Raw genomic sequence first — 54,838 nt, forward strand, 5'->3', positions numbered from 1 at the left:
TAAACGTCAAAACCGCCACTCGTGAATCAGCCGAACAATTTAAGATCGATGAACGCCAGCGCTACTCTGTTACAGATGGTGATGAACGTCTGGATTTTATTCCTGCGCTCTTTTTTACGCCTTCTGCTGATAACATGATTGCCAGCTGGTTACGTCAGCATTCAGATTATGATGGCGGTTTCTGGAATTACTGGATTATTCCGCAGGGCACCGGAGGAAACATTGCTCCGAACTGTGTCAGATTCACCACGACGCAAACCGGATATATCGCACCGGAAGGTGAACAGCGCTATAACATGGTTATTCCCGGTAATTACTTTGAAGCAGAGGTCAGTGCCGATGCTGCCGGAATTATTGCGACCCTGATGATCATGAACTGGTTGTCCTGGCAGGTTGCAGATATGGGGCCTGAATATTCGAAAGTCTGTAAACACCTCGTCGCTCGTCAGGATGCACTGAAAGACTACATCAGTATCATAAAACACCCTGAAGCAGATTTAATTTATCGGGCTATTGATTGACGACATAAATACTGGATGAATAAAAAGACCTCCTGTTGAGGTCTTTTTACTGTTTTGCAAGAGTCTGCGCTGCATTTTTATTATTCTTTATAGCCCGATATGTTGCCTCAATTTTTCTGGCATAGACATATCTTCTCTGCGCCTGTTCTTCTGTTTTCCTGAAACCTGCATTATAAGCGCCCACGGCCTGCCAGCTGACTCCCCACTTTTTGAATGCAATTGCAAGATAGTAAGCCCCGGTGTAGATATTCATACACGGATCGGAAAGAAGATGCTCCGGTTTTATTCCATAACGAGCCAGTTCGTTAAAGTGCTGGGAGTCCACCTGCATAAGTCCGGAGCCAAAACCCGAAACAGGATTGTAGCCTTTTACGTATGTGCGGAAGTTCGATTCATTCCAGGAGATTGCCCGAAGCAGATCCGGATCTATATGATAATCCCTTCCTGCCAGATCAAAACAATCAGCAGCGTTCAACATTCCAGAAAAAGCCAACATTAAAAACGTAAGAGCAATCCGTTTCATTTCTTCCCTCCGGGCACCATGCCGGAAATACGTTAACCCATCCCATGCCCAGACTCAACTAATATGCACTCCTCACCACCAAAAGTTCCACACCCCACGCAAAATTAAAGTTTTGCTGATTGGGTATTCAAATCATGCAGTTAGTGAAAAAGTAATGTGAAATAATTTATTTTAATGTGTGTAAACGACTCGGTAGCGAGTTCTATTCGACTCGGTAAAAACTCTACTCAGAGTCATTTGTGACTATTTTTAATAAATCCATTGAGTTATGACTACGGCGAGTCTATATTCGAGTCGTGAATTTTTACAGTGTGTGTCGGCATGCAAGTCGTCTGTTTTCTGGCAGGGAGTTTGTGCCGAGTCGTGCATTTTTAGCTTTTCAAAATATTCTGAGGTACAGAAGTTTTGGAACTATAAATAAGGAGAAAATTATGGCCAGAGTTCAGGTCTATGTAAGCGATGAAGTGTCAGAGAAAATAAGAGTAATCGCTGAAAAACGTCGCGCTGAAGGAGCGAGAGATAAAGATGTAAGTTTTTCGAGCATTGCATCAATGCTGGTCGAACTTGGTCTTCGGGTCTATGAAGCGCAAATGGAAAGAAAAGAGTCTTCCTTTAATCAGGCGCTCTATAATAAAACTATTCTTGAAAATGTAATGAAAACTCAATTTATAGTCAGCAAGCTCCTGGCGATGGAGTCGCTGAGTCCGCATCTCGCAGGAAATGAAAAATTTGATTTCAGGGATATGGTTACGTGTATACGTGAAGATGTGCAACAGATTGTTGAAAAATTCTTCCCCCAGGAGGAAGAGTCTCAAGATAATTAGCTGAAAATGTTTGATAAATAGGATTTAGATCTGCTGTTTTTGAGTGACTTTGGCGTCAGTAATTGATATATTTTATGCAGACATAAGTAAAATTTGATGCTCGCCATTCAGTTTGGCGGGTCGCCGGTACACCGGGCTAGACCCCCGGGTGTACCGACTATACACAGAAACCTTCAGAGGAGGCTTCAATGCACCCGCGCGATCCTAGAGATCTCTCCCAATCAAGTCAATCATTAGATGATATTGTGAAGCGTTTTGATGCGCTCTATAAGTACTCACCTTTGCCTTTTTGCATTCGGAATCAATCCAGAAACCCCATATATAAAAATGATGCATATTTAGATTTCTTTCACCCATTATCAAAGTGTTTTTCAGGTGTCAGTTTTGATCCTGATGAAGTTGAGCTTGATTTGTCGACAATTGAGTTGGAGGCCTTTGTTATGGGGCCTGATACAGCTATTTGTAGAACTTTTAATTTGAATGGTGAGTTTTATCAGTTACGTGTTGAAATTCGTATGGTAAATAAAGAATTATATGCTTTATGGTTTATTAATTACTTCCCGGATTATCAAGCTTTATTCAATACCTCGAATAGGATAAAAAATGATGAGTTTGATTTTGATATTTTTATATCAGGGTTGACGAATAAAAAGATGATTACGTTATGTTTTTCAATTCTTGGTTTTCAACTTCATACGATGGCGCAATATTTAGGTGTCTCTGAAAAAGCAATTTCAAGCAGACTTTCTAGTGTGAAGAGTGAGCTTGCGAAATATTTTATTGATTACGATGACTTCAGATTCTACTGCATGAGAATGGACGTATACAGAAAGGTGAGAATGGTTGTTCTTAAGGTTTTGAATGTTAAATTTATGTAAAAAATATAGTGGAATTTTTCGCGTATTGAATAAATTGTATTCAATGTGTCACTATCCTGACGCAGGAATATGTTGAGAGGGAAAACATGATTAGACGTCACAGGCTTCGTGGCCCAACGGTAACTATGTCGATCTACCTTGACCCACAAACCGATCTTCTTATTTTGAAGGCGAAGGACAGAAGTGGTCGTTCTAAATCAGCTGAAGCGCTGATTCGGTTACGTGACCACCTGGAAAAATTCCCTGATTTCTATAACTCTGAAATGGCGGAGGTGATCCCAAACAATCTTGAACCCAAGTCACAAAATTAGTTTCTTAGGATTTTTATTTCAACAAATCTATCCGGTGTAATTAAAGGATTAATGAATATGACTGATGTGTCTGTTATTAACGCTGTACCCGCGACCCCTGCAAAGAAAAAATTCAGCAAAGTCGCGTTACTCAAAGCGCTGAAGTTTGCCCTGCCTGTCGCAGCCCTTGCTGCGTTTTTCCCTGATACGGTTCTTGCCTCGACTGCGGGTAAAGATCTGATGTCCAGCGGCGATGCAACCGTTAAAGGAACATTTGGTAAAGACTCCAGCGTGGTTAAGTGGGTTATTCTTGCCGAAGTTCTGGTGGGCGCCGTGATGTATATGACGACCAAGAACCTCAAGTTCCTGGCGGGCTTTGCGATCCTGTCCGTATTCGTCACGGTAGGTATGTCTGTCGCAGGATACTGATATCCAGCGACAGCCGTTCAGAGCCACTTCCGACTATTAAATTCCGGTTTAATTCTGAATGCCCTTCACGAGCATTCACGGGAGGGCTTTGCCTGTAATCCGGCTGGCAGGTATTTCCATACTGCCAGCTGTACCGGAGACGGAACATATATGGCAGATGAATCTCTCAAAAAATATCGCTTTCCCGAAACCCTGACGAATCAGAGCCGCTGGTTTGGCCTTCCTGTGGATGAGCTTATTCCGGCGATTGTCTGCCTGGGGTGGGGATTCTGGACCCAGCATGATATCCCCGGAATTATCGCTGCCGTACTGGCCTATCTCGGAATTAAAAAGCTCAAAAAAGGGCGGGGCAGTTCATGGCTACGGGACCTGGTCTACTGGTATATGCCGACCTCACTGCTGAGGGGGATTTTTCATGATGTACCCGACTCATGCTACCGCCAGTGGATTAAATAGACAGGAATAATCAGATGGAACACGGAGCACGATTAAGTACACAGCGGGTTATTGCCATCGGCTTTATTGCCATGGGGGTGGTTATTCTGGGAAGCATCACCACCAATGTTATTCAGGCCGTCAACAACTACCGCCTTCAGAATGAGCAGAAGTCTATCGTCACGCCAATGCTTTTCAACGCGCCGTTTGCCGTGTCGCAGAACCAGGCAGATGCCTCCTACCTGCAACAGATGGCCCTGTCGCTTATCGCCCTTCGCCTCAATGTTACCCCGGAAACCGTTGATGCCTCTCATGAGCAGCTGCTGTCCTATGTCAAACCCGCAGCGCAGAACGAGCTGAAAATCCGGCTTGCTGAGGATGCGAAGCGCATTAAGGACAACAACGTTAACTCGTCTTTCTATATGACCAGCGTGAAGGTTTACCCGGCAAGCAGCCGCGTGGACGTACGCGGCCAGTTGAAGACCTGGATAGGCGACTCGAAACCGTATCCCGAGCTGAAACAGTACGTTCTCAAGTTCGAGCGCGAGGACGGCATCAGCTGGCTCAGTCACTTCGGAGAAATCACCGATGAACAAAAATAGTCGCCGTGCGCTGCTGGCGTTGCTGATGCTCGCTTCCGGTCAGACGGTCGCCGCACCCGCTGCGCTTTCTGCCACGATTGTCCCGTTGACGAACGGCGGACAGGCCAGCATCGCGGTCAGCAATACCGACCCGAACCTTTTTACAGTCGCAGGTGACCGCGTGACGGCCCTGACCAGCCTCGACGGTGAGCTGACGCGTCAGGAACAGACGGCAAGCGGTGGTGTGATTGTCAGCACCCTCAACAAAAAGCCCTTCACGTTCATTCTGGAAACCGAACGCGGCCTCAACTTCTCGGTACAGGCCGTGCCACGTGCGGGCGCGGGGCGAACCATCCGGCTGGTCAGCGAGCTGTCCGGTACGGGTGAAGCGGCGCGCACCTGGGAAGAGTCTTCCCCCTACGAGGCCACGCTGGTTTCCCTGAGCCAGCATCTGCTGGGCGGGCAGCTTCCGTCCGGCTGGCAGGCTATCCCCGTTACGCATGAAGCCCTCAACGCTCCCGCCGGACTTTCTGCAGTCCCCGAGCGCGTCTGGGTGGGTAATCACCTTAAGGTGGTGCGCTATCGCGTCACCAACAATACCGGGATGGCCCGCAACATCGCGGAAAGCGACTTCTGGCAGAGCGGCATTCGCGGCGTGCTGTTTGGTGAAGCCTCGCGTCAGCTGATGGCGGGCGGCGCCCTGCAGGTCTTCATTATCAGCAGCGGAGGTGCGGCTGATGGCCAGCATTAATTCAGTGGTGAAGCGCAAGCAGTTTATCTGGCTGGGTATCGTGCTGGCGACCGTGGGCGTGGTGGTGGGCGGCGGCTGGTATCTGGCGGATGCACGCTACGAGGGCAGCAGCGATGCGGCAGCCGCCGGCGAGCCTGCGCCCGATATGACCGGCGTGGTGGACAGCACCTTTGACCAGAAGGTGCAGCAGCATGCCACGACCGAGATGCAGGCTACGGCCTCCGAGATGCAGAAGCAGTATGCCGAAATGCGCCGCGAGCTTGAGCTGCTCAGCAAGGGGCAGGCAGGCTATCAGCACCAGATTGACAAACTCAGTCAGGATAATGCGGCGCTTTCCGCTCAGGTTAGCGCGCTGGGGGCGAAACCCGTCACCGCATCGGGTGAGCCGGCCCCGCAACCGCCAGTGCCTGCGCCGGGGCCTGAAGGTGAGCCGCAGCCGACCGGTTTCCCGCCGCAGACGGGGGCCGTCCCGCCGCCGACCGCGTTCTATCCTGGTAACGGCGTCACGCCGCCGGCGCAGGTGCAGTACCAGCCCATCCCCGTACCCAACCAGCTGCGCCGGCAGTCTTTTGCCCACAGCGACGAGAGTAAAGGTCCGTCCCTGCCGTACATCCCGTCGGGCAGCTTCGCCAAATCGATGCTGATTGAGGGGGCTGACGCCAACGCCTCCGTAACCGGTAACGAGTCCACGGTGCCGATGCAGCTGCGCATTACGGGCAGGGTGGAAATGCCCAACAGCAAAAGCTACGACCTGACCGGCTGCTTCATCGGGCTTGAAGCCTGGGGCGACGTGTCCAGCGAACGCGCCATCGTACGCACCCGCAACATCAGCTGCCTGAAGCACGGCGTCACCATCGACCAGCCCATTGCCGGGCACGTGAGCTTCCGGGGAAAAAACGGCATCAAGGGCGAGGTGGTGATGCGAAACGGCAAAATCCTCGGCTGGGCATGGGGCGCGGGATTTGTTGACGGCATCGGTCAGGGCGTGCAGACCGCGTCCCAGCCTTCGGTCGGCCTCGGCGCCACGGCATCACTCGGCGCGGGTGACGTGATGAAGATGGGGATTGGCGGAGGCGCCTCCAAAGCCGCCCAGACCCTCAGCGACTACTACATCAAACGCGCAGAGCAGTACCACCCCGTCATTCCTATTGGGGCGGGTAACGAAGTGACCGTTGTCTTTCAGGACGGTTTTCAGCTGAAAACCATTGAAGAGCTGGCGCACGAGAATGACAGAAGCAAAGCGGAGGGCGACGACCGCAGCCCGGTTCCGCCGCCGTCAGTCCCGCAGGGCGGCATGAACGGGTTCAGTACCGACCAGATGCTCAACCAGCTGGGCAGGCTTAACCAGAGCCAGTTTATGCCGAAGGCCGACTCACAATAACCCCACGTAAAGGAACCGCAAATGAACAAGACAGTGCCTGTTGCGCTCACGCTGGCCAGTCTCCTGACGCTGTCGGGATGTGCCGGTACAACGAGCGATTTTGAGTGTAACGCGACGACATCCGATACCTGCATGACCATCGAGCAGGCCAATGAGAAAGCCAAACGACTGGAGGAGGCCAGCGCGGTAAAGCCGGGTGCGACATCGCTGCCGCGCCTGGCTGAGGGTAATTTCCGGACCCGGTCCGTGCAGCCCCTGACGCTGCCGGCTGAACCGGTGCATGCCATCGCATCCAGGAATGCACCTCTGACGGGTACACCGACTCTCCCCCGCCCGCAGCCGCACTCAGCCTCACGGGCGCCGCTCTCCACGGTCACGCCGGTTACTGTGTCGCCGCCAGGGCGCGAGTCCATCGTGGACCCGAGGCCGCTTCGCGTCGGTGAAAAGACGGCCGGGCTGTGGATCGCGCCCTATATCGATACGCAGGACGTTTATCACCAGCCGACGCGGGTGTTTTTTGTTGTGAAACCCTCAGCGTGGGGAACCCCACGCGTTAACTGAAACCTGAACCGCCACCGCGTGTGGCACCCATTTTAACAATCTGTCGTTATCACGCGTGCCCTGAAACGTAAAAAGGGATGGGCGGTAGCGTGTCCGGACAGTGTGAGCAGGGAGCGTTGATGGCAGACGAACTCGATCTCCTGCAGGAGCAGGACGAATTGCTGAACCAGCTTCATATACAGGCCGCGAGGCAGCGATCCTGCCTGCAGGGCAAAAGCCGCAACCGGTGCGAATGCTGTGGCAATCGCATCCCCCTCAGGCGGCAGCAGGCCATCCCGGGCGTACGTACCTGTACGGAATGCCAGCGGGTTCTGGAAATACGAGAAAAACAGTATCTGAGGTGACCGATGGGAAGAAGAAAAACCAATGTGATGGTCGTGGGGAAAACCGGTAGCGGTAAGACAGCCATCAGCGTTGAGGTTATGCGGACCTTTTTATCAGAACGACAACTCCGCGACTGGCGTGAATTGCGCAAAGACATTCAGAACGATGGCAAAAAACCAGGAGACGAACATCATGACAACCAACAGTAACAGCGGTCCGGGTAAGACCCGCCACCTTAACGATATAGCGGCCTGCTGCGAGGCGATGGGGATGCGTGTCATCTGTGTTAATGCCGCAGAGCGCGACTTCTGGCTTTCAGCGTCTCAGCAGAGCGCTCCCGCCCTTGACGGGAAGGCTGGGATTTCTCAACACATAATGCAACGGCAGCGTGGGCACGGTCTGTTCCTGGGTAAAGCAGGCTCAGGTATGAGCGTAACAAAACAGCAGATGAGGGTTTTCCTGGCGAAGTCTGACGTCAGCCGGATTAAAGCGCTGTACAGCGGAGAGGACGGGGAGAGGCTGGCGGAGGCTATCAGACACAACTGCAGCGTCTGGTTTCCGCTGAATCCCGGAGGTAAAGGGAATGATGCTTAAGCTTCTGTCCGTCCTGCTGTATTGCCTTAGATGGCTTGCCTGGGCTTTTCACTATCTGATTATCTGGCCTGCCGCCACGCTGATGCTGCTGGTTGCCATGCTTTTGTGGATGGATAACACCACGCCCGGAGAGGCGATGGCGCAGGAAATTATGGCCGTCACGCATAACGTCAGCAGTGGCGAGTTTCGTATTGCGGTCTGCCGTGATGAACCTTTACAACCCTTTATACCGCCTGCTCCGCAGAACAAGTCCTCCGGCCTCACGCTGCATGACGCTCCCTCTGCCGTCTGCCATGACCGGGGCAGCGTCGTCACCGATGCTAAAGGATATGCCGGTCATGTTGACGGGGCGCTGAGTGCGTTTAAGTTGCTGTGGATTGTGATGGCCATTGTGTTTTCAGGGGCGGCGCTGCTTATGGGATGCCGTCCGTATTTCTGCCTGTACGGTCAGATGCGCTCAGTGCGTTTTCGCTACGGTATCCCCGCCAGCCGCCCGGCCCCTGCGACGGAAGCGGTCAAAACGGCCGACAATAAAAAGGAGGGGGATCATGAGTAATCCGCTGGACTCCGTCACCCGCACGGTCAACTCGCTGCTGACGGCCCTGAAGATGCCCGATGCGTCCTCTGAGGCGAACGATGTCCTCGGGCAGATGCGCTTCCCGCAGTTTAGCCGCGTGCTGCCGTACCGCGACTACGATGCGGAAACCGGCCTCTTCATGAACGAAAAGACGATGGGCTTTATGCTCGAGGCGCAGCCCATCAACGGCGCCAACGAAACTATCGTTTCGTCGCTGGAAAACCTGATGCGCACCAAGCTGCCCCGCGAGGTGCCGGTGGCCGTTCACCTGGTGTCCAGCCATCTGGTGGGTCAGGATATCGAGTATGGCCTGCGCGAGCTCTCATGGACGGGGGAAAAGGCTGATACGTTCAACGCCATCACCCGCGCCTACTATCTCAGGGCCGCAGAAGAAGGGTTCCCGCTGCCCGATCACCTCAACCTGCCGCTGACCCTGCGTAACTACCGGGTGTACATCTCCTGCTGCGTCCCCCGTAAGCGCGGAAGTAAGGCCAGCGTGATGGAGATGGAAAACCAGGTCAAAATCATCCGCGCCTCGCTGCAGGGGGCGCAGATAGCCACCCGCAGCGTGGATGCGGATGCCTTTATCCGCATTGCGGGCGAAATGATTAACCACAACCCGGATGCGCTGTATCCCACCGAACGGGAACTGGACCCGCTCAAGGATCTGAACTACCAGTGCGTGGACGATACCTTTGACCTGAAGGTGAAGGCCGACTACATGACGCTGGGGCTGCGCGGTAACGGTCGCAACAGCACCGCGCGCATCATGAACTTCCAGCTGACCAAAAATCCGGAGCTGGCCTTCCTCTGGAATATGGCCGACAACTACAGCAACCTTCTCAACCCGGAACTGTCCGTTTCGTGCCCGTTTATCCTGACGCTGGTCCTTAGCGTGGAAGACCAGGTAAAGGCGCAGAACGAGGCCAACCTGAAGTTCATGGATCTTGAGAAGAAGTCCAAGACCAGCTACGCCAAGTTCTTCCCGGGCGTGGCGCAGGAGGCAAAAGAGTGGGGCGATCTGCGCCAGCGCCTGTCGTCCGGGCAGTCCTCGCTGGTGAGCTATTTTCTGAACGTGACCCTCTTCTGCCGCGATGACCAGGAAACTGCGCTGAAGGTCGAGCAGGACGTACTGAACAGCTTCCGTAAAAATGGCTTCGAGCTGATTTCCCCGCGCTTTAACCATATGCGCAATTTTCTCGTGAATCTGCCGTTTATGGCGGGCGGCGGCCTCTTTAAGCAGCTGCGCGAGTCCGGCGTGCTGCAGCGCGCCGAAAGCTTTAATGTCGCCAATCTGATGCCGGTGGTGGCGGACAGCCCGCTGGCCACTTCCGGCCTGCTGGCACCGACCTACCGCAACCAGCTGGCGTTTATCGACCTGTTCAGCCGCGGCATGGGTAACACCAACTTCAATATGGCGGTGTGTGGCACCTCCGGCGCGGGGAAAACCGGGCTTATCCAGCCCCTGATACGCAGCGTTATCGACTCCGGCGGCTTCGCCGTGGTGTTCGACATGGGCGACGGCTACAAGTCCCTGTGCGAGAACATGGGCGGGGTCTACCTCGACGGCGAGACGCTGAAGTTTAATCCGTTCGCTAACGTCACCGACGATACCATCGATGAGATGGCCGAACGCCTGCGGGACCAGCTGTCCGTGATGGCCAGCCCCAACGGCAACCTGGACGAGGTGCACGAAGGTCTGCTGCTCAAGGCGGTGAAGGCCACCTGGCTTACGAAGAAAAACCAGGCGCGCATTGACGACGTGGTGGACTACCTGATGATGGCCCGCGACAGCGAGGAGTACAGCGGATCGCCAACCATCCGCAGCCGCCTCGATGAGATGGTGGTACTGCTGACCCAGTACACCCGCGACGGGGTGTACGGCAGCTACTTCAACTCCGACGAACCGTCCCTGAAGGACGAAGCCCGGATGGTGGTGCTTGAGCTCGGCGGACTGGAGGACAGGCCGTCCCTCCTGGTGGCGGTGATGTTCTCGCTCATTCTCTACATTGAGAACCGCATGTACCGCACGCCGCGCAGCCTGAAGAAGCTCAACGTGATAGACGAAGGCTGGCGCCTGCTGGACTTCAAGAACAACAAGGTCGGGGCGTTTATCGAGAAGGGCTACCGTACCGCCCGCCGCCATACAGGTTCGTACATCACCATTACGCAGAACATCGTCGATTTTGACTCGGAAACGGCCTCCAGCGCCGCCCGCGCGGCATGGGGTAACTCGTCCTACAAAATTATCCTCAAGCAGTCCGCCAAAGAGTTCGCCAAGTACAACCAGCTGTACCCGGACCAGTATTCGCAGCTGCAGCGCGACATGATTAAAGGTTTTGGCAGCGCGAAGGACAACTGGTTCAGCAGCTTTATGCTGTCGGTTGAGCACCTGACGTCCTGGCACCGCCTGTTCGTCGATCCGCTCAGCCGGGCAATGTACTCCTCGGACGGTCCGGACTTTGAGTTTCTGCAGCAGCGACGCCGGGAAGGGCTGAGTATTCACGAAGCCGTCTGGGAGCTGGCGTGGAAAAAATCCGGGCCGGAAATGGCCGCGCTGGAGCGCTGGCTTCACGAGCATGAAGGGAAGACCATCTCATGAAAAAACACGTACTCATTAACGCCGCGCTGATTGCCGGCACGCTGGCTGCGGGCGCAGGCATCAGCTGGCTGGTCTGCCAGCTTAACCGTCCTGTGGTTGTGGCCTTCAACATGAAATCCACGGTGGATGCCTTCTTTGACAGCGCCGGTCGCCGTTCACTGGACGAGGCGCAGACAAAAGCACTTTCAGACCGCTTTAACGCGTCACTGGAGGCCAGCCTCAGGGACTGGCAGGTCCGCCATCGTGCCCTCATCCTTGTCGCACCTGCCGTGGTGCAGGGGGCGCCGGATATCACGCGTGAAATCCAGACTGACGTGGCCCGCCGGATGAAGGAGGGGGGGTGATGCGCGCCCTTGCCCTGGGCCTGACGCTGCTGACCGGCAGCGTGACGGCCGCTGACCTCGGGACGTGGGGCGATCTCTGGCCGGTGGCGGAGCCGGATATGCTGACCGTTATCGAAAGCCGGCTGCAGACGCTGGCGCAGTCCGGCGAGATGGACAAAAAGATGGCGGAGTTTAAGGCGCGCGTGGTGCGCAACAGCCAGCGCCCGCCTGCCGTTGAGGGAATAACCCGCGCGGTGCGCTACGAGCGGCGCTGGTTTGACCCGAGCGTGCGGGTGGACAAGGCGCTTGCCGACGACAGGGGCAACGTGTTTGCTCAGGCGGGGCAGGTCTTTAATCCGCTTGATGTGGTGCCGTTTAACGAAACCCTGCTGTTTATCAACGGCGACGATGCGGAGCAGCTCGCGTGGGTACAGCGACAGAAGCCTGACACCCTGATCACCCGCATCATTCTGGTTCAGGGCAACATTCCGCAGACGTCGGAGAAGCTCGACAGCCGCATTTTCTTCGACCAGAACGGGGTGCTGACCGCCCGGTTCGGCATAAGCCAGGTGCCGGCGCGGGTAACGGCGGCACCCAGCGGAAAGCGCCTGCAGGTGGAAATCATTCCGCCCGATATGGCGCAGCATGATGCAGGAGGTGTCCGGTGAAAATGCTGACCGTCTCTCTGTTCGGGCTGCTTCTGTGGGGTAACAGCCACATGGCAGCGGCGGACGCCGCCTGCGAAGGGCGCTTCGTCAATCCGATCACCGATATCTGCTGGCGCTGCATGTTCCCCCTGTCGCTCGGCAGCACAAAAGTCACGGGCGGGGATTTACCGGACACGTCCAATCCCGGTAGCCCGATACAGTTTTGTCCCATGCCACCGCCGGTATTTCAGCGCGTTGGCCTGGCAATAGGGTACTGGGAGCCGATGGCCATGACCGATGTGGCACGTTCTCCGGGCTGCATGGTGAACCTCGGCGGATTCACCGTTAATCTCGGGAAAATGGGGATGGGCACCGCCAAAAAAGATGACAAACAGGTCAATGGCGCGTTCTACCACGTGCACTGGTACAAATATCCGCTGACGTACTGGCTCAATATCATCACCTCCCTCGGGTGTCTGCAGGGCGGCGATCTGGATATCGGATACCTGTCTGAAATCGACCCGACATGGGGGGACAGCGCCCTGACCTCCATTCTGAATCCGGAGGCGGTCATTTTTGCCAACCCCATCGCGCAGGGCGCATGTGCGGCCGACGCGGTGGCCAGTGCAGCAAAAACGTCGGTTGACGCGCTGTTCTGGTGTGCCGGATCGCAGGGGTCAATGTATCCCTTTAACGGCTGGGTGAGCAATGAGTCCAGCCCCCTGCAGTCTTCCGTTCTGGTCAGCGAGCGCATGGCGTTCAAGCTGCACCGTCAGGGTCAGATAATGGAGAGCGTCGGGGAGGATAAAAAGGTCTGCTTCGAGTATCCGTCACCCATTATTCCCAAAACGCGCTGGCGCTATCAGATGGTGAATATGTATCCGGACGTGGCGCAGTGCCATCCCTTCGGCCGAACGGTCATGCGCTGGGAAACGGGGCGTAACCCGCCGAACACGAAGAAAAACTACGGCTATCTTCTCTGGCGCAAGCGCAACTGCGTCTTCCTCTGAGAAAAAGGAAACTTCCATGAAAACTCTGTCCGGTCTGACGGCGGCGCTGCTGCTGTCAGCATACTGTTGCACTGCGCTGGCGTCAGGGGCTGATGAGGCGAACCGCGAGTTTATTCGTCAGCAGGAGTCTTTCAGCCAGCAGCTGAGGGGGCAGGACAACGCGCCGCTGCGCCAGATGCTGGAGCAGCAGGTGCGCCAGAACCCTCTTTCAGCAGACGACGCCCGCTTTATCGGGGAGCTGAAACAGCGCCAGCGCGAGGACCAGCAGGATAAACCCACGCACGGTGCCCTGTATTTCGTCTCCTTTGCCATCCCGCAGGCGGGGCTTAAGCGCATGCTGACCGAGGCCCGCCGCTACGATATTCCCGCCACCCTGCGGGGTATGGTCAACAACGACATGAAAACGACGGCAACCGCCGTGATGGCGCTTGTTCAGGACGGCTCAGCCAGCGGCGTCGCCATCGACCCGACCCGCTTTCGTGAGTACGGGATCACCAGCGTGCCGTCCCTGGTGGTGTACTGCGAGGCGGGCCACGACGTGATTCGCGGCAATCTTCATCTGAAGCAGGCGCTGGAAAAGGTGGTGGGGAAGGGCGAGTGCAGGGATGAGGCGCAACAGCTGCTTAATAAAGGAGATGCCCGATGAAAAGAGCAATACTGATGTCGGTGCTGGCCATTGCCACCACGATGGCAAGCGTGAATGCATTTGCCGATGCTGACGCGCAGTACAGGGCGGGGGCTGATTTTGCCCGTCAGGTACAGGGGCAGGGTGAGAGCAGCCTGAAAAACTTTAACCCCTCAGCGTCTATCCCCAACTATACCGCCTCACCCGGTGAGAAAAAGTACTATGGCGGTGTGACGGCGACCGGTGATGGTGCGCTGAAAGCGGACGGTACCACGGGCTGGACTACTAATGAGGCTACAAAAGCCGTCACCGACTCGTTTGTTAACAACCCGAAGGAGCCCATTTCGCCCGACGCGCCGTTTATTAAGGCCAGCCAGGATGTCCAGTCCCGCGCTGATACCATCATCGGCAAAACGGGGCAGACGCAGTGCGAAGCGCAGAATATCAGCCGCAGTGAGTTCACCAACTATACCTGTGAGCGCGACCTGCTGGTTGAGCAGGCCTGTACGCGCACGGCCAGCATTACCGGCCACTATGAAGATACATCTGAAACAAAACAGATTGTTATCCAGTCTCAGAATATTTCGTTTGCTTCCTCCGAAGCGGGATACACAGGAACATGGACTGCGCCGGTGACAGGGAAGGTTGTTGCTGCAACAGCCACCTATTCCTGGAATAAACGTCTGGCGTTCAGTAATCCTAACTGGTTTATGCGAGTAACCACGCCTTTCGGGTTGATTTCCATGGATAACGATACCGGTAGCCTGGCGCTGAGTAGCGGCATGCAGCTGAAGAAAGGCGCAGGGATGGTGTTTTCCATTCGTACCAGGAGAAACAATCCCACTACAGATTCAATCTGGAAGCACAGCAATATGCGCTACAGCTTCACCGTTACGCTCCAGATTGAAATTCCCGCCAAAAAATGGGTACCAGACGTGGTCTGGAACGAATCCTGCCCGTTCAGCAAGAGCGAAGGTACGCTCAAAAAGACGGAATGTATTGAGCCGGGGAGCACAAAAACGGTGGTGGTTGACGGCGTGTCATACCCGGTCACGCAGGCTTGCTGGAAGTACAAAGACACGTATATGACCCAGGCTGCTGACAATGGCACCTGCAAAACCTACATGAACAATCCGGCCTGTACGCTTGCCTCACGCACCTGCGCCTTCACGGCAGAAGACGGCAGCGGCTGCCTGCATGAATACGCGACGTACTCCTGTGAAACACGTACTTCCGGCCAGGTGATGATATGTGGCGGCGACACCTTCTGTCTCGATGGTGACTGTGAGCGGGCGCAGAACGGTAAAAACAACGATTTTGCACCTGTCGTTTCGGCACTCGCCGCGCTGGCCGCTGCGGGCAAGGACGTGGCAGCCATTAACAGCGTTAACGTACGCGCCTTTACCGGCAGCGCGAAGTTCTGCAAGAAGTTTGCGGCAGGCTTCAGCAACTGCTGTAAGGACGGCGGCTGGGGCCAGGACGTCGGGCTTGCCAGGTGCAGCAGCGAGGAGAAAGCGCTGGGCAAGGCCAAAGAGAATAAGCTCACGGTCAGTATCGGTGAGTTCTGTTCAAAAAAAGTGCTCGGCGTCTGTCTCGAGAAGAAGCGCAGCTACTGTCAGTTTGACTCAAAGCTTGCCCAGATTGTGCAGCAGCAGGGACGTAACGGTCAGCTTCACATCGGCTTTGGCAAGGCCAGCAGCCCGGACTGTCGCGGCATCACCCAGACTGAGTTGCAACAAATCAAGTTCGACAAACTCGACTTCTCAAACTTTTTCGACGATCTGCAAAAGAACAAGAAAATCCCGGATAACGACACCCTGACGAAGCGCGTCCGCGAGGAAATCGCCGCGCAACTGAAGAACAAACAGTAAGCCACTCATCACTCACTCAGGACTCTCCATCATGAAAATTAAAGGATTTACTGGACGCCTTATCATCAGCCTGATTGTCGCCTCACCGGTGCTTTACTGGCGCGGGAATATCGTTGATGAAACAACCCGCATCGATGTGTTTTTTATGGCGCTGATGGTTGTGCTTTTCGTGGCGGGAGTTCTGCTGGCGTGGCTGTTAAACCCGCTTTTCAAACGATAACCGACCTGCTTCGGGATAAGGAAGGTTCCAGTGAAAAAGAGAAAGACAGCGTTAGCGCTGCTGCTTCTTGGCAGCGTTTTTACCGCCACAGGAAAAGATGCCGGCTGGCAGTGGTACAACGAAACGCGCAGAACGCCGGAGGACGACAAATCCTCTTCAACACAGCCTCAGCAGGCCTCGCCGGACATCATGGAGAAGCTTGCCACGCTTCAGCAGGCCACGAAGCGCGCCATGTACGAGGCCATTCTGTATCCGGGCGTGGAGAACTTTACCCGCTACTTCCGCCTGCAGAACTACTGGACGCAGCAGGCCGGGCTGTTCTCGATGAGCGCCAAAAAAGCCATGCTCGAGCACCCCGAACTGGACTACAACCTGCAGCACAGCCACTACAACGGTACCGTGCGCAACCAGCTGGCGGCGGACTTTGCCGACCAGCGCCGCGCCATTGAAACGCTGGCTCAGCACTATGGCGTGATGTTCTTCTACCGCGGACAGGACCCGATCGACGGCCAGCTGGTTCAGGTCATTAAAAACTTCCGCGAAACGTATCACCTCAGCGTCATTCCGGTTTCCGTGGACGGTATCGTGAATCCACTCCTGCCGGATACCCGAATGGACGGTGGACAGGCCAGCCGGCTGGGTATTCGTTACTTCCCGGCGCTGATGCTGGCCGACCCTAAAAGCGGGGCGGTCAAACCCGTCTCGTATGGCTTTATCAGCCAGGATGACCTGGCGAAGCAGTTCCTCAACGTTTCCACAGATTTTGCCCCCAACTTTTAATACAGGAAGAGTTCGCATGCGCAAATTCCGTTTTCGCCTGCCTGAGTTCGACGTGCCCGGATTATGGGTGCTGAGCCTCGGGATATGGTTTCACATTGTTTCCCGCCTGGTCCGGCGCGAGCCGGAGATGGCCATTATTCTGGCGCAGATAATCGGCGTATCGATGGCGCTCTGGGGGGGCTACCGCATCATCAACCGCTGGATTGATGCCGCCCGTGAGGCCGAAAAGGCCCGTGATGCCGGAGGATGCCGACATGAACCTTAGACATACCGTGTTTACCGTGGCGCTCATGTCCCTCTGCCTGGCCACACAGGCTTCCACAATGGACGAGATCAAATCGTTATGGCATCCACAGGGGGCGCGAACGTCGGGATCTCTGCCAACATCCCCGGAAGACCCTGAAGTTAAGCCACTTCCGGCGAAGCCGCCGGTCTGGTACCGCCTCAGCAACGGCCGCCAGATCAATCTGGCCGACTGGAAGGTCGTGCTGTTTATGCAGGGACACTGCCCGTACTGCCACCAGTTTGATCCGGTCCTGAAGTCGCTGTCGGCACGGGTGGGGTTTGGGGTGATGGCCTACACCATCGACGGTCAGGGGGATGCGTCCTTTCCCGATGCGTTGCCCGCGCCGCCGGAGGTGATGAAAACCTTTTTCCCTAACCTGCCCGTGGCCACGCCAACCACCTTTCTCGTCAACGTAAACACCCTTGAAGCCCTGCCCCTGCTGCAGGGCGCGACCGACGAACAGGGCTTTATGGCCCGCATGGATACGGTCCTTCAGATGCGTGGAGTGGGTAACAATGGCTGATCAGAACAATGCAGAGGAACACGACATGATGACCTCCGGAATGCTTCAGAGAGCTACGACGCCAGAGTTAATCGCGCTCAGGGCACGGAAAGAGGACGCACGGTTCGGCGTTTATGCTGAGTGGGCGGGCATTTTGCTCATTGCCGGCGTGCTGTCGCGCGTCTTTATGACATACGTTTTCAATGCCTGCGTCGGCGACTGGCTCAGGGACGGTCACCTGCAGCTGAAAGATTTGTGGAACGTGTTGATGTACGCCATTCCACTGATATTTATCGCGCTGAGCGGCGGGCTTGCCGTTGCAGGTGGCGTTTATGCAATCCTGAACTCGCTTTATACGAAAGGGCAAATGTTCATACTAAAACGAAAAATGGGAAAACTCGCCCTGCAGGCGAGTCGGGAGGGTGCCGATGTTCGTCCGTAAACCTCTCTCCATACTGTGTGGCCTCCTTCTTGCGTGTTCAGCGAGCGTGAGTGCCGACGTGAACAGTGACATGAACACCTTCTTTAATAAGCTGGGCTTTGCGTCCAACACCAGCCAGCCACAGGTCTGGCAGGGCCAGGCCGCGGGCTACGCCACGGGCGGCTCACTCTACGCGCGCACGCAGGTGAAAACCGTCCAGCTTATCTCCATGACGCTGCCCGACATCAACGCCGGCTGCGGCGGCATCGATGCCTATCTGGGCTCCTTCAGCTTTATTAACAGCGATCAGTTGCAGCGTTTCGCCAAGCAGATTATGTCCAATGCGGCCGGATACTTCTTCGATCTGGCGCTGCAGACCACGGTACCGGAAATCAAGACCGCTAAAGACTTCCTGCAGAAGATGGCCAGCGACATTAACAGCATGAACCTCAGCTCCTGCCAGGCGGCGCAGGGGATTGTCGGCGGTCTGTTTCCGCGCACTCAGGTCTCCCAGCAGAAGGTCTGCCAGGACATTGCCGGTGAGAGCAACATGTTTGCCGACTGGGCGGCATCCCGCCAGGGCTGCACGGTGGGGGGAAGCATGGATAAGGTCCGTGATAAGGCCAGTGATAAGGATAAAGAGCGCATAACGAAGAATATCAATGTCATCTGGAATGCGCTCGGAAAGAACCGCATGTTTGACGGGAATAAAGAGCTTAAGGAGTTCATCATGACCCTGACCGGAACAATGGTCTTTGATGAGAAGGGTAATATAACCCCGCTTCCGGCAAGAACGACCGATCGCGACCTTATTCGGGCCATGATGGAGGGGGGGACTGCACGGGTGTATCACTGTAATGACAGCGATAAATGTCTGAAGGTGGTTGCCGATGCTAATGTCACGATCAGCCAGAAAAATGCACTGAAAAATCAGATAAAAGACATCCTTTCCAGCATTCAGAATAAAGCCGTTGCCGATCTAAAGTTAACCGAGAAAGAGAAGGGATTTATCACAAGTACTACCATCCCGGTCTTCAAGTACCTGGTTGATCCACAGATGCTGGGGGTTTCTAACAGCCTCGTTTATCAGCTAACCGATTACATCGGCTACGACATTCTTCTCCAGTACATCCAGGAGCTGGTCCAGCAGGCCCGTGCAATGGTGGCAACGGGAAACTATGACCAGGCGGTTATCGACAGCATCAATAATAACCTCAACGAAGCCACGCGGCAGATAGCCTCCTTCCAGGCACAGGTGCAGGTACAGCAGGATGCGCTTTTGGTTGTTGACCGCCAGATGAGCTACATGCGCCAGCAGGTCTCGGCACGCATGCTGCAGCGCTACCAGAACAACTATCACTTCGGGGGGGCGCGCTGATGCAGGAAATCTATGTCATCGCGGGCGGCGACTGGCTGACGCAGACGCTGAATGCCATCGTCACGTTCATGTCGACGGAGAACTGGGTTGTTATTCGGCGTATTGCGACGGCTTTCTCTGTGCTGGTTGTAGCCATTTCGTGGATACGACGGCACAACATCATGGATATGCTGGGCTGGGCAGGCGTCATTGTGCTGATGTCGCTGCTGGTCAGTGTTCGCACCTCCGTACAAATAATCGATATCAGTAATCAGACAAAGGTCTATAAAGTCGATAACGTGCCCGTCGGGCTGGCACTGCCTGCATCGCTGACCACCAAAATCGGATATGCCCTTGTTCAGGGGTATGAAATGGTCTTTTCACAGCCCGACAGCATCACCTACAGCAAAACCGGCATGATATTTGGGGCGAATCTGGTTTCACGCAGTACGGACTTTTTATCACAGAACCCAGAGATAACTACGATATTCACGGACTATGTGCAGAACTGCGTGATGGGCGATATTTTCCTGAACGGAAAATATACCATGGAAGATCTAATGAACAGTGCAGACCCGTATACGCTGATTTTCTCAAAGCCGAGTCCGCTGAGGGGGGTATTCAACAACAATAATCAGTTTTTAACCTGTGAAGAAGCCGCTGCGGTAATTAAGCCAAAGCTTGCCCTGGATACTCAGACCGGAGGAAAAACATGGAGTTACTACGTGCGTCAGCTTTTTGGCGGACGTCCGAATCCTGACATTTTGTTCAGCCAGATGATCGGGGACAGCTATAACTATTTCTATGGTGCTGGTCAGAGCGCCGCGTCGATTGTCCGTCAGAATGTGACGATGAACGCTTTGCGAAATGGCATCATGAGCTATGCAGCCCGCAACGGTGACACCTCAAGCCTGCTGAATATCGCCACTACGTCATCGATGGAGAAGCAGCGGCTGGCGCATGCGACGGTCGGTCAGGTGGCATTACGCTCACTACCTATGTCTCAGACGTTGATTGTCGGTCTGACCATCGGAATATTCCCCCTGATGGTGCTGGGCGGGATGTTTAACGCCGTCACCCTTAATGTGCTGAAGGGGTACGTGCTGGCTATCATGTGGGTGCAGAGCTGGCCACTGCTTTACGCCATCCTCAACAGCTGCATGACCTTCTATGCGAAGGCCAACGGTTCACCAGTGGTTCTCTCGGAGTTGTCACAGGTGCAGATAAAATACTCAGACCTCGCTACCACGGCAGGCTATCTGTCGATGCTTATCCCGCCACTGGCATGGGGAATGCTGAAGGGACTGGGGGCGGGGTTCTCAAATCTCTACAGCCATCTGGCCTCTTCCGCTATCAGCCCTGCAGCCACTGCTGCCTCTGGTGCTGTTGATGGTAACTACTCTTACGCTAACATGCAGACAGAAAATGTGAGTGGTTTTAACTGGAATACCAATAGCTCAACAGTATTTGGACAAATGAGCCAACAGTTGGCTAACGGAGCCAGTTCGACGCAAATGCGTGATGGTAGTGTAGTGACAGATTCCAGTGGTGCTACGTCACGTATTCCTATGAGTATCAACATGACTCGTCAGATTGCAACCGCACAGCAGGCAATGGCCCGCGAGGCACAAACCCAGTCAGAGAGTGCATTGCATGGATATAACAGTAGTTTGAGTAGCGCATGGAATACGCTTAGTCAGTTTGGCTCAAACCGTGGTAGCAGTAATTCAATGACCAGTGGCGCAGACAGCACTATGAGTGCTCAGGATTCTATGATGGCCAGCAGGATGCGCAGCGCAGTAGAAAGCTATGCGAAAGGGCATAATATTAGTAATGAACAGGCCACTCAAGAGTTAGCGTCAAGGAGCACCAGAGCGTCACTCGGATTGTATGGTGATGCACATGCTAAAGGAAGTATGGGGCTGAATGTGCTGGGTACCGGAGGAGGGGTAGGGTTTCAGGCAGGAGTTAAGGCGGGAGTTGATTTTTCCGATGACGATATGCACCAAGCAACAAATAGCTCTCGAGCTAGCCATGATGCTCGACATGATATGGATGCTAAAGCAACCCAGGACTTTAAGGAGGCGAGTGATTACTTTACTAGCCGTAAAGTCAGTGAATCTGGGAGCCATACGGACAATAATGCGGCTTCCCGAGCAGATCAACTTTCGGCATCGTTGAACTCAGCAAAACAGAGCTATGATCAGTACACCACAAGTCAGGCTCGTAGCCATGAATATGCTGAAATGGCGTCTCGTACAGAAAGTATGAGTGGTCAAATGAGCGAGGATCTAAATCAGCAGTTTGCCCAGTATGTCCGTAAACATGCACCTCAAGATGCAGATACATTGCTTACTAATACCAGCTCAGCAGAAATCGCAGGAAAACGTCGGGAACTGGCTTGGGGATTTGTTCAGGAGCAGGTACAACCGAGCGTTGATGCATCATATTCAGCAGCTAAAGGAAATGTTGGCCATGGTATGGGGGCCATTTCTGGTGGCGGTGGAAATAGCGATGTTAGTGCCGATCACCAGTCTCATCAGGCTACTATCGAACAACGTACACAGGACAGCGGAATTCAGAATAATGTAAAAGACCAAGTTGATAATATGCTCACAACATCGAGAGAGAATATAGCCGATACTAAAGGAGGAATACGCGATGAAGAAGGCAGCATAAATAAACAGTATTCTGATCTGCAAAAACATCATAATTCAGAGCAATCTTCGCAAATGAATACGTATAATAAAGAAAAGGAGTCTCAAGAACGAGTGCCGGGGGCTGACAGTCCTGAAGAACTGATGAAGAAGGCAAAAAAATATCAAGATAAACATAAGCAGTAACAGGATGCCAGAGAGGGTGCGATGAGAAATCTGCTTCAGATATTCATGGTAGTGTTGTTTCAGTCTATTGCTTGTTATCTGGCTGGATGGTTAGTTACGGAGGTGGTATTCATTGGTGCAACTGTGCTCTTATGGCAAGGATTGTTCATCTATTTGTTTTATAAAATATCTAAGAATAAAGGCAGTGTTGAACCCTACACATACAACAGGGTAGTTTGGTATGTGATAATGCCTATATGTTCACTGGCTCCTCCTCTTGTTACTTTTTTTGTATTCATTGTGGGTACATTGATGGATTTATATAAGGTTAGCGGGTGTATAAGCATCAAAGAGTGGCTTGAAAAAAACAAGGTAGATGGCGCCCACTCTATAAATAATGACTTTGAATCCGTGGACTTTGATAATGTTAATTATAATCCGGAAAGTAATTATCCAATGGGTTGGAAGCGTTAGATTGAGTTGTAGGATTTCATAGTCAGTTTCATGGTTGTGTATGGATATAATATTTAGTTTTATGGAGATAAACAATGCGAGTGTTCTATGGGATGTTGGGAGTTTTTGTTTTCCTGTCGTGTACCTTGAGTGTAAGGGCTAGCGACGACTACTACACTAACTTAAAAAAAGATGCGAATTCTGGAAACGCATTAGCTCAATATAAGCTAGGTGCAATGTATTTGGTCGTATCTGGTGATTATAAAAAAGCTTTTTATTGGACTAATAAGTCGGCGATTCAGGGTAATTCAGATGCCCAAAATAACCTAGGTCTGCTCTATTATTATGGGCAAGGTGTTGATAAAAATATAAAAAAAAGCAGGCTATTGGTGGGGGAAGGCAGCAGATGCAGGGAATGCATCTGCTCAGAATGACTTGGCAATGCTTTATAAAAATGGATTATTGAAAGATGCCCGTTGTGATAAAATAATGGATTTGCTTAACTCCTCAGCTCAAAAAGATTTTGAGTTGGCATATTTGAATATTGGAAACCTGTATTCTACAGGTGAGTGTGTTAATAGGGATATGCACGAGGCGGTGATCTGGTGGGAGAAAGCATCCATTAAAAATAACGGACAGGCTGAGTTTAATTTGGCAGGGGCTTATATGAGAGGTGATGGTGTATTTCCAGGTTCTGGAATGGCAGATATCTATTTGAAAAAATCATGCTCACATGGATATGCAGGAGCGTGTGATTTACTTAAAAAATAACATTCATTATTAATAATCTCTCCGCCTTTAGTTAAATGATGTCATCCTAGTGTTTTGTAACGGATGACATTAAATCAATTGCTTTCTGAAATCATGGTCGCTATACATATAGACCAACCTCTATGAGGCTAATATGAGTTTTAATGCTAAGGATATGACCCAGGGCGGTCAGATCGCGAGCATGCGTATCCGTATGTTCAGTCAAATTGCCAATATCATCGTGTACTGTCTCGTCATTCTCTTCGGCATCATTGTCGCGATTACGCTGTCGGTTAAACTGACCTGGCAGACGTTCGTGAACGGCATGGTTTATTACTGGTGTCAGACGCTGGCCCCCATGCGCGATATTTTTAAATCCCAGCCTGTCTATACCATCCGTTATTACGGCCATGAGCTGAAGTACAACGCGCAGCAAATACTGCAGGACAAATATATCCAGTGGTGCGCCGACCAGGTCTGGACGGCCTTTATTCTTGCTGCCATCATCGCGGCCGTGGTGTGCGTTATTACCTTCTTTGTCACCACCTGGATTCTGGGCCATCAGGGTAAGCAGCAGAGTGAGGACGAGATAACGGGAGGGCGCCAGCTGACTGACGACCCGAAAGCGGTGGCGAAAATGCTCAGGCGCGACGGTCTCGCATCCGACATCAAAATCGGTGAGCTGCCGCTTATTAAGGACTCGGAGATCCAGAACTTCTGTCTGCACGGTACCGTCGGGGCCGGTAAATCAGAAGTTATCCGCCGTCTGATGAACTACGCCCGCCAGCGTGGCGATATGGTCATCGTGTATGACCGCTCCTGTGAGTTCGTCAAAAGCTACTATGATCCGGCCACAGATAAAATCCTTAACCCGCTGGATGCGCGCTGCGCTGCATGGGACCTGTGGCGGGAGTGCCTGACGCAGCCTGACTTCGACAACGTTTCCAACACGCTTATTCCTATGGGCACGAAGGAAGACCCCTTCTGGCAGGGGTCGGGACGTACCATCTTTGCCGAAGCCGCATATCTGATGCGCAACGACAAGGACCGCAGCTACAGCAAGCTGGTCGACACGCTGCTTTCCATCAAGATTGAGAAGCTGCGCTCGTACCTGAAAAACTCCCCGGCGGCGAACCTGGTGGAAGAGAAAATCGAGAAAACGGCCATCTCCATCCGCGCCGTGCTGACCAACTACGTCAAGGCTATCCGCTACCTGCAGGGCATCGAAAATAACGGCGAGTCATTCACCATACGCGACTGGATGCGCGGCGTTCGTGAGGATGGTAAAAACGGCTGGCTGTTTATCTCCTCCAATGCTGACACCCACGCTTCCCTCAAGCCGGTTATCTCCATGTGGTTGTCCATCGCCATTCGCGGGCTGCTGGCGATGGGGGAAAACCGTAACCGCCGCGTGTGGATCTTCGCCGACGAGCTGCCTACCCTGCACAAGCTGCCGGACCTGGTTGAGATCCTGCCGGAGGCGCGTAAGTTTGGCGGCTGCTACGTCATTGGCATTCAGTCCTACGCCCAGCTGGAAGATATTTACGGGCAGAAGCCGGCGGAAACGCTGTTCGACGTGCTGAACACCCGTGCCTTCTTCCGCTCGCCGTCGCGCAATATCGCCGAGTTCGCCGCTGGCGAAATCGGTGAAAAAGAAATCCTCAAGGCGTCCGAGCAGTATTCCTACGGTGTGGACCCGGTACGCGACGGTACCTCGGTCGGCAAGGACATGGAGCGCGTCACCCTGGTGAGTTACTCCGACGTCCAGACGTTGCCGGATCTCTCCTGCTACGTCACGCTTCCCGGACCTTATCCTGCCGTGAAAATGGCGCTGAAGTATCAGCAGCGTCCAAAGGTGGCACCGGAATTCATTCCGCGCACCATCGACGGGAAAGCGGAGGAACGCCTGAATGCCGCGCTGGCTGCACGTGAACATGAATCCCGCAGCATCGCCATGCTCTTTGAACCGGATGCCGATGTTGTCGCGCCAGAGGGCGGTGCGGAGAATGCTGGTCAGCCACAGCAGCCACAGCAGCCACAGCAGCCACAGCAGCCACAGCAGCCACAGCAGCCACAGCAGCCACAGCAGCCACAGCAGCCACAGCAGCCACAGCAGCCACAGCAACTGACGCCCGCGCCCCGCGCTGCAGACGCGGCATCCGTAGCAGGTGCGGCAGGCGCCGGCGGTGTGGAGCCTGAGCTGAAGACAAAGGCGGAAGAGGCAGAGCAGCTGCCGCCCGGCATCAGTGAAAGCGGTGAAGTAGTGGATATGGCGGCATGGGAGGCGTGGCAGGCGGAGCAGGACGAACTGTCTCCTCAGGAGAGGCAGCGTCGTGAAGAAGTGAACATCAACGTTCACCGGGCGCCTGAAAAGGATCTTGAGCCGGGAGGATACATCTGATGATGAGCATCGGATCGGTAAAATCCGCCGGCAGCGCGGGCAATTATTACACCGACAAGGACAACTACTACGTTATCGGTAGTATGGGCGAGCGCTGGGCCGGAAAAGGGGCTGAAGCGCTGGGGCTCAGCGGCGGGGTGGACCAGAAGGTCTTTACGAAGGTTCTGGAGGGACGCCTGCCGGACGGCAGCGACCTCAGCCGGACTCAGGACGGGGCGAACAAACACCGTCCGGGCTACGACTTCACCTTCTCTGCGCCCAAAAGTGTCTCCGTGATGGCCATGCTGGGAGACGACAAGCGTCTTATTGAGGCACACAACCGCGCGGTGGAGACCGCCATTAAGCAGATAGAGGCAATGGCCTCCACGCGGGTTATGACGGAGGGCAGGAGCGAGACGCAGCTGACCGGCAACCTGGTGATGGCGCTGTTTAACCACGATACCAGCCGCGACCAGGAGCCGCAGCTGCACACCCACGCGGTGGTGGCCAATGCCACTCAGCATGGCGATGAGTGGCGAACGCTCAGCAGCGACAAAGTGGGTAAAACCGGGTTTATTGAGAATATCTACGCCAACCAGATTGCCTTTGGCCGCCTGTATCGTGCCGCGCTGAAGGATGACGTCGCGGCGATGGGCTATGAGACTGAGACGGTCGGCAAACACGGCATGTGGGAGCTGAAGGGCGTACCGACGGAGCCGTATTCCAGCCGCAGCAGGACCATCAGCGAGGCGGTCGGGGATGACGCGTCCCTTAAGTCCCGCGACGTGGCGGCGCTCGATACCCGCCAGTCGAAGCAGAAGGTTGACCCCGAACAGCGCATGGCCGAGTGGATGCAGACCCTGAAAGAGACGGGGTTTGACATTAAAGCCTACCGTGAGGCGGCAGACCTGCGGGTTGTGCAGGGGAATATTCCCGCAACGACGCCTGAAGCCATTGATATTAACAGCAGCGTCGGGCAGGCCATCGCGATGCTGAGCGACCGGCGGGCGCGGTTCACGTATTCCGAACTGCTGGCCACCACCCTCGGGCAGCTGCCCGCGCGGTCGGGCATGGTGGAGATGGCGCGTGACGGCATCGATGCGGCGATAAAAAATGAGCAGCTCATCCCGCTGGATAAAGAGAAGGGGCTGTTTACCTCGAACATCCACGTGCTGGATGAGCTGTCGGTGTCGGCGATGACCCGCGATTTACAGCGGACGGGGCAGGCCGACATTTTTCCGGATAAAAGCGTGCCCCGCAGCCGGTCATACAGCGATGCCGTGAGTGTCCTGGCCCAGGACCGTCCGCCGGTGGCGATCATTTCGGGTCAGGGCGGGGCGGCCGGCCAGCGTGAGCGCGTGGCGGAGCTGACGATGATGGCGCGCGAACAGGGGCGTGACGTGCAGATTATCGCCGCCGACAGGCGTTCGCGCAGCGCCCTTATGCAGGATGAGCGCCTCAGCGGCGAGCATATCACCGACAGGCGGGGGCTGACGGAGGGCATGGCCTTTACGCCCGGCAGCACGCTGATTGTGGACCAGGGGGAGAAGCTGACCCTGAAAGAAACGCTCACGCTGCTCGACGGTGCGCTGCGCCATAACGTCCAGCTGCTGATTGCCGACAGCGGCCAGCGCACCGGGACCGGCAGCGCCCTCACCGTCATGAAGGAAGCGGGAGTGAGCACGCTCGCGTGGCAGGGCGGTGAGAAGACGCAGGTCTCGGTTATCAGCGAGCCTGACCGGCGGCAGCGGTATGACCGCCTGGCCGCTGACTTTGCCCGAAGCGTCCGCGCAGGTGAACACAGCGTGGCGCAGGTCACCGGTCCGCGCGAGCAGGCGGTGCTCGCAGGCGTAGTCCGCGAGGCGCTTAAGGCGGAAAAGGTGCTGGGCGAGCGGGAGGTCAGTATCACCACGCTGGAGCCGGTCTGGCTCGACAGCCGCCATCAGCAGGTGCGCGACCACTACCGGGAGGGGATGGTCATGGAGCGCTGGAATGCCGAAGAGCGCAGCCGGGAACGCTTTGTCATTGACCGCGTGACGGGCCGCAACAACAGCCTGACGCTGCGCAACGCCCAGGGTGAGACGCGGGTGACCCGCCTGTCTGAACTCAACAGCAGCTGGTCGCTGTACCGCACCGGCACGCTGCAGGTGGCCGAAGGCGACCGTCTGGCAGTGCTGGGTCAGGCGCAGGGGACGCGGCTCAGGGGAGGCGATACGGTGACCGTTAAGGCGCTCGGGGAGGCGGGGCTCGTCGTCAGCCTGCCGGGGCGTAAGGCGGACGTGGTCCTGCCCGCCGGCGACAGCCCGTTTACCGCCGCGAAGGTGGTTCAAGGCTGGGTGGAGTCGCCGGGCCGCTCGGTGAGCGACAGCGCCACGGTTTTTGCCTCGCTGTCGCAGCGCGAGCTGGATAACACCACGCTGAACAAACTGGCGCTCAGCGGCCGGGCGGTGCGGCTCTATTCCGCGCAGACGGCGCAGAAAACGACGGAGAAGCTGTCGCGTCAGTCTGCCTGGAGCGTCGTGTCCGAACAGATTAAGGATGCGGCGGGGCATGACAGGCTCGATGATGCCCTGGCGCACCAGAAGGCCGGTCTGCACACGCCGGAGCAGCAGGCTATCCATCTGGCCATTCCGGTGCTGGAGGGGAACGGCCTGGCGTTCACGAAGCCGCAACTGATGGCCGCCGCGAAAGAATTTGAGCAGGACAGCCTCAGCCTGCAGGCCATCGAAAAGGAAGCGGACCGTCAGGTGCGCAGCGGCGACCTGCTGTCGGTGCCGGTATCGCCGGGAAACGGCCTGCAGCTGCTGGTCTCACGCCAGTCGTACAACGCTGAAAAAAGCATTATCCGCCACGTCCTTGAGGGAAAGGAGGCCGTCACCCCGCTGATGGATAAGGTTCCGGACGCGCAGCTGGCGGGCCTGACCGACGGGCAGCGGAACGCCACGCGCATGATACTTGAATCCCCCGACCGCTTTACCCTGGTGCAGGGCTACGCCGGGGTGGGTAAAACCACCCAGTTCCGGGCAGTCATGTCGGCCATCGGCACGCTGCCGGAACGGGAGCAGCCGCGCGTTATCGGCGTGGCCCCCACCCACCGGGCGGTGAGCGAGATGCGCGATGCGGGCGTGCCTGAAACGCAGACGCTGGCGGCCTTTATTCACGACACGCAGCAGCAGCTGCGCGGCGGCGAACGAACGGACTTCAGCAACGTGCTGTTTCTCGTGGATGAAAGCTCAATGGTCGGTAACGCCGACATGGCGAAGGCGTACAGCCTGATTGCCGGGGGCGGGGGGCGCGCGGTCTCCAGCGGGGATACCGACCAGCTGCAGTCCATTGCCCCGGGCCAGCCCTTCCGCCTGCTGCAGAAGCGCAGCGCCATTGACGTGGCGGTGATGCAGGAGATCGTCCGCCAGACGCCGGAACTAAAACCTGCCGTCTACAGCCTGATTAGCCGCGATATCGGCAGCGCCCTGACGACCATTGAGAGCGTGGCGCCGGCACAGGTGCCGCGCAGGGCGGATGCCTGGCAGCCGGACAGCTCCGTCATGGAGTTCAGCCGCGAACGGGAGGAGGCCATTGCGAAAGCCGTGGCGGCCGGCGACCTGATGCCCGGCGGGCAGCCCGCGACGCTGCTGGAGGCCATCGTGAAGGACTACACGGGGCGCACGTCAGAGGCGCAGGCGCAGACCATCGTTATCACCGCCCTGAACGCCGACCGCCGCCAGGTGAACGCCATGATTCATGACGCCCGTCAGGGTGCCGGCGAGGTGGGCGAAAAAGAGGTCACGCTGCCGGTTCTCACGCCTGCCAATATCCGCGACGGGGAGCTGCGGCGCATGGCAACGTGGGAGGCATCCCGCGACAGCCTGGTTCTGCTGGACAGCACCTATTACAGCATTGAGGCGCTGGACGGGGAGGCGCACCTGGTGATGCTGAAGGATGCGCAGGGCAACACCCGCAGCCTGTCGCCCGCGCAGGCGGCGACAGAGGGCGTCACGCTCTACCGTCAGGACACCATTACCGTGTCGGAAGGCGACCGGATGCGCTTTTCGAAAAGCGACAACGAGCGGGGCTTCGTGGCCAACAGCGTCTGGTCGGTCAGTGAGATAAAAGGTGACAGCGTCACGCTGTCGGACGGGAAACAGACCCGTACGCTCACGCCGTCAGCCGAGCAGGCAGAGCAGCACATCGACCTGGCCTATGCCGTCACCGTTGAAGGCTCACAGGGTGCGAGCGAGCCCTTCTCCATCTCCCTGCAGGGTACGGACGGCGGACGTAAGCGGATGGTGAGCTTCGAGTCAGCCTACGTGGCGCTGAGCCGCATGAAGCAGCACGCGCAGGTCTATACCGACAACCGGGATAAGTGGGCGGCCGCGATGGAAAAATCGCAGGCGAAAAGTACGGCGCATGACATTCTGGAGCCGCGCGGCGACCGCGCCGTCGCGAATGCCGCCCGCCTGACGGCGACGGCAAAAGCGCTGGGTGAGGTGCCTGCCGGTCGCGCCGCGCTGCGCCAGGCCGGGCTGCAGCCCGAGGGCTCGATGGCGAAATATATCTCGCCGGGGCGTAAATACCCGCAGCCGCACGTGGCGCTCCCGGCCTTCGACCGCAACGGCAGGAAGGCGGGCGTCTGGCTGAGCGCCCTGACGTCCGGAGACGGGCAGCTTAAGGGGCTCGCTGGTGAAGGCCGGGTGATGGGCAGCGGGGACGCGGCGTTTGCGGGTCTGCAGGCCAGCCGTAACGGCGAGTCGCTGCTGGCGCGGGATATGGAAGAGGGCGTGCGGCTCGCGAGGGAGAATCCGCAGAGCGGCGTGGTGGTGCGGCTCGAAGGCGAGGCGCGACCGTGGAACCCCGGCGCCATTACCGGCGGTCGGGTCTGGGCCGACGGCCTGCCCGATGCCACCGGTACGCAGCCCGCAGAAACGGTGCCGCCGGAGGTGCTGGCACAGCAGGCCCGGGAGGCTGAGGTGCAGCGGGAGCTGGATAAGCGTGCCGAAGAGGCGGTCCGCGAGATGGCCCGCAGCGGCGACAGGCCGGCCGGAGGGGCTGACGTCGCCGTCCGGGATGTGGTGCGGGATATGGATCGGATAAAAGAAACGCCGGCATCTCCCCTCACGCTGCCGGATGCGCCGGAAGAACGCCGCCGGGATGAGGCGGTGTCTCAGGTGGTGCGCGAGAGCGTGCAGCGGGACCGCCTGCAGCAGATGGAGCGCGAAACGGTGCGAGACCTTGAGCGTGAAAAGACCCTGGGAGGCGACTGATATGCGCGCTGAAAACCATCCGCTCTTCCCCCTTGTGGTGGTGGCCGACTGCTGGCTGCAGCGTCTGCTTGTGTGGACGCCGGGCCAGACCGACCTTATCAAAACCGTGGCGCTGCTGCTGATGGTGGCCGACCACATCAGCATGCTGTGCGGACTGGATAATGACTGGCTGCGTCTTGCCGGTCGGGGAGCGTTTCCGCTCTTTGGCCTGGTCTGGGCCATGAACCTCGCCCGCCATCCGCAGATTCAGCAGCGCGCCCTGAACCGGCTCTGGATATGGGCCGGGGTGGCGCAGGGCGGCTGGATACTGGCCGGGCTGCGCCCGGACCTGGGCAATATTCTGTTTGCCTTTGCGGTCAGCGGACAGGCACTGGCGATGATGCAGCGGCACGGGCCGCGCACGTGGCCGCTCTCCCTGATGCTGGTTCTGGCCTGGCTGCCGTTTTCGGCGGGAAGCTACGGGCTGGCGGGGGTAGTGATGCTGATGCTGGCCTGCGGCGTATGTATGACGGGCCGGCGCACCACGCGCACGGGGCTGGCGCTGTGTCTGGCACTGGCGATACTCGCGCTGAATGCCGCGGACAGCCCCGCCTTTGCCATCGCGGGTCTGGTAATACCCGGCGTTACCCTGACGGTGCTGAGCCGGACCTGTTGCCGCGTGCCGAGGTTCTGGCCGCGCGAATTTTTCCCGCTGTTCTACGCGGTGCACCTTGCCGTCATCGGACTGATGGTGATGTGATATCTGCCGTGTCAGAATAGGGTCAGTCAGGGGAGTATACGTGAAACAGATTTATCCGGAGGCAGGATGACAGAGCAGGGGCGCCCCACGCTGACGCTGCGCCGCAAAGCGGAGCCAGAAGGTCAGCGTGCCGTAAGCAACAGTGAACCGGACGGTGCGGGTCCGGGCCGGGTCACGCGTAAAAAGACCGTGGTGGTGAACACGACGCCTGCCTGGAAGGTCAGGAAGCAGGCGGTGGATGAGAGCGCGAAAAAGGCGCAGGCGGACGAGAAGGCCGCCAGAAAAGCAGAGAAAGCCCGGCAGTGGGCTGAGCGACAGGCCCAGGAGAGGGAGGCCATGCGGGCGGCCAGGCGCAAACCTGCCCCGGAACCGGTGTACCGGAAGGTCATGCCGCTTGCGGACGCGCTCGCGCTCCTGAAGCGTTGCTGGCCAGCCCTGGTGACGGACGGCCAGCCGCAGCTCCTGGCGGTCAACATCCGGGAGGCAATGGTCAATGACATTCGCCGGCGCGGGCTGGAGATTTCCGTGAAGACGCTGAAACGCTGCCTTGCCGCCGTCACCCGCTCGGATGCGTATCTGGGCGCCATGACGGTGGGCGCGTGGCGTAAAAACCTTGCCGGTGAACCGGTCGCAGCGGTGAGTGCGGAGGAGGCGGCGTATGCCGTGGAGCGCAGGGCTCAGGAGCACGCTAAACGACAGCGCAGGGCGGTCAGAAGCGTCGCCACCCGTGCACGGAACGAACTGATAACAACCGAGAAGAGAAAAACACAGGATGAACATGAATAAAACCCTTTCAGTCATGCTTGCCGCAGGCCTTCTGGTCTCCGGCGTGGCGGGGGCAGCAGAGAAACCTGCCGTTGCCTTTACCCCGGAACAGGAAGCCCGCATTGGTGAAATCGCGAAAGACTACCTGCTGGCTCATCCGGAAGTGCTGGTTGAGGTCAGCCAGAAGCTGCAGGCCCAACAGCAGGAGAAGCAGCAGCAGGCGATGACGGCCGCCGTGGTTCAGAATCAGGCAGCGCTGCTGAACGATAAAGGCACACCATCATATGGTCCTGCTGATGCGAAAGTGACGGTCGTTGAATTCTTTGATTACCAGTGCATCTACTGTGCCCGCCTGGCGCCGGAACTGGAGAAGGTAATAAAAGCTAACCCGGACGTGCGCTTTGTGTTCAAGGAATTCCCGATATTTGGCCAGCGCTGGCCGGCGTCGCTCAGTGCGGCGAAAACCGGGCTTCAGATCTGGAAGCAGAAGGGGGCCGATGCTTACCTTAAGTATCACAACGCGATTTACGCTACCGCCCACAACGAGGGTAAGCTGACCGATGCTGATATCAGCGCGGCCGCAAAAGCCGTGAAGTTCGATGCGAAAACAGCCCCAGATGTTCAGGGGACCCTGGATGGCATAAACACACTTGCGCAGCAGCTGGGCTTCAGCGGTACCCCGGCCCTGGTGGTTCTCCCGTCAGCCGGCGCCAGTGCTGATAACGTGACGGTTATTCCGGGATACACCAGCGCGGAGGCCCTGCAGCAGGCCATCAGTCATGCTGCCGGTGATACCAAAAAATAATCAGGCGTCCGCCAACTGATACCGCTAAAAGAGACTGACGCCTTCGCCGTGCTCAGTTGTCCAACCCCGGAGAAGGGTAAAAGCAAGTTTTCCCCGTCTCCGGCGTTTCTGGTTAACACATCCGAACAGTATTTCTGAGGTTATTTAATGCGTAAGTTCACCTTTCGCCAGCTGGCCGTGTCCGGTCTGGTATGTCTTTCGCTGAGCTGTATTCAGCCCGCAGCAGCGGCATCCTCCGTTCAGGTCGGCTTTTCACCTGAAGGCAGCGCGTTGCAGCTGGTCCTTAAGACGATTGAGTCAGCACAGCAGGAAATTCGGCTGATGGGCTACTCATTTACGTCTCCGGAGGTGGTTAGTGCGCTTGTCAGGGCAAAACGTCGTGGTGTGGATGTGAAGATAGTGCTTGATGAAAAGGGCAACCGGAGCAAAGCCAGCCAGGCGGCGATGAACATCGTGGTGAACGCGGGAATTCCGCTGCGCACCAACGGTCGCTACGCCATCATGCATGACAAAGTCATTATTGTTGATAATCATACAGTTGAGGCTGGTAGCTTTAACTACACTCGCTCTGCTGCATCGCGGAATAGCGAGAATGTGCTGGTTATTAATGAGGTGCCGGAAGTGGCACAAACCTACCTTCAGCACTGGCAGTCGCGCTGGGACGGAGGAACGGACTGGCATTCTTCATACTAAGTCGCATCGTCATTTGATCCGCAATCTACATCTATCCTGGTGAACCATGCGCCAACATGGCTCACACCTTCGCGTAAAGTTAAGTCGCTGATTTCAGATATCTGTAGTATTCTCTGCAAACGATCCAAGTTTGATCCTTGAGGAGGCAGAGATGTCGCAGATCGAAAATGCAGTAACTTCCTCATCGAAAGAAAAGCGTTCTTACCGAAAAGGTAAGCCGATGTCGGCGAGTGAAAGACAGCTTGCCGCGATTGCGCGTAAACGTGAAACACATAAAGAAGTGAAGGTTTTTGTTAAAAATCCTCTTAAAGATTGGATGATTACGATCTGTGAAGAGGAAGGGCTCACTCAAGCTCAGTTTATTGAGACCTTACTCGAACGTGAACTTTCTGAACGCGGCGTTCTCGATGTAAAGACTTCACATTCTTGAACGTTTTCTCATTGGATGCTAGATTACTGATCGTTTTAGTGAATTCTTGGTTGGCCACGCCATAAGGTGGCAGGGAACTGGTTCTGATGAGGTGTCTACCCGGGACCAGAAAAGCAAAAACCCCGATAATCTTCACCAGGTTTGGCGACTAAGAGAAGATTAACGGGGCCTACTTAAACTGTATAGAAGCTGTTGCTCTATGCAGGGAGTATAGTTTTATGCTCAGAAAACTGCAATACCCGTTTCTGTGCCATTTACTCCTTCCGTGCAACATAAGCGCGGGAAGGTGTGACTGACGCCCAGACCCTGTTCTCCCATTACCGTCAGGTCAAAAACCCGAACCCGGCATTCACGCCGCGTGAAGGCAAAAAGACACTGCCGTTCTGTCGTAAGCTGATGGCGAAAGCCGAAGGCTTCACGTCCCGTTTTGACTTTTCCATCCATGTGGCGTTCTTACGCTCGCTGGGTAAACGTCACCGGATGCCGCCACTGTTGCGCCGCCGGGCCATCGATGCCCTGCTCCAGGGGCTGTGTTTCCACTATGACCCGCTGGCCAACCGCGTTCAGCGCTCCATCACCAATCTGGCCATCGAGTGCGGTCTCGCCACCGAGTCGAAAAGCGGTAATCTGTCCATCACCCGCGCCACGCGGGCGCTGACGTTTATGGCGGAGCTGGGGCTGATTACCTATCAGACCGAGTATGACCCGCAGATTGGCTGCAATATCCCGACCGATATCACCTTCACGCCGGCACTGTTCTCCGCGCTCGACGTCTCTGACGTGGCCGTTGTGGCCGCGAGGCGCAGCCGTGTGGAATGGGAGAATCAGCAGCGTAAGAAGCAGAACCTGAAGCCGCTGGAGATGGACGAGCTGATAGCGAAGGCCTGGCGGTTTGTGCGCGAACGGTTCCGCAGCTACCAGTCCGAACGTAAACAGCATGGCCTGAAGCGCGCCCGCGCCCGACGTGACGCGGACAGAGCCCGTAAGGACATTGTGACGCTGGTGAAACAGCAGCTGACGCGTGACTACGCCAAAGGGCGTTTCGTCGGCGACAGGGATGCTCTCCAGCGTGAGCTGGAGCGGCGCGTGAAAGAGCGCATGCTGATGTCGCGTGGTAACAACTACACGCGGCTGGCCACCGTCCCCATATAACCCTTCCTGTGTGAAAAATCCGGCTGGCGCCGGAGGGTTTCGCACGTCTGCAGTCCATCGTTGACGGTTTTCTGCACGAAATGACGGCCGTCCTTCCTGACATTCACCCCATTCCGCCATCAGAATGGCCAGAAATTGCATCAGAGTGGCCACATCTCGTCGCCAGATTCAGTTACCCACAAATAACTGCAAGGGACCTTTCCATAAGGTTACAACCGTTATGCTTACAGAGCGCCAGCCGACCTGATTTCAAAGTGCGTGGTTTCCTTTAAAAACCTGCTCTGTACTTCTTTTAAATATCTTTTATTTCATTCATATAAATATATAACCTGTTCGTCGCCTGACCTGTGGACAGGCTCCTGAAAATGCCCGCCCTTGCAGCGGACTCACGTCCGCGCCGGTTCGGCAACTGCCTAAAGTAGCTCCCATCGCTACGCGACGGGCCCCGGCACGGCACATATAGTTACAACATTCAAAATACTCACTCAAAAGCAGGAACAGTGCCTGCCTGAACCCTCACAGCCCCTCCCCACCACTGAAAAGCGAGGCCGCCCCGGGCCGAAGGCCCGGAACAACGTCGCTTTTAATGATGGATGTTGTAACTAGATTTCTGAGTGGCTATGAGTGGTGTCGCTGGAAGTTTTGAGTACACGCCCGTAAGCGGCCCTCACGGCCCGCTAACGCGGAGATACGCCCCGACTGCGGCTTCCGCCTTGTCGTGACCACTCCGACGCCGCACAAAAGCTTCTGTATCGCTTTTAGCGGGTTTTGGTCTAGCAGGGCGAAGGGATGGATTGGTGGAACCTATCAACACCGTAACCGGCTACGCCGGGCTACGGCGCCATTAACCACTATGCTCTAGTCCACTTCTGAGGGCGCCTCTATGCGCCCCTGGCGCATTCCTAGAATGCCTGCGCGCTGCTCGGCATTCACAATACGAATATAGAAGTTGTGTTTACGGCTATGCCGGGTATCGATACCACAGACCGTCAGTATCCTGTTCATCAGTCGCACCTGCCTCCATGCAGGCAGGTGATTGTGCAAAAGTAGCCGTACCTTTTTATTGTAAACATAAAGCCATTTACTTACGCGTATGTGTTATAGATAATGCGTAAGTTAATAATGTTATGTTGGGGTATGGTTATGTTTCGAGCAAATGAAGAAGCTGAAAAACTCAAAGCTGAGGCAATCAATTACTTTCTTATTAAAGAGATCGCACCATGGCGAAAGGATAATATCGACGCTATCTCTGAAACTGACAGGAAACGAGCTGAGGATGCTTTAAGCGTTATTTGCACGAAACTTGGGCCTGTAGTGTCTTCTTATCCTGAATGGCATCCAGTTATAGCGCTTGGCCGTGATAAGTCGATACCCTGTTACAGGGACACGCAGACGACGCCATCATTTCCGCGCCTTGATCATACGCGTTATATGGCTAACGGTATTATTACATGCCCCTATGGGGATACTGATGAGCTAATCGCTGCTGTAAAGCGTTCCTACTGGGATTTAATGCAATATCTGAGCAGTGATGACATGCGTTTTAGTAGCCTTTCCGGATGGTTGCGTATGGCATCGGACTCCATCGAGTTGCGGGCTTCTTATATCACTGACGAACTCATTACCGCGTTTAAAAATAGTGATTTTGACTACGATGGGAGCGATGTTCTTTCTGATGTATCGGGCTTGATCCCTCTGTATGCGAATACAGCAAAACCAGTGCTAATCTGGTGGAGCTGGAATAATCATGCCCTTGAATCTGATGGCACGATACCTCCTGCGGTGGCGGTTCCTTTAATGTTGTCCAGGACGCTGGCGGATCTGTCATATGCCCAGTTGTCAGAGTCATGGGAAAATATGCGTTACCTGCTTCTCGGGTCTCCTCATGGGGCAAGGTCGTCGCTACTTCTGAACCAGCTAACGGTTAAGCAGTTACGCACAATGTTTAATGGATTAATGGATTCCGGGGCTTTTGGGCCGAAAAAAGGATGAAGGACAAGCCGCTTTTTTTGAGTTTCGGGTGTTCAGTACCTCAACAACCAGGAGAATATATGGATTCTTTAACGAAATTTGCTCTGGATATTTTACGTGACCGAAACTTTTCCCGGCTGGATGAGGAGGTCAGGGAAGAAGTGCTGTCCCTGTTTATTGATGATCAGCGTAAACCATCAAAAGAGGGGCGGAGAACGCTGGCACTTAATGCTGGCCTGCTGGCAAAGCAAATGGGAGAGCCACGACTGGAGGTGCTTTCAATGGATGTACTTATGGCCTGTGACAAAGCGGAAGTACGTGAGGTTCTGGCACAAATTACAGACATTCTTCAGGGACAGGCTTAGCATTATTGCCTGAGCGAACGTTTTCCCGTTACTGTATTGCTGTGAAGGGATGGCTGACAGCCCTTATTAATCAAAAGGAAAGGTAATCATGAAAAAATCACTGCTTATTCTGGGCGTTCTGTCGCTTTCCATCAGCGGAATCTCTCAGGCTGCAGGTCAGATGAATGAAAAGGCTCTGCGGGAAAAGGCTGCTTTTGCGCTGGGGGTGACCCAGGATCGTGTCACGCTTGAACAATCTGATCGTACTCCTGAACCCAACAGTTATTTTTTTAATGCCCGTTATCAGGGGAAACTGTATCAGTGTTACGTTGGCACCATTCAGCAGCAGATCATGTCTGACGCCGTCTGTCGTCCAACCGATGGTTCAGATTTACCCCGTTAATGCAGGGAAGTCGGATGGCACCATCGCCAGAACAGCAAAAATTGCGACTGCCCCCGAACGTTCAGGTTCGCCGCCGGGGAAACACATACGTTATTTGTTATTGTAACAATGAGGTGGGTGGTGTGGTTGTCACCGAAACCCCATCCGGCGACACGCAGCTGCGCCCGTACGTTAAAGACCCTGTGGAACTGAACAAAGATATTGTGGCGCTGGTTGCTCAACAGATGGCTGATGCGTTGATTGAGCACGCCGGCAGGCAACCTGATGGTACCATTCCTTCACCACCGGCTCCCATTCCCGGCACGAAGCTCCTTGAGAACACCATGTTCCCCTGCTCCCGCTGCGGGCGAATTACTGCCCGGCTGGTTTTTGCCCCGGAGTGCGCGTCTGAGGCTGATATGCTCTCTCTGGGTGAACGTCTCCGGAATGACGTCAGGTATGCCCCCTACCCGGTCTGGCTGATTGGTGCGCCGGACAGTGAGGACGATAGCGTTGCCCGGCATCTGACGCTACAGCTGGCACCGATCAGGGGCGAGGTATATCGGGAACATCCCGACAAGATGAACAGCCGACTGATGGAACTGGATGATAAACATCATTGCTGAAGGACAGCCCCCGGGCTGGTGATGATATGAGAAATATGGAAAAAACGGGTCACCTGGCATGGTGTGCTCTTATCGCCCTGCTGACAGCCAGGGAAGATGGCCTGGTTGAGTCTGAGTCGCAGGAAAACCTGTTTATCACCCGGTGGTTTGCGCAGGTGAAAAAACAGCGCCGTTTTTCACGTGACGTGGCCACCGATGTTGACTGGATCCTCAACCAGGGCCGTACGCTCGGCGTTCGTGCGCGGCTGCGCCATAAGCTGGATTATCTCTGGCGTAGCTGCACCGGCGAACTGTCTGAGCAGAACGACCTTTTTCGCCTGACCTACGCACTGGAGCTGGCGAAGCAGTACGACTGGGGGTATCACGTCCTCAGCGACAGTGAGTGGAGCGGTCGAAATAAGATTCTGCCATCGGCATCGGTGAACAGTATCTGTCTGCTGAAAAGCGCGCTGGATATCGGTTTTAATGATGACGGGACGCAGGTGCTACCTGTGCCTGCGAGAATTGGCGGGCGCGCCGAGGGGCTTAATGCGCTGCTGAAAAGCTGTGGCTGGGAGGCCGTCAGTAATGACGATCACTGGAAACTGGTGACCATCAGCGCTGGTTGACCAGCAAAGAACGGGTCGCGTGAATGCAACTCTTAAGGGGGCAGCTTGGATATCGATAATTATTTTACGCTAAGGCTGTTTTTTTAAGCTAATCTTGCTCGTCTATCTTGAACATCTTCACAGCGCATAACTTGTTTCTTTGTGTGCACTGTGCGTACCTGATAGAACTACATCTTCTTACTCAAGTAATTACTCCTAACTTCCGACAAGATGTACTATCTTCTTCAGAAAGTCCTTGCGGCAGTAAGAACTACATTACTTGACTTATCTACGTCAGATAATAGAATACTAATAACGGATGGTTACAGGGGTTCAGCAATGAATCGCATCCCGCAGCCGGAAACGGTTCGACCAGTTCGAAGCAAATGCGACCTGCCCTGTTTAGTCTTGATTATCTAATCAAACTAAATGGCTGAGGCCCCCGAAAGGGGGCCGCCACTTTCTCACCTGTTGTTAACTTCCTTCGGTCGTCCACTGTTTCTTGGCTTTTTTGCCGTATCCACAGCAACCTTAAATAAGCTAACTGGCTTTTGCGGGATAGGCTCGCCCGGTGCACCAGGTCCAGTACGAGCAAAAAATGCCGAAAGAACGTGTATACGCATCAAACGGTTCTCTTTGAAGAATGCAACGCAGATCTTGTATGGCTCAAGCTGGTTCGTAGCACTATTCATCATCTGAAGCGTGAAATACTTTTCTTCAGTGGTCTGATAGAGCATCAACGATGGAAGGTTGGGCAGAATGTGTTGCAGTTGCTTTGATGCTTCATACCGTTCAAGACAAACGGAGATCGACTCTCTCGCATCTTGATATTTAAAGGGGATGTTGTAAGGCGTACCGTCTTTAGTGAAGCAGTGCATGCCATAAGTTACGACAAACTTAAAATCTTGCATCTTACCTTTGTAGGTAATCTCATGTGCATTCAAATGTGACAAAGAGTAACTCTGGCCGTTGTGAGTAAACGGCGCCCATTCCTGCACAGATTCAATATGGTACTTAGCCACTGTCATCCCCAGCTATTTTTTTTGAATTCTACCATAGTTTTTATCCGCTCAAGCTGAAGTGCTAATGCTGCAAGGTGTGGAGCTGTAATCCCACCAGTTACGCTGATTGTAGACAGGACAGGAAGCATCATTTGCTTATGTTTGGATAAATTTCGTCTATCTTGATATATAAGTTGCCAGTTTCGGCTGCCCGTCTGATTTTTTCTTCCATCAACATTCTGAAACTGATGTTATTTTTTAACATGAGAACAAGATCATAACCGCTGACACAGATGACCTTCTTTCCCCTCCCCCATGCATCCAGACCACTTTTTGTAAATCCAGCCCAACTGATAAATACGCCGCGAGCCCATGAAATTTTCTGATCCAGCTTGCCATGAAATGCATGGAGATCAGCGTTTCCTGTTTTAGTGCTATGCCACTTTGCTTCCACAAGATAGGTTTCATTATTTAACAGAAAACTGCCGTCAATCTGTTCGCCCTTCAACCTGAATGCGCCTTTAGGGAAAGTGCGAATAAGCAGGTCATGTCTTCCCAAGCTGACTCGCTGATTAAAATTTCGCGGATCTGGGCCGATTTTTTTCCCGCAAACACATCGAATCAGCCTATTTAGGCTATTTTTTCCACCATTTCTGGCGTTATCTCCGGTTTTTACTGAGATCTCTCCCACTGACGTATCATTTGGTCCACCCGAAACAGGTTGGCCAGGGTGAATAACATCGCCAGTTGGTTATCGTTTTTCAGCAGCCCCTTGTATCTGGCTTTCACGAAGCCGAACTGCCGCTTGATGATGCGAAACGGGTGCTCCACCCTGGCACGGATGCTGGCTTTCATGTATTCGATGTTGATGGCCGTTTTGTTCTTGCGCGGATGCTGCTTCAAGGTTTTTACCCTGCCGGGACGCTCGGCGATCAGCCAGTCCACATCCACCTCGGCCAGCTCCTCGCGCTGTGGCGCTCCTTGGTAGCCGGCATCGGCTGAGACAAATTGCTCCTCTCCATGAAGCAGATTACCCAGCTGATTGAGGTCATGCTCGTTGGCCGCGGTGGTGACCAGGCTGTGGGTCAGGCCACTCTTGGCATCGACACCAATGTGGGCCTTCATGCCAAAGTGCCACTGATTGCCTTTCTTGGTCTGATGCATCTCCGGATCGCGTTGCTGCTCTTTGTTCTTGGTAGAGCTGGGTGCCTCAATGATGGTGGCATCCACCAAAGTGCCTTGGGTCATCATGACGCCTGCTTCGGCCAGCCAGCGATTGATGGTCTTGAACAATTGACGGGCCAGTTGATGCTGCTCGAGCAGGTGGCGGAAATTCATGATGGTGGTGCGATCCGGCAGGGCGCTATCCAGGGATAATCGGGCAAACAGGCGCATGGAGGCGATTTCGTACAGGGCATCTTCCATGGCACCGTCGCTCAGGTTGTACCAATGCTGCATGCAGTGAATACGCAGCATGGTCTCCAGCGGATAGGGCCGTCGGCCATTGCCCGCCTTGGGATAAAACGGCTCGATGACAGCGGTCATATTCTGCCATGGCAGAATCTGCTCCATGCGGGAGAGGAAAATCTCTTTTCGGGTCTGACGGCGCTTAGTGCTGAATTCACTATCGGCGAAGGTGAGTTGATGGCTCATGATGTCCCTCTGGGATGCGCTCCGGATGAATATGATGATCTCATATCAGGAACTTGTTCGCACCTTCCCTAAGAGATCAGGACTTACTTTGTAATCTGGAAGTACATCGAAGTTGCAACAATAGTACACTATTGCGTGACGTAGATTCGTGACGTATAGTTACTGCATCTTATTTGTTTATAACTACCGTCAGGTACAAAATTATGTCTCCAGCACAAGCTAAACAAAAGCAGCATGAACGCTACGAAGCCGTAGCGGTGCAGGTTTTGCGTGGTCGTGCCGGTTACAAACCTGCCGTGAAAAGCCGCTTCAGTAAGTCAGCCAGTAGCAAATTCTCTCATACTATCGCTTTTGCCTGATCCTGAACTTTGAGGCACAATAAACCATCATTCGCTGATGGTTTTTTTATGCCTGTTCAAGACGTTATTCCCCCCTATGAGCAGATGTACCTGCTAAATCAGCAGCTGATCTGCAACGCTGACCAGTTCAAACATGCCGTTATCACAGTTGGCGGTCAGGCTGTGCAATACTGGATATCCTATTATCATGCACAATATGGCGACAGATTGCCTGATGAGCGTCTCACCACTTCTGTTGACTGCGACTACAGCGCCCGGAAAGATGATATTGCGGCTATAGCAAAAACGCTCAACGTTAAGACGTGGGAGAACAAAGACGGCCAGCCCCCATCCCTTGCACAGTTTATGCTTATCGATCAGGACACACACGATATCAAACGGGATGATGGACGCTTATTTGCCGTACCGGATGCGCCTGACGAGCCAAATGTGGTGGATATTATCGACCGACCCGGAGGCTTTGACCGTTCTGATTTTCTGGGGGAAAAGCTTTACCTGTATACCGCCCCGTTTTATGTAGAAGCAACCGGCCCCGGTATGCCTGAAATGAATGAAAAGGTAAGGGTGTTGAACCCTGTCGCCTGTATGCGCTCGCGCTTTAGCAATCTGATTGCCTTGCGCCGTGATGCTGAAATTGAAATTGCGCGTATTAACGCGCTCAAGATCCCGTGTTATTTCTTTCTCATCGAACAGTTTGATGAACAGCCGTTCAAAGTTGCACGAGGAATCTTTATGGATTTGTGGTGGCTCGCGAATGACGAAAGCTGTCTGCGCCATCAGGCCTTCTGGCATAGCTGGCAGGGGCCGCTTCTTGAAGGGCAACAAAGTAACAACATCACTCTGATTGATGTGTTGGAAGGCGTACATGCATACCTGGAAGGGCATCTTGATGACTTTGAAATACCGGAAGCCTTTGTCACCAAAGAATTACCGCTAAAGCTCGCACAGCTGCGTGAACGCTGGGAGCGTTACGTGGTACTCAATGCTGAATGGGCAGCAAGAGGGCGCAGGGGATTTGAACGTAATCGCCGTGATGATTAGGGAAGGTGCGAACAAGTTCCTGATATGAGATCATCATATTCATCCGGAGCGCATCCCAGAGGGACATCATGAGCCATCAACTCACCTTCGCCGATAGTGAATTCAGCACTAAGCGCCGTCAGACCCGAAAAGAGATTTTCCTCTCCCGCATGGAGCAGATTCTGCCATGGCAGAATATGACCGCTGTCATCGAGCCGTTTTATCCCAAGGCGGGCAATGGCCGACGGCCCTATCCGCTGGAGACCATGCTGCGTATTCACTGCATGCAGCATTGGTACAACCTGAGCGACGGTGCCATGGAAGATGCCCTGTACGAAATCGCCTCCATGCGCCTGTTTGCCCGATTATCCCTGGATAGCGCCCTGCCGGACCGCACCACCATCATGAATTTCCGCCACCTGCTGGAGCAGCATCAACTGGCCCGCCAATTGTTCAAGACCATCAATCGCTGGCTGGCCGAAGCAGGCGTCATGATGACTCAAGGCACCTTGGTCGATGCCACCATCATTGAGGCACCCAGCTCGACCAAGAACAAAGAGCAGCAACGCGATCCGGAGATGCATCAGACCAAGAAAGGCAATCAGTGGCACTTTGGCATGAAGGCCCACATTGGTGTCGATGCCAAGAGTGGCCTGACCCACAGCCTGGTCACCACCGCGGCCAACGAGCATGACCTCAATCAGCTGGGTAATCTGCTTCATGGAGAGGAGCAATTTGTCTCAGCCGATGCCGGCTACCAAGGAGCGCCACAGCGCGAGGAGCTGGCCGAGGTGGATGTGGACTGGCTGATCGCCGAGCGTCCCGGCAGGGTAAAAACCTTGAAGCAGCATCCGCGCAAGAACAAAACGGCCATCAACATCGAATACATGAAAGCCAGCATCCGTGCCAGGGTGGAGCACCCGTTTCGCATCATCAAGCGGCAGTTCGGCTTCGTGAAAGCCAGATAGGGGTCAGTTTGGAGAACGGAAATTTTTGTACGTTAAGCGCATTATTTAACCAATCTTGGTTCGTAAGTGGTTGATTTTGCGTCAGTGGCTATCGCTTTTAAGTTGTCGCTCTTGCAGTATCGCATTTAGGTTATCCGATTAAGGTCAAACCTCTGAAAATGCCGTATAGCGCGGGAGGACACCCTATTGCTATAGGTAAGTCTGTTCAAAAAACAGGCTTACCGTACAATAATTCTCTATATCCAAACTGACCCCTATAAGGATCCAAACCACTACAGTGAGTACAAAATTCCTTAAAAATACATTTGCTATTTTCTGGCTTGACTCTAGCCTTGCAATAGTACCTCCCATACAAGACAAATAACGCCGTAACTCGGTACCAATCTTTTTTCGGATACAGCTTTTGTAGCGCGATTGCGACCTTCCTAGGGTCACGACTATCCGTGAAACCAAGTCTCCTCGAAACTCGCATCACATGAGTGTCTGCTCCCACTCCCTGATTCGCTTGATACATACTATTCAAATATACATTAGCAGTCTTCAATCCGACGCCTGGGATTTCGATCAATTTTTCTACACTCCTAGGAACTCGGCCGTGAAACCTAGTTTTCACAACCTTAGCCGCATTTACAATATTCTTAGATTTAGTGCGATAGTAATTTATAGAGCTTAATATCTTCTCTACCTCTCCGACTTCCGCCTCCGAAAGTGAAGCCGGATCAGGATATTTAGCGAATAGATTATGAGTCACTTTATTCACCTGCAAATCAGTCGTCTGAGCTGATAAAATGATGCAAAGAAGAAATTGGAAATCTGTTTCCCAGTTCCTCAACTCTGAGCTACTATCCGGAAAAAGCTTTTCCATCTCTTCTAATACATATTTTGCACGCGTTTTCTTGTTCACAGTAGGATTATACATTAGTTAATATTAATTTTTAGAAGATGAAAGAATTTAATGTGAGTTCGAAAGGTAACAGTGACAAGAATGATGGTAAAAACTTTAAAATTCTCCTGAAATCGACCGGGTGGCGACATGCCCCTGACGGGACGTGGCGGCCATCCCGTGGGTTGGAGAAAAGAGGCATCGATGCCCCGGTGGGCAGCGTTCGCCGGTGAGATGCCGAGGCGAACTGGCGGGTGGCGCGGGGGGAACCCACGGCAGCCTTGACACCCTGGCTGCGGGCTGCTGCCGATACGTCGGCAATGCAGGAGGGAGAATGGCGCGGCCCGCAGGCTGCGTCGCCGATCAATCCGAAGCGGTCGAGCCCGTCTTGTGCAGGCACTGCACCAGGCGCTGGCCCAGCCATGCCATGCACGGGACGGCCATGGAGTTGCCGATTGCTTTGTAGCGCGGCGCATCCGCGGCGGGCTTGCCGCGGTAGGGGATCAGCGTGTAGTCATCGGGCATGCCTTGCAGCCGCTCGCACTCCGTCGGCATCAGCCGCCGCACCCGCCAGTGCGACCAGTCGCCGGGGCCGGGGTCGTTCCAGTCGTAGCGGAAATGCGCCTCGAAGTCGGGGGCCAGCACATGGGGCTTGTCCGCGCCGCCGCCGCTGGTACGCAGTGTGGCCGCTACGCTGCCGCCCAGCTCCGCTGCAAGGCCCTGCTCGCGGCCGCGCAGAGACACGCAGGCCACCATCGGCACGCCGTAGCCCGGCTTGCCGTTGGACAGCACGGTGCAAGCCACCTGGCCATGGCCCGACTCGAAGCGCACTTCACCACGGTTGTTCTGCGCGAAAGCGATGGCGGGTACGACACCGGCGTTCGCATGGCTGTTGCGATGCCCGCCGGCGCGCAGCTGTAAAAACGCAGAAGTGGATGTCCCGCCGCAACACTGGGCGTCCCTGAGTTTGCTCAGTTGTGATGTCCCCGCTATCGCGATGGGCAGCAAGAAGGCGAGCGGTGCGCTCCTCAGGGTCTGTGAAGGGCGCACACTAGGGGTCCCGCCGCAACGCCTCCGGACCGAGTGGTCCCGTCTGAAGCCTACGAGGCGGCGACTGAAATCCTGCGGACCGCCGCCAAGCCATTCGCGCTGGCGCATGTGTTGGCTCTCTCTCCTCCATTACACCGTGTGGCCGTAAAGGCGTAGGCGTCGGACCGGTGTGGCCGGGCGGTCGGGTGTTGTGGTAGTTGGACTGCGTGAACTCCCAAGCCGACAACTTTGACGACGACCAGGAAGCGACCGCCGAGGGCATTGCCGACATTGAGGCAGGCCGGACTATCAGCCACGAGGCTGTGAAAGCCTGGCTATTGTCGTGGGGAACGCCGAACGAACTGCCGCCCCCCAAGGTTGGCGATTAGCTGACGGCAACATCGGAAGGCATGTCGCTGAGCTACCCTTTTGGCGGCCCCCAAGCACCTCATGCGACCCCTTTTGGCGTAGGCCGATGCGAGCGTCTCCTTGGAGGCATCGCATGCAGCAAGGCACATTATTCACCCGGCGGACGGTCGAGCGACATTTTCGCAAACATCAAGCTCGCTGCCCGCCGGAATACCGCGAGATCCTCATCGAACGGATTCTGGCCAAACGGTGGACAGAAGCCTCGCTAGGCAAGGTCGTCGGCATTGTGGCCTCAACCTTCGCCCGCCACCAACTTACCGACTACGATCGACTTTTGGCGATCTCCGGTATGGCTCGCGCCGAGGCGCGGTTAATTGTCAGCCGCGAAGTAAGCGACATTCTAGAAAGCTGGCGCAGCACCGCGCTCCCCTAGCCAAATCGGTGGAGCGAGCCGCGCGCACGCTTATCCGCCGGTGCATGGCTATGCACCCCCGCCCCGTCCCAGCGCCCAATGCGCTAGGAGTAGCTTAAGCACTCCGCTGGCATCGTCGAGACATGGATGCCGTCGCTGCAACTCGCGACTAGGAGCTCGGATCTCAGGACGAAGGTCTCCGCGAATGTCCGGTCGATCCGCGCGACGTCCCAGGCGGGCGTTCCCTTGGCGGACATCCACGCCGCAGCGTCGTGCATCAGCCGCACAACCTCGTCGATATCACCCGAGCAGGCGACCCGAACGTTCGGAGGCTCCTCGCTGTCCATTCGCTCCCCTGGCGCGGTATGAACCGCCGCCTCATAGTGCAGTTTGATCCTGACGAGCCCAGCATGTCTGCGCCCACCTTCGCGGAACCTGACCAGGGTCCGCTAGCGGGCGGCCGGAAGGTGAATGCTAGGCATGATCTAACCCTCGGTCTCTGGCGTCGCGACTGCGAAATTTCGCGAGGGTTTCCGAGAAGGTGATTGCGCTTCGCAGATCTCCAGGCGCGTGGGTGCGGACGTAGTCAGCGCCATTGCCGATCGCGTGAAGTTCCGCCGCAAGGCTCGCTGGACCCAGATCCTTTACAGGAAGGCCAACGGTGGCGCCCAAGAAGGATTTCCGCGACACCGAGACCAATAGCGGAAGCCCCAACGCCGACTTCAGCTTTTGAAGGTTCGACAGCACGTGCAGCGATGTTTCCGGTGCGGGGCTCAAGAAAAATCCCATCCCCGGATCGAGGATGAGCCGGTCGGCAGCGACCCCGCTCCGTCGCAAGGCGGAAACCCGCGCCTCGAAGAACCGCACAATCTCGTCGAGCGCGTCTTCGGGTCGAAGGTGACCGGTGCGGGTGGCGATGCCATCCCGCTGCGCTGAGTGCATAACCACCAGCCTGCAGTCCGCCTCAGCAATATCGGGATAGAGCGCAGGGTCAGGAAATCCTTGGATATCGTTCAGGTAGCCCACGCCGCGCTTGAGCGCATAGCGCTGGGTTTCCGGTTGGAAGCTGTCGATTGAAACACGGTGCATCTGATCGGACAGGGCGTCTAAGAGCGGCGCAATACGTCTGATCTCATCGGCCGGCGATACAGGCCTCGCGTCCGGATGGCTGGCGGCCGGTCCGACATCCACGACGTCTGCTCCGACTCGCAGCATTTCGATCGCCGCGGTGACAGCGCCGGCGGGGTCTAGCCGCCGGCTCTCATCGAAGAAGGAGTCCTCGGTGAGATTCAGAATGCCGAACACCGTCACCATGGCGTCGGCCTCCGCAGCGACTTCCACGATGGGGATCGGGCGAGCAAAAAGGCAGCAATGACGCCGTGGCACATTGGCGACTTCCACGTGGAAGTTTCACCGAGCTGACTCGGCTGGAGCATGGGCTTGGTCATGATGCGGTCCTTCGAGTCGAAAAGCCCGGCAACCGATAATGGCTTCCGGGCAACCTTATATGAAGAAATGTCGCATGAACGGCCGACTATGGCAAACATAAACGCCAATTTGGTAGCAAAAAGCCCGCGCGAGAGTAGCGTCGCAACTGTTTGAGATTCATGATGAAAGGCGTCGCGTTAATGAAGACTCACCGTGGCGCAGCGGCAACGCATCCAACACCCAGCGACGAACAGGCGACCGCCGTCAGGGCGTCAGGTAACGGATCACTGGATCGGCATAGGCGAACGGTGATCGGCCATAGCGCCGGTCCGCAAACGCCCAGGACTTCCAGACCCGGGCGTCGGCGCAGTGGCCCACAAACAGCCACGGCCACCCGCGCATCGCCCGGGCGGTGAGGCCTGATAGTCGATGTCGATCAGCGGCCGAAGCGGTCTCGATCTGCTTGGCGGCGTAGGGCGCGGGATCACCGCCCCAACTGCGCGCGACCTCGTCGCGCAGACCCTGCGACCGCTCGCCGCCGCTGAGCACGGTCATCACCTGACGAACCAGGCCGAAATAGGCCAGCGGGTGAATGGCCTCCAAGTCGGTCCGCGGGACGACGTCGGGCGCGAGCATTTCGCTGAGCCGAAACTCGAACTGTAGCGCCTGGCTCTCGGCCGCCATCACCGGGTGGTCGCGCCGATCGGCGGTGCAGATGTGGCACCAGGGATCGGCGCCCCGATGAGGGACCGCGGGCGCGCCGCAGTCATGGCAGCTGTCGGCCAGCACCAAGCCGTGGCGAGGACAGGTGCTGGCGATCGCCAGGCGCCAGCGACGCCGATAGTAGGGCTCGGCGTCCTCGGTCAGGCAGAGGGGGCACCACTGCTGGCCCGGCCGCCGGCGGGTGCGGTGATGAATGCCCACGGGCAGCAGCCACTGGGTCGCCCCCGTGACCCGGACCTCTTCGAACAACGTGCCGACCCAGGGCCGGAAGGTCGTCAACTCCGCGACCTGCGCATCGACCCCGGTATGCGCGACCAGCCCCTCCATGAGCCGAGGCGGCGCCAGCCCGTCGATGTCGCGATTCCAGATCTGCAGCCCGGGCCAGACGGCGTGACAAAAGCTATGCAGCTTGGCGGAGTTGCCGAGCGCGATCCGCCGCAGCCAACTAGAGAGCAGTTCGTCGGCCTGCGGGCGGGGACGCCAAGGCCACAGACGCAGGTCCGACATCTCAGAGCGGCGGCAGCGAGGCGGCTCTGAGGAGGACGTCCTCCCGCTGCCGCCGAACCGATGGCCTCACATGGTTCAGCGAGCGCAGCAGCGGAAGATCAATGCGCTCTTTCTCTGAGCGGATGGCCATCAGGGCGGCGCGGCGCACCAGATAGGCGATCTCGCGCGTGGTCCCCTCCGACTCGTTGATAATCCAGGTCGCGATCTTGTCATCGGAAAGCCCGGAAGCGTGGCGAAGCGGCAGACAGGTCTCCAGGCTGTTGAGCAGGCCATAGGTCTGTTCGTTATGACCCCAGACCTCGAGTCGATGCGGCTCGAACCGGCGCTCGATCTGCGGGTCCCACCGAAGCGTGCGCAGCGCGGCGATCGTGCCGCACCCGACGATGGTGATGCCGAGGTCATTGCCGAGCAGCTTGATTGTCGCCAGCGCCTCTTCGCGTTGTTTGCGATTGCCCTTCTCGATGTGATGCAATTCGTCGATGACCAGGATCTTGACCCCGCTGGTTCGGAGCAGTCTGAGGACGTCAGGATAAAGGGTGTCGGTGCTCGCGCTCTTGCCGTAGGGCGCGTTGAGTTGCCCAAGGATCCGCACCAGCAGCCCTCGGGCAGAACCGGTCGGCCCCATGCTCACGACCAGCACCGGGACGTTGGCCTTGGACGCCCTCGGATCGTCCGGGAGGTTCTGCAACTTGGCGAAGCGCTTGACGATTTGGCTTTTGCCGATGCCCGACGGCCCCCAGATCAGGATGTGGCTGTCGCCTTCGGTCGGATAATCCTCCAGCGCCTCCTGAAGCCGCTCGGTGATCGCATCGGCGGCGGCGTAGCGGATGAAGACTTTCTGCCGGATCAGGTTGAGCCGCTGGGCGGTGTTGTCCGCCTCAAGCGCCTCGCGGGCGGCCTTGGTGAGGCGGCGGTCCTGCGAGATGAGGATCATTCGTCGATCTCATAAAAGATGTCGCGACGAACCGGAGCCTGCGGCGCTGGCGGTGCGTCTTCGGAGATGGGCGCATGCGGCGTGAGTTCGGCGGTGACTTGTTCGCCGACCCGCCGACGCTCCTGCTTCAAGCGACTCCTGTGTCGCTTCTTCGCGTTCTGTGCGTCCTGCTCCAGCAGGCGTTGGCGCTCCATTGACGCCATGATGGTCGCCATGTCCGGCTTGTCGCCGATTTGGGCGACCAACCGCTTGCGGGTCTCGTTGAACTCCCACACCGACACGTTGGGAAGGGTAATCTGCTCGCAGCGCAGCTCGCAATAGGTCCCCTCGATTGGGTGGAGGAAGTAGATGCGTGAGGCGTCGTAGGGGTTTCGGCGGACGACGAACTTGCGTTGCTCTCCAGCGTCCAGGAACGGCCGCAACACCTCGTCCCAGTATTCGATATTGTCCCAGCGCATGCCGTAGCGCTCGATCGTCCGGTCTTCGATGTCGGCGAAGTCGAGATAGAGCTTCTGCTTGTCAGCGATGATCGGCGGGAGGCCGGCGCCTGCACGCTTCTCGGTGCCATAGATGCCGCGCTCCCAGGCCAGATCCGGGCGCTGCTTGGTCGTGCTGTGCGGCCGGACGTGATACTGGCCGCAGATGAACTCGAGCATCCAGACCTCTAGCTCATCGAGGGTCATCTCGGCCGCCTCGTTCGGATTGCGGGTCTTGACCTAGTCGAAGCCGCGATCACGGGCGGTTGCTGCGGGGAGCAGCCGCATCTGGTCCATCGCCGTGCCCATGAAGCGTTCAATGATGCCGCCGAAATGGACCAGCCCTGGCGGGCGATGCTCGGGCGGCGCGATGCCGTATTCCCTGCACCCATAGAACAGGGCGCGTGACCAAAACTCAGCTGCGTTGTCGAGATAGACGCTATTGGGCGTGCCATACATCGGCCATGGGAGTGGAACGCCGACGCGCTCCAGCCACTCATCCTTGGGCGTCATCACCCGCGTCATGCACTGAGCGACGGTCGAGGCGTTTGGATATTCCCAGGTCAGCACGAACGCGAGGACGGCTCGGGTGCATTCGTCGAGCGCGATAGTGATCCAGGGACGGCCGACATGCTCACGGTCGAAAGCGCTCGCGCAGACCACGTCGACGAGCGTGTGGTCGATCTGGATACGCTCAAGTGGAAACGTCGTTTCGGGCGTCTTGCCTCGGATATGCTCGTATCGCTCACGAGCCACCTTCTTTCCGTACTTCAGGCCGACGCGCTCACGCGCCGGAACGCCGGCGAAGCGGCTTCGCAACGTGTTGTGCGAGGGCGGTATCAAGCCCCGCCGCACGCAGCGGTTTCGAATCTCGGCGAATGCGTGATGGTTCTTGGCCTCCTTGCGATGACGGCTGAACTCCAGCCGCACCTCGGTGATGACTTCCTCGACGCGGAGGTCGAGCCGCAGCCGCCCCCGCCCGCCGCTCCGCCCGCGCGGCAACAGGCAGGTTCCGCGCCGGTGATGCCCGCTATTGCTTCGGCCATGACTTCGATCAGCGCCGCGTCGATGCCACGGGCTCCACGCTCAGTGAGCGCCTCGCAGGCCTTGAAGGCGCGCAGGGCCGTGGCCAGTTGCCCCGCCGTCAAGTGCGTGATCGCAACACCATCGCATGGCAGGCCCAGTCGGCGGCAGGTCTCTTGTTTGATGCTCATGAATTAATCCTTGTTGATGCGCGGCCAAGCAGGCGTTGCATTTCGGTGTGCAGCACGGATTGCCCGAATGCGTACAGGTGCTCGCGCACGCGCTCGGCATCGTTCTTGCGGAATGCGCTCGTGCCCACACCGAAACCCGTGCTGCTCCTGATCCTCGATGGCTGGGGCCATACAGTGTTACTAACTTACTACGCGCCACCCCGACGCACTCTCGTTGCCCACAAGGAGGCGGCGACGTGGGCAAGCTGTTCGAGAGGGTAAGGGAAGCGCGCTGGATGACCGGGCTATCTCAGGACGCCTTGGCTCCGGTTGGCCCGGTCGTCAGGGAACCGGACCGCGCCAGCGCGGTCCGATCCCGGCAACGACCCGACATCAAGGCCCCAAGGACGGGGCCGGAGCCCGGCAGCGATGCCGGGCTTTTTGTTGTGCCCGCGCCGCGGCAATGTCTGACGCGAAGATCAGAACGCACCGATACGAACGTGCGAACACAGGCGCAACACTGAGCAGCCGTCCCCGCACCGGAGCGCTGCGTGCCGCGCCTCGCCACATCCCGGCGGCAAGCCGCGGGATGCGCGCCACTGCCGTCCGCCCACACCGGTTCGCGGTACGCGCGCCACGCGCCCGAGCGCACGCTGCTGTACGCGTTGGTAGAGGCGCACTACCCGGACTTCATTGCACGGATCGAAGCGGAGGGCCGCTCGCTGCCCGGGTATGTCCGCGAGGCGTTCGATGCCTACCTGCGTTGCGGCGTGCTCGAGCACGGCTTCCTGCGGGTGGTGTGCGAGCACTGCCGTGCAGAGAGGCTGGTGGCCTTCTCCTGCAAGAAGCGCGGGTTCTGCCCGAGTTGCGGCGCGCGACGCATGGCCGAGAGTGCGCGGCACCTGGTCGAGGAGGTGTTCGGCCCGCGGCCTGTGCGGCAATGGGTGCTGAGCTTTCCGTACCCCTTGCGTTTCCTGTTCGCCAGCAAGCCAGAAGCCATTGGCCCGGTGCTGGGCATCGTGCAGCGCGTGATCGCCGGCTGGTTGGCCGATCAAGCCGGCATCGACCGCGCCAGCGCCCAGTGCGGCGCGGTGACGCTGATCCAGCGTTTCGGCAGCGCGCTGAACCTGAACATCCACTTCCACATGCTGTGGCTCGACGGCGTGTACGTGGAAGCCACCGAGCTGCCGCGGCGCGAACTGCGCCTGCACCGCGCCCGTGCGCCTACCACCGCGCAGTCGACCCAGCTGGCAGCTACCATCGCGCACCGGGTGTGTCGGCACCTGACGCGCAAAGGCTGGCTCGAAGGGGAGGGCGAATCGGCCTTCCTGGCAGACAGCGCTGCAGGCGACGACAGCATGGATGGGCTGCGGATGAGTTCGATCACCTACCGCATCGCCACCGGCCGCGACGCTGGCTGCAAGGTCGTCACGCTGCAAACGCTGCCCGGTGACGCCGGTTCGCTGGAGGGCGAAGCCGGCAAGGTCGGCGGCTTCTCACTGCATGCCGGCGTGGCGGCCGAAGCACACGAAAGCCACAAGCTGGAAAAGCTGTGCCGCTACATCACGCGCCCGGCGATCAGCGAGCAGCGGCTGTCGATAGCGCTCCAGGGCAGGGTGCGTTACCAGCTCAAGACCCCGTGGCGCAATGGCACCACGCATGTGGAATGGGATCCGGTGGATTTCATCGCCAAGCTGGCGGCGCTGGTCCCGCCACCGCGCGCCCACCTGACCCGCTTCCACGGGGTGTTTGCCCCGAACGCCGCCCTGCGCGCACAGTTGACGCCATCGGGGCGCGGCAGGCGGCATGACGCCGCTGTGGAGCCGGCGGACGCAAGCGCGAACGACGCGCCGCGCAGCCCCGAGGAGAAGCGCCGTTCGATGAGCTGGGCGCAACGCCTCAAGCGGGTCTTTTCCATCGACGTCACCGCCTGCGTCCACTGCGGTGGCACCGTGCGGATCGTCGCCAGCATCGAGGAACCTGCCGCCATCCGCGCCATCCTCGCCCACTTCGAGAAGCACGGCGCGCTGGAGCAAGCGCACTACCGGCCCGCAGCGCGCGCGCCGCCGCCGGCCGCGTGACGAGGTGCCGGCCACACAGCCGGCAGCCAAGCCAGAGTCCGATCCGATGCGGCCACGACCCCGCAGGGCTGCGCTCGGCCCTGTGCCGGGATTCGGTGAGAAATGGCTACGCACTGAGCCGCTGCGTGGCCCCGCGATGTCGAAAACCCACGCATGAACCCCCGATCTGTGCCCGATCTGTGCCCAAAGCGGCGCTTGCGCGGCCGCTTCCTACCCGCTAGACTCGCCAAAAAGGGCGGTTGAACTTCCTATACCCAGAAAATATTATTAAAATAATCCTTTTTCACAGACCATATATGAAAACCAACGATAATTATATCGAAGAAGTA

At 56.5% G+C, this 54,838-nt stretch carries 62 protein-coding genes and 4 pseudogenes (2 of these 66 only partly in view); 51 read left to right on the forward strand and 15 right to left on the reverse strand.

All coding sequences use genetic code 11. The features are described 5' to 3' along the window. Positions 1 to 521 carry the 3' portion of an antirestriction protein gene (locus tag L2Y28_RS24320; RefSeq protein ID WP_008324170.1) on the forward strand. 10 nt of this gene lie to the left of the window's left edge, so only the last 521 of its 531 coding nucleotides appear in the window; its start codon lies off the left edge, out of view; it ends in the stop codon at positions 519 to 521. 46 nt (positions 522 to 567) lie between these two features. Here the strand turns inward: L2Y28_RS24320 and L2Y28_RS24325 are convergent, their stop codons facing one another. After that, positions 568 to 1,044 (reverse strand): transglycosylase SLT domain-containing protein, encoded by a 477-nt coding sequence (locus L2Y28_RS24325; protein ID WP_008324168.1) that lies wholly within the window; start codon positions 1,042 to 1,044, stop codon positions 568 to 570. A 431-nt stretch (positions 1,045 to 1,475) separates the two neighbouring features. Between L2Y28_RS24325 and traM the strand changes: the two genes are divergently transcribed. The 36 genes from traM to L2Y28_RS24505 all read left to right on the forward strand — a co-directional run bounded on the left by traM (position 1,476) and on the right by L2Y28_RS24505 (position 34,411). Beyond that, positions 1,476 to 1,868 (forward strand): conjugal transfer relaxosome DNA-binding protein TraM, encoded by a 393-nt coding sequence (gene traM / locus L2Y28_RS24330; protein ID WP_008324167.1) that lies wholly within the window; start codon positions 1,476 to 1,478, stop codon positions 1,866 to 1,868. A gap of 188 nt (positions 1,869 to 2,056) precedes the next feature. Next, the gene (locus L2Y28_RS24335) at positions 2,057 to 2,746 is read left to right on the forward strand and encodes a hypothetical protein (protein WP_008324166.1); all 690 of its coding nucleotides are present in this window, start codon (positions 2,057 to 2,059) and stop codon (positions 2,744 to 2,746) included. An 86-nt stretch (positions 2,747 to 2,832) separates the two neighbouring features. Next, complete coding sequence (locus tag L2Y28_RS24340; protein WP_008324165.1) at positions 2,833 to 3,057, forward strand: TraY domain-containing protein; 225 nt, start codon at positions 2,833 to 2,835, stop codon at positions 3,055 to 3,057. A 57-nt stretch (positions 3,058 to 3,114) separates the two neighbouring features. Beyond that, positions 3,115 to 3,465: a type IV conjugative transfer system pilin TraA gene (gene traA, locus L2Y28_RS24345; RefSeq protein ID WP_016247536.1), complete on the forward strand. Its 351-nt coding sequence runs from the start codon at positions 3,115 to 3,117 to the stop codon at positions 3,463 to 3,465. A 150-nt stretch (positions 3,466 to 3,615) separates the two neighbouring features. Then, complete coding sequence (gene traL, locus L2Y28_RS24350; protein WP_016479987.1) at positions 3,616 to 3,921, forward strand: type IV conjugative transfer system protein TraL; 306 nt, start codon at positions 3,616 to 3,618, stop codon at positions 3,919 to 3,921. Between the two features lie 14 nt (positions 3,922 to 3,935). Next, positions 3,936 to 4,502, forward strand: coding sequence for a type IV conjugative transfer system protein TraE (traE, locus tag L2Y28_RS24355; protein WP_016247535.1), 567 nt, complete (start codon positions 3,936 to 3,938; stop codon positions 4,500 to 4,502). Further along, the gene (gene traK, locus L2Y28_RS24360) at positions 4,489 to 5,232 is read left to right on the forward strand and encodes a type-F conjugative transfer system secretin TraK (RefSeq protein WP_008324157.1); all 744 of its coding nucleotides are present in this window, start codon (positions 4,489 to 4,491) and stop codon (positions 5,230 to 5,232) included. Before traE ends, traK begins: the two co-directional genes overlap by 14 nt. Then, positions 5,219 to 6,613, forward strand: a complete 1,395-nt coding sequence (gene traB, locus L2Y28_RS24365) for an F-type conjugal transfer pilus assembly protein TraB (protein WP_016479986.1) — start codon at positions 5,219 to 5,221, stop codon at positions 6,611 to 6,613. Before traK ends, traB begins: the two co-directional genes overlap by 14 nt. A 21-nt stretch (positions 6,614 to 6,634) precedes the next feature. Beyond that, a complete protein-coding gene (traV, locus tag L2Y28_RS24370; RefSeq protein ID WP_016247533.1) occupies positions 6,635 to 7,174 on the forward strand; it encodes a type IV conjugative transfer system lipoprotein TraV in 540 nt (179 codons plus the stop codon). Between the two features lie 119 nt (positions 7,175 to 7,293). Beyond that, positions 7,294 to 7,518, forward strand: a complete 225-nt coding sequence (locus L2Y28_RS24375; RefSeq protein WP_008324141.1) for a TraR/DksA C4-type zinc finger protein — start codon at positions 7,294 to 7,296, stop codon at positions 7,516 to 7,518. A gap of 3 nt (positions 7,519 to 7,521) precedes the next feature. Continuing rightward, entirely contained in the window at positions 7,522 to 7,707 is a 186-nt protein-coding gene (locus L2Y28_RS24380; protein ID WP_008324139.1) for a hypothetical protein, read from the forward strand. After that, entirely contained in the window at positions 7,691 to 8,092 is a 402-nt protein-coding gene (locus L2Y28_RS24385) for a hypothetical protein (RefSeq protein WP_016479985.1), read from the forward strand. Before L2Y28_RS24380 ends, L2Y28_RS24385 begins: the two co-directional genes overlap by 17 nt. Continuing rightward, the gene (gene traP / locus L2Y28_RS24390; RefSeq protein WP_008324135.1) at positions 8,082 to 8,648 is read left to right on the forward strand and encodes a conjugal transfer pilus-stabilizing protein TraP; all 567 of its coding nucleotides are present in this window, start codon (positions 8,082 to 8,084) and stop codon (positions 8,646 to 8,648) included. Before L2Y28_RS24385 ends, traP begins: the two co-directional genes overlap by 11 nt. Next, positions 8,641 to 11,271, forward strand: a complete 2,631-nt coding sequence (traC, locus tag L2Y28_RS24395; protein WP_008324134.1) for a type IV secretion system protein TraC — start codon at positions 8,641 to 8,643, stop codon at positions 11,269 to 11,271. The genes traP and traC overlap by 8 nt, the downstream gene beginning before the upstream one ends. After that, positions 11,268 to 11,615: a type-F conjugative transfer system protein TrbI gene (gene trbI / locus L2Y28_RS24400; protein WP_008324133.1), complete on the forward strand. Its 348-nt coding sequence runs from the start codon at positions 11,268 to 11,270 to the stop codon at positions 11,613 to 11,615. The genes traC and trbI overlap by 4 nt, the downstream gene beginning before the upstream one ends. Continuing rightward, entirely contained in the window at positions 11,615 to 12,262 is a 648-nt protein-coding gene (gene traW / locus L2Y28_RS24405; RefSeq protein ID WP_008324132.1) for a type-F conjugative transfer system protein TraW, read from the forward strand. Before trbI ends, traW begins: the two co-directional genes overlap by 1 nt. Before the next feature lie 2 nt (positions 12,263 to 12,264). Then, positions 12,265 to 13,251 carry a conjugal transfer pilus assembly protein TraU gene (gene traU, locus L2Y28_RS24410; RefSeq protein ID WP_042934586.1) on the forward strand — a complete coding sequence of 329 codons (987 nt, stop codon included), beginning with the start codon at positions 12,265 to 12,267 and terminating at the stop codon, positions 13,249 to 13,251. A 16-nt stretch (positions 13,252 to 13,267) separates the two neighbouring features. Beyond that, positions 13,268 to 13,897, forward strand: coding sequence for a type-F conjugative transfer system pilin assembly protein TrbC (gene trbC, locus L2Y28_RS24415; RefSeq protein WP_008324130.1), 630 nt, complete (start codon positions 13,268 to 13,270; stop codon positions 13,895 to 13,897). Beyond that, positions 13,894 to 15,747: a type-F conjugative transfer system mating-pair stabilization protein TraN gene (gene traN / locus L2Y28_RS24420; RefSeq protein WP_016479983.1), complete on the forward strand. Its 1,854-nt coding sequence runs from the start codon at positions 13,894 to 13,896 to the stop codon at positions 15,745 to 15,747. Before trbC ends, traN begins: the two co-directional genes overlap by 4 nt. A gap of 31 nt (positions 15,748 to 15,778) precedes the next feature. Beyond that, positions 15,779 to 15,967 carry a conjugal transfer protein TrbE gene (gene trbE / locus L2Y28_RS24425; protein ID WP_008324128.1) on the forward strand — a complete coding sequence of 63 codons (189 nt, stop codon included), beginning with the start codon at positions 15,779 to 15,781 and terminating at the stop codon, positions 15,965 to 15,967. A gap of 30 nt (positions 15,968 to 15,997) precedes the next feature. Then, on the forward strand, positions 15,998 to 16,747 hold the full coding sequence (traF, locus tag L2Y28_RS24430) for a type-F conjugative transfer system pilin assembly protein TraF (protein WP_008324127.1): 750 nt from the start codon (positions 15,998 to 16,000) through the stop codon (positions 16,745 to 16,747). Between the two features lie 16 nt (positions 16,748 to 16,763). After that, complete coding sequence (traQ, locus tag L2Y28_RS24435; RefSeq protein WP_016479982.1) at positions 16,764 to 17,012, forward strand: type-F conjugative transfer system pilin chaperone TraQ; 249 nt, start codon at positions 16,764 to 16,766, stop codon at positions 17,010 to 17,012. Further along, complete coding sequence (gene trbB / locus L2Y28_RS24440; RefSeq protein ID WP_008324125.1) at positions 17,002 to 17,556, forward strand: type-F conjugative transfer system pilin assembly thiol-disulfide isomerase TrbB; 555 nt, start codon at positions 17,002 to 17,004, stop codon at positions 17,554 to 17,556. The genes traQ and trbB overlap by 11 nt, the downstream gene beginning before the upstream one ends. Beyond that, on the forward strand, positions 17,549 to 17,977 hold the full coding sequence (locus tag L2Y28_RS24445) for a hypothetical protein (RefSeq protein WP_008324122.1): 429 nt from the start codon (positions 17,549 to 17,551) through the stop codon (positions 17,975 to 17,977). Before trbB ends, L2Y28_RS24445 begins: the two co-directional genes overlap by 8 nt. Next, positions 17,964 to 19,334, forward strand: coding sequence for a conjugal transfer pilus assembly protein TraH (gene traH, locus L2Y28_RS24450; protein WP_016247527.1), 1,371 nt, complete (start codon positions 17,964 to 17,966; stop codon positions 19,332 to 19,334). Before L2Y28_RS24445 ends, traH begins: the two co-directional genes overlap by 14 nt. Then, positions 19,334 to 22,156 carry a conjugal transfer mating-pair stabilization protein TraG gene (traG, locus tag L2Y28_RS24455; protein WP_008324119.1) on the forward strand — a complete coding sequence of 941 codons (2,823 nt, stop codon included), beginning with the start codon at positions 19,334 to 19,336 and terminating at the stop codon, positions 22,154 to 22,156. Before traH ends, traG begins: the two co-directional genes overlap by 1 nt. Positions 22,157 to 22,177: 21 nt before the next feature. Then, positions 22,178 to 22,609, forward strand: coding sequence for an entry exclusion protein (locus L2Y28_RS24460; protein ID WP_008324118.1), 432 nt, complete (start codon positions 22,178 to 22,180; stop codon positions 22,607 to 22,609). A gap of 74 nt (positions 22,610 to 22,683) precedes the next feature. After that, positions 22,684 to 23,022, forward strand: coding sequence for a tetratricopeptide repeat protein (locus tag L2Y28_RS24465; RefSeq protein ID WP_032072912.1), 339 nt, complete (start codon positions 22,684 to 22,686; stop codon positions 23,020 to 23,022). A 7-nt stretch (positions 23,023 to 23,029) separates the two neighbouring features. Continuing rightward, positions 23,030 to 23,359 carry a tetratricopeptide repeat protein gene (locus L2Y28_RS24470; protein WP_223856629.1) on the forward strand — a complete coding sequence of 110 codons (330 nt, stop codon included), beginning with the start codon at positions 23,030 to 23,032 and terminating at the stop codon, positions 23,357 to 23,359. Between the two features lie 133 nt (positions 23,360 to 23,492). Then, positions 23,493 to 25,739 (forward strand): type IV conjugative transfer system coupling protein TraD, encoded by a 2,247-nt coding sequence (gene traD / locus L2Y28_RS24475; protein ID WP_016479979.1) that lies wholly within the window; start codon positions 23,493 to 23,495, stop codon positions 25,737 to 25,739. Further along, positions 25,739 to 30,979, forward strand: a complete 5,241-nt coding sequence (traI, locus tag L2Y28_RS24480) for a conjugative transfer relaxase/helicase TraI (protein WP_016479978.1) — start codon at positions 25,739 to 25,741, stop codon at positions 30,977 to 30,979. Before traD ends, traI begins: the two co-directional genes overlap by 1 nt. A 1-nt stretch (position 30,980) precedes the next feature. Further along, entirely contained in the window at positions 30,981 to 31,718 is a 738-nt protein-coding gene (traX, locus tag L2Y28_RS24485; protein ID WP_008324912.1) for a type-F conjugative transfer system pilin acetylase TraX, read from the forward strand. A 66-nt stretch (positions 31,719 to 31,784) separates the two neighbouring features. Continuing rightward, positions 31,785 to 32,504: a fertility inhibition protein FinO gene (gene finO, locus L2Y28_RS24490; RefSeq protein ID WP_008324922.1), complete on the forward strand. Its 720-nt coding sequence runs from the start codon at positions 31,785 to 31,787 to the stop codon at positions 32,502 to 32,504. After that, a complete protein-coding gene (locus tag L2Y28_RS24495) occupies positions 32,497 to 33,288 on the forward strand; it encodes a DsbA family protein (protein ID WP_016479977.1) in 792 nt (263 codons plus the stop codon). The genes finO and L2Y28_RS24495 overlap by 8 nt, the downstream gene beginning before the upstream one ends. Before the next feature lie 147 nt (positions 33,289 to 33,435). After that, a complete protein-coding gene (locus L2Y28_RS24500; RefSeq protein WP_008324931.1) occupies positions 33,436 to 33,981 on the forward strand; it encodes a phospholipase D family protein in 546 nt (181 codons plus the stop codon). Between the two features lie 151 nt (positions 33,982 to 34,132). Then, complete coding sequence (locus L2Y28_RS24505; protein ID WP_008324932.1) at positions 34,133 to 34,411, forward strand: replication regulatory protein RepA; 279 nt, start codon at positions 34,133 to 34,135, stop codon at positions 34,409 to 34,411. Between the two features lie 35 nt (positions 34,412 to 34,446). Here L2Y28_RS24505 and L2Y28_RS25615 read toward each other — a convergent pair. Continuing rightward, positions 34,447 to 34,550 (reverse strand): annotated as a pseudogene (locus tag L2Y28_RS25615) (replication protein RepA). Between the two features lie 79 nt (positions 34,551 to 34,629). On the opposite strand from L2Y28_RS25615, the gene tap reads away from it, so the two are divergent. Together tap and repA are read left to right on the forward strand one after the other, a co-directional pair. Continuing rightward, positions 34,630 to 34,707: a RepA leader peptide Tap gene (gene tap / locus L2Y28_RS24515; RefSeq protein ID WP_011201829.1), complete on the forward strand. Its 78-nt coding sequence runs from the start codon at positions 34,630 to 34,632 to the stop codon at positions 34,705 to 34,707. After that, entirely contained in the window at positions 34,700 to 35,563 is an 864-nt protein-coding gene (gene repA / locus L2Y28_RS24520; RefSeq protein ID WP_016247520.1) for an incFII family plasmid replication initiator RepA, read from the forward strand. Before tap ends, repA begins: the two co-directional genes overlap by 8 nt. Before the next feature lie 858 nt (positions 35,564 to 36,421). Here the strand turns inward: repA and L2Y28_RS24525 are convergent. Then, positions 36,422 to 36,568 (reverse strand): hypothetical protein, encoded by a 147-nt coding sequence (locus L2Y28_RS24525; RefSeq protein WP_032072915.1) that lies wholly within the window; start codon positions 36,566 to 36,568, stop codon positions 36,422 to 36,424. Positions 36,569 to 36,706: 138 nt separating this feature from the next. On the opposite strand from L2Y28_RS24525, the gene L2Y28_RS24530 reads away from it, so the two are divergent. The 5 genes from L2Y28_RS24530 to L2Y28_RS24550 all read left to right on the forward strand — a co-directional run bounded on the left by L2Y28_RS24530 (position 36,707) and on the right by L2Y28_RS24550 (position 39,494). Further along, a complete protein-coding gene (locus tag L2Y28_RS24530; RefSeq protein WP_032072916.1) occupies positions 36,707 to 37,555 on the forward strand; it encodes a hypothetical protein in 849 nt (282 codons plus the stop codon). A 59-nt stretch (positions 37,556 to 37,614) separates the two neighbouring features. Further along, positions 37,615 to 37,899 (forward strand): hypothetical protein, encoded by a 285-nt coding sequence (locus L2Y28_RS24535; RefSeq protein ID WP_032072917.1) that lies wholly within the window; start codon positions 37,615 to 37,617, stop codon positions 37,897 to 37,899. 88 nt (positions 37,900 to 37,987) lie between these two features. Beyond that, positions 37,988 to 38,281: a hypothetical protein gene (locus L2Y28_RS24540; protein ID WP_032072918.1), complete on the forward strand. Its 294-nt coding sequence runs from the start codon at positions 37,988 to 37,990 to the stop codon at positions 38,279 to 38,281. Positions 38,282 to 38,403: 122 nt separating this feature from the next. Next, positions 38,404 to 38,886 carry a hypothetical protein gene (locus L2Y28_RS24545; RefSeq protein ID WP_016479975.1) on the forward strand — a complete coding sequence of 161 codons (483 nt, stop codon included), beginning with the start codon at positions 38,404 to 38,406 and terminating at the stop codon, positions 38,884 to 38,886. A gap of 26 nt (positions 38,887 to 38,912) precedes the next feature. Further along, positions 38,913 to 39,494 carry a DUF2913 family protein gene (locus L2Y28_RS24550; protein ID WP_045265539.1) on the forward strand — a complete coding sequence of 194 codons (582 nt, stop codon included), beginning with the start codon at positions 38,913 to 38,915 and terminating at the stop codon, positions 39,492 to 39,494. Positions 39,495 to 39,937: 443 nt separating this feature from the next. Here L2Y28_RS24550 and L2Y28_RS24555 read toward each other — a convergent pair whose 3' ends face one another. From L2Y28_RS24555 to L2Y28_RS24565, 3 genes are all read right to left on the reverse strand, one after another. Continuing rightward, complete coding sequence (locus L2Y28_RS24555; RefSeq protein ID WP_155082050.1) at positions 39,938 to 40,501, reverse strand: hypothetical protein; 564 nt, start codon at positions 40,499 to 40,501, stop codon at positions 39,938 to 39,940. Between the two features lie 121 nt (positions 40,502 to 40,622). Next, the gene (locus L2Y28_RS24560; protein WP_077253195.1) at positions 40,623 to 41,165 is read right to left on the reverse strand and encodes a restriction endonuclease; all 543 of its coding nucleotides are present in this window, start codon (positions 41,163 to 41,165) and stop codon (positions 40,623 to 40,625) included. Then, a complete protein-coding gene (locus L2Y28_RS24565; protein WP_000019450.1) occupies positions 41,147 to 42,127 on the reverse strand; it encodes an IS5-like element ISKpn26 family transposase in 981 nt (326 codons plus the stop codon). The genes L2Y28_RS24560 and L2Y28_RS24565 overlap by 19 nt, the downstream gene beginning before the upstream one ends. Before the next feature lie 203 nt (positions 42,128 to 42,330). Here L2Y28_RS24565 and L2Y28_RS24570 point away from each other — a divergent pair, with 203 nt between their 5' ends. The 3 genes and pseudogenes from L2Y28_RS24570 to L2Y28_RS24580 form a co-directional block, all read left to right on the forward strand. Further along, the gene (locus tag L2Y28_RS24570) at positions 42,331 to 42,486 is read left to right on the forward strand and encodes a hypothetical protein (RefSeq protein ID WP_000074143.1); all 156 of its coding nucleotides are present in this window, start codon (positions 42,331 to 42,333) and stop codon (positions 42,484 to 42,486) included. 48 nt (positions 42,487 to 42,534) lie between these two features. Then, entirely contained in the window at positions 42,535 to 43,527 is a 993-nt protein-coding gene (locus tag L2Y28_RS24575) for a hypothetical protein (protein WP_001145102.1), read from the forward strand. A gap of 68 nt (positions 43,528 to 43,595) precedes the next feature. Next, positions 43,596 to 44,471: pseudogene (locus tag L2Y28_RS24580) on the forward strand (IS5-like element ISKpn26 family transposase); the annotation flags it as partial. Positions 44,472 to 44,679: 208 nt separating this feature from the next. Here the strand turns inward: L2Y28_RS24580 and nth are convergent. Then, the gene (gene nth, locus L2Y28_RS24585; RefSeq protein WP_016479970.1) at positions 44,680 to 45,378 is read right to left on the reverse strand and encodes an endonuclease III; all 699 of its coding nucleotides are present in this window, start codon (positions 45,376 to 45,378) and stop codon (positions 44,680 to 44,682) included. Between the two features lie 342 nt (positions 45,379 to 45,720). After that, a pseudogene (locus L2Y28_RS24590) lies at positions 45,721 to 46,272 on the reverse strand (DNA cytosine methyltransferase); the annotation flags it as partial. Between the two features lie 332 nt (positions 46,273 to 46,604). On the opposite strand from L2Y28_RS24590, the gene L2Y28_RS24595 reads away from it, so the two are divergent. Next, positions 46,605 to 46,775, forward strand: coding sequence for a hypothetical protein (locus L2Y28_RS24595; protein WP_016479969.1), 171 nt, complete (start codon positions 46,605 to 46,607; stop codon positions 46,773 to 46,775). A 113-nt stretch (positions 46,776 to 46,888) separates the two neighbouring features. Further along, positions 46,889 to 47,188, forward strand: coding sequence for a DUF2293 domain-containing protein (locus L2Y28_RS24600; RefSeq protein ID WP_001183923.1), 300 nt, complete (start codon positions 46,889 to 46,891; stop codon positions 47,186 to 47,188). A gap of 83 nt (positions 47,189 to 47,271) precedes the next feature. Here the strand turns inward: L2Y28_RS24600 and L2Y28_RS24605 are convergent, their stop codons facing one another. The 7 genes and pseudogenes from L2Y28_RS24605 to L2Y28_RS24635 all read right to left on the reverse strand — a co-directional run bounded on the left by L2Y28_RS24605 (position 47,272) and on the right by L2Y28_RS24635 (position 52,237). Beyond that, positions 47,272 to 47,514 (reverse strand): hypothetical protein, encoded by a 243-nt coding sequence (locus L2Y28_RS24605; protein ID WP_000376617.1) that lies wholly within the window; start codon positions 47,512 to 47,514, stop codon positions 47,272 to 47,274. 127 nt (positions 47,515 to 47,641) lie between these two features. Further along, positions 47,642 to 48,481 carry a sulfonamide-resistant dihydropteroate synthase Sul1 gene (sul1, locus tag L2Y28_RS24610; protein ID WP_000259018.1) on the reverse strand — a complete coding sequence of 280 codons (840 nt, stop codon included), beginning with the start codon at positions 48,479 to 48,481 and terminating at the stop codon, positions 47,642 to 47,644. Then, positions 48,475 to 48,543, reverse strand: a pseudogene (locus tag L2Y28_RS24615) (QacE family quaternary ammonium compound efflux SMR transporter); the annotation flags it as partial. The gene sul1 and the pseudogene L2Y28_RS24615, both read right to left, overlap by 7 nt. Before the next feature lie 316 nt (positions 48,544 to 48,859). Further along, a complete protein-coding gene (locus L2Y28_RS24620) occupies positions 48,860 to 49,825 on the reverse strand; it encodes a TniQ family protein (RefSeq protein WP_015460530.1) in 966 nt (321 codons plus the stop codon). Between the two features lies 1 nt (position 49,826). After that, the gene (locus tag L2Y28_RS24625) at positions 49,827 to 50,759 is read right to left on the reverse strand and encodes a TniB family NTP-binding protein (protein ID WP_015460531.1); all 933 of its coding nucleotides are present in this window, start codon (positions 50,757 to 50,759) and stop codon (positions 49,827 to 49,829) included. After that, a complete protein-coding gene (locus L2Y28_RS24630) occupies positions 50,756 to 51,442 on the reverse strand; it encodes a Mu transposase C-terminal domain-containing protein (RefSeq protein ID WP_016479967.1) in 687 nt (228 codons plus the stop codon). Before L2Y28_RS24630 ends, L2Y28_RS24625 begins: the two co-directional genes overlap by 4 nt. Before the next feature lie 33 nt (positions 51,443 to 51,475). After that, positions 51,476 to 52,237, reverse strand: a complete 762-nt coding sequence (locus tag L2Y28_RS24635; protein ID WP_032072922.1) for a DDE-type integrase/transposase/recombinase — start codon at positions 52,235 to 52,237, stop codon at positions 51,476 to 51,478. A gap of 790 nt (positions 52,238 to 53,027) precedes the next feature. Here L2Y28_RS24635 and L2Y28_RS24640 point away from each other — a divergent pair. Further along, positions 53,028 to 54,509 (forward strand): IS91 family transposase, encoded by a 1,482-nt coding sequence (locus tag L2Y28_RS24640; protein WP_016479965.1) that lies wholly within the window; start codon positions 53,028 to 53,030, stop codon positions 54,507 to 54,509. 296 nt (positions 54,510 to 54,805) lie between these two features. Further along, positions 54,806 to 54,838, forward strand: partial view of an RmtC family 16S rRNA (guanine(1405)-N(7))-methyltransferase gene (locus tag L2Y28_RS24645; RefSeq protein WP_000855769.1) — the 5' end (the start) only. Its footprint extends 813 nt past the window's final position; 33 of the gene's 846 nt are visible here — the first part of the coding sequence; its start codon is at positions 54,806 to 54,808; its stop codon lies beyond the right edge, outside the window.

The organism is Enterobacter sp. JH25, from assembly GCF_021725435.1.
GTDB classification, from domain to species: domain Bacteria; phylum Pseudomonadota; class Gammaproteobacteria; order Enterobacterales; family Enterobacteriaceae; genus Enterobacter; species Enterobacter intestinihominis.

Excerpts from the sequence above, each read along its gene's own strand:
- L2Y28_RS24325 (WP_008324168.1), bottom strand. The coding sequence starts at position 1,044 with ATGAAACGGATTGCTCTTACGTTTTTAATGTTGGCTTTTTCTGGAATG.
- traM (WP_008324167.1), top strand. The coding sequence starts at position 1,476 with ATGGCCAGAGTTCAGGTCTATGTAAGCGATGAAGTGTCAGAGAAAATA.
- L2Y28_RS24335 (WP_008324166.1), top strand. The coding sequence starts at position 2,057 with ATGCACCCGCGCGATCCTAGAGATCTCTCCCAATCAAGTCAATCATTA.
- L2Y28_RS24340 (WP_008324165.1), top strand. The coding sequence starts at position 2,833 with ATGATTAGACGTCACAGGCTTCGTGGCCCAACGGTAACTATGTCGATC.
- traA (WP_016247536.1), top strand. The coding sequence starts at position 3,115 with ATGACTGATGTGTCTGTTATTAACGCTGTACCCGCGACCCCTGCAAAG.
- traL (WP_016479987.1), top strand. The coding sequence starts at position 3,616 with ATGGCAGATGAATCTCTCAAAAAATATCGCTTTCCCGAAACCCTGACG.
- traE (WP_016247535.1), top strand. The coding sequence starts at position 3,936 with ATGGAACACGGAGCACGATTAAGTACACAGCGGGTTATTGCCATCGGC.
- traK (WP_008324157.1), top strand. The coding sequence starts at position 4,489 with ATGAACAAAAATAGTCGCCGTGCGCTGCTGGCGTTGCTGATGCTCGCT.
- traB (WP_016479986.1), top strand. The coding sequence starts at position 5,219 with ATGGCCAGCATTAATTCAGTGGTGAAGCGCAAGCAGTTTATCTGGCTG.
- traV (WP_016247533.1), top strand. The coding sequence starts at position 6,635 with ATGAACAAGACAGTGCCTGTTGCGCTCACGCTGGCCAGTCTCCTGACG.
- L2Y28_RS24375 (WP_008324141.1), top strand. The coding sequence starts at position 7,294 with ATGGCAGACGAACTCGATCTCCTGCAGGAGCAGGACGAATTGCTGAAC.
- L2Y28_RS24380 (WP_008324139.1), top strand. The coding sequence starts at position 7,522 with ATGGGAAGAAGAAAAACCAATGTGATGGTCGTGGGGAAAACCGGTAGC.
- L2Y28_RS24385 (WP_016479985.1), top strand. The coding sequence starts at position 7,691 with ATGACAACCAACAGTAACAGCGGTCCGGGTAAGACCCGCCACCTTAAC.
- traP (WP_008324135.1), top strand. The coding sequence starts at position 8,082 with ATGATGCTTAAGCTTCTGTCCGTCCTGCTGTATTGCCTTAGATGGCTT.
- traC (WP_008324134.1), top strand. The coding sequence starts at position 8,641 with ATGAGTAATCCGCTGGACTCCGTCACCCGCACGGTCAACTCGCTGCTG.
- trbI (WP_008324133.1), top strand. The coding sequence starts at position 11,268 with ATGAAAAAACACGTACTCATTAACGCCGCGCTGATTGCCGGCACGCTG.
- traW (WP_008324132.1), top strand. The coding sequence starts at position 11,615 with ATGCGCGCCCTTGCCCTGGGCCTGACGCTGCTGACCGGCAGCGTGACG.
- traU (WP_042934586.1), top strand. The coding sequence starts at position 12,265 with ATGCTGACCGTCTCTCTGTTCGGGCTGCTTCTGTGGGGTAACAGCCAC.
- trbC (WP_008324130.1), top strand. The coding sequence starts at position 13,268 with ATGAAAACTCTGTCCGGTCTGACGGCGGCGCTGCTGCTGTCAGCATAC.
- traN (WP_016479983.1), top strand. The coding sequence starts at position 13,894 with ATGAAAAGAGCAATACTGATGTCGGTGCTGGCCATTGCCACCACGATG.
- trbE (WP_008324128.1), top strand. The coding sequence starts at position 15,779 with ATGAAAATTAAAGGATTTACTGGACGCCTTATCATCAGCCTGATTGTC.
- traQ (WP_016479982.1), top strand. The coding sequence starts at position 16,764 with ATGCGCAAATTCCGTTTTCGCCTGCCTGAGTTCGACGTGCCCGGATTA.
- trbB (WP_008324125.1), top strand. The coding sequence starts at position 17,002 with ATGAACCTTAGACATACCGTGTTTACCGTGGCGCTCATGTCCCTCTGC.
- L2Y28_RS24445 (WP_008324122.1), top strand. The coding sequence starts at position 17,549 with ATGGCTGATCAGAACAATGCAGAGGAACACGACATGATGACCTCCGGA.
- traH (WP_016247527.1), top strand. The coding sequence starts at position 17,964 with ATGTTCGTCCGTAAACCTCTCTCCATACTGTGTGGCCTCCTTCTTGCG.
- traG (WP_008324119.1), top strand. The coding sequence starts at position 19,334 with ATGCAGGAAATCTATGTCATCGCGGGCGGCGACTGGCTGACGCAGACG.
- L2Y28_RS24460 (WP_008324118.1), top strand. The coding sequence starts at position 22,178 with ATGAGAAATCTGCTTCAGATATTCATGGTAGTGTTGTTTCAGTCTATT.
- L2Y28_RS24465 (WP_032072912.1), top strand. The coding sequence starts at position 22,684 with ATGCGAGTGTTCTATGGGATGTTGGGAGTTTTTGTTTTCCTGTCGTGT.
- L2Y28_RS24470 (WP_223856629.1), top strand. The coding sequence starts at position 23,030 with ATGCTTTATAAAAATGGATTATTGAAAGATGCCCGTTGTGATAAAATA.
- traD (WP_016479979.1), top strand. The coding sequence starts at position 23,493 with ATGAGTTTTAATGCTAAGGATATGACCCAGGGCGGTCAGATCGCGAGC.
- traI (WP_016479978.1), top strand. The coding sequence starts at position 25,739 with ATGATGAGCATCGGATCGGTAAAATCCGCCGGCAGCGCGGGCAATTAT.
- traX (WP_008324912.1), top strand. The coding sequence starts at position 30,981 with ATGCGCGCTGAAAACCATCCGCTCTTCCCCCTTGTGGTGGTGGCCGAC.
- finO (WP_008324922.1), top strand. The coding sequence starts at position 31,785 with ATGACAGAGCAGGGGCGCCCCACGCTGACGCTGCGCCGCAAAGCGGAG.
- L2Y28_RS24495 (WP_016479977.1), top strand. The coding sequence starts at position 32,497 with ATGAATAAAACCCTTTCAGTCATGCTTGCCGCAGGCCTTCTGGTCTCC.
- L2Y28_RS24500 (WP_008324931.1), top strand. The coding sequence starts at position 33,436 with ATGCGTAAGTTCACCTTTCGCCAGCTGGCCGTGTCCGGTCTGGTATGT.
- L2Y28_RS24505 (WP_008324932.1), top strand. The coding sequence starts at position 34,133 with ATGTCGCAGATCGAAAATGCAGTAACTTCCTCATCGAAAGAAAAGCGT.
- tap (WP_011201829.1), top strand. The coding sequence starts at position 34,630 with ATGCTCAGAAAACTGCAATACCCGTTTCTGTGCCATTTACTCCTTCCG.
- L2Y28_RS24525 (WP_032072915.1), bottom strand. The coding sequence starts at position 36,568 with ATGAACAGGATACTGACGGTCTGTGGTATCGATACCCGGCATAGCCGT.
- L2Y28_RS24530 (WP_032072916.1), top strand. The coding sequence starts at position 36,707 with ATGTTTCGAGCAAATGAAGAAGCTGAAAAACTCAAAGCTGAGGCAATC.
- L2Y28_RS24535 (WP_032072917.1), top strand. The coding sequence starts at position 37,615 with ATGGATTCTTTAACGAAATTTGCTCTGGATATTTTACGTGACCGAAAC.
- L2Y28_RS24540 (WP_032072918.1), top strand. The coding sequence starts at position 37,988 with ATGAAAAAATCACTGCTTATTCTGGGCGTTCTGTCGCTTTCCATCAGC.
- L2Y28_RS24550 (WP_045265539.1), top strand. The coding sequence starts at position 38,913 with ATGAGAAATATGGAAAAAACGGGTCACCTGGCATGGTGTGCTCTTATC.
- L2Y28_RS24555 (WP_155082050.1), bottom strand. The coding sequence starts at position 40,501 with ATGACAGTGGCTAAGTACCATATTGAATCTGTGCAGGAATGGGCGCCG.
- L2Y28_RS24565 (WP_000019450.1), bottom strand. The coding sequence starts at position 42,127 with ATGAGCCATCAACTCACCTTCGCCGATAGTGAATTCAGCACTAAGCGC.
- L2Y28_RS24570 (WP_000074143.1), top strand. The coding sequence starts at position 42,331 with ATGTCTCCAGCACAAGCTAAACAAAAGCAGCATGAACGCTACGAAGCC.
- L2Y28_RS24575 (WP_001145102.1), top strand. The coding sequence starts at position 42,535 with ATGCCTGTTCAAGACGTTATTCCCCCCTATGAGCAGATGTACCTGCTA.
- L2Y28_RS24600 (WP_001183923.1), top strand. The coding sequence starts at position 46,889 with ATGCAGCAAGGCACATTATTCACCCGGCGGACGGTCGAGCGACATTTT.
- L2Y28_RS24605 (WP_000376617.1), bottom strand. The coding sequence starts at position 47,514 with ATGGACAGCGAGGAGCCTCCGAACGTTCGGGTCGCCTGCTCGGGTGAT.
- sul1 (WP_000259018.1), bottom strand. The coding sequence starts at position 48,481 with ATGGTGACGGTGTTCGGCATTCTGAATCTCACCGAGGACTCCTTCTTC.
- L2Y28_RS24620 (WP_015460530.1), bottom strand. The coding sequence starts at position 49,825 with ATGTCGGACCTGCGTCTGTGGCCTTGGCGTCCCCGCCCGCAGGCCGAC.
- L2Y28_RS24625 (WP_015460531.1), bottom strand. The coding sequence starts at position 50,759 with ATGATCCTCATCTCGCAGGACCGCCGCCTCACCAAGGCCGCCCGCGAG.
- L2Y28_RS24630 (WP_016479967.1), bottom strand. The coding sequence starts at position 51,442 with ATGACCCTCGATGAGCTAGAGGTCTGGATGCTCGAGTTCATCTGCGGC.